Source organism: Kitasatospora sp. CB01950, assembly GCF_001905465.1.
Classification (GTDB): Bacteria; Actinomycetota; Actinomycetes; order Streptomycetales; family Streptomycetaceae; genus Kitasatospora.
In genome coordinates this window covers 57,672-113,271 of sequence record NZ_LISX01000015.1, presented here as the reverse complement: position 1 = coordinate 113,271, position 55,600 = coordinate 57,672, and the positions used below count along the sequence as shown (strand labels likewise).

General features: G+C 73.8%; 51 protein-coding genes and 4 tRNA genes (1 of these 55 running past the window's edge). 28 read left to right on the top strand and 27 right to left on the bottom strand.

Annotation, left to right across the window (positions count from 1 at the left end; translation table 11 throughout):
- Both AMK19_RS29300 and AMK19_RS29295 read right to left on the bottom strand, forming a co-directional pair.
- On the bottom strand, window positions 1-918 hold the 5' portion of the coding sequence (locus tag AMK19_RS29300) for a rhomboid family intramembrane serine protease (RefSeq protein WP_073817216.1). Its footprint begins 30 nt before the window's first position; only the first 918 of its 948 coding nucleotides appear in the window; it begins with the start codon at window positions 916-918; its stop codon lies off the left edge, out of view.
- Between the two features lie 202 nt (window positions 919-1,120).
- Complete coding sequence (locus AMK19_RS29295) at window positions 1,121-2,290, bottom strand: methyltransferase (RefSeq protein ID WP_073817213.1); 1,170 nt, start codon at window positions 2,288-2,290, stop codon at window positions 1,121-1,123.
- A 63-nt stretch (window positions 2,291-2,353) separates the two neighbouring features.
- On the opposite strand from AMK19_RS29295, the gene AMK19_RS29290 reads away from it, so the two are divergent.
- Window positions 2,354-3,337, top strand: coding sequence for an ADP-ribosylglycohydrolase family protein (locus tag AMK19_RS29290; RefSeq protein WP_073817209.1), 984 nt, complete (start codon window positions 2,354-2,356; stop codon window positions 3,335-3,337).
- A 49-nt stretch (window positions 3,338-3,386) separates the two neighbouring features.
- Here AMK19_RS29290 and AMK19_RS29285 read toward each other — a convergent pair whose 3' ends face one another.
- Window positions 3,387-4,601, bottom strand: coding sequence for a beta-ketoacyl-[acyl-carrier-protein] synthase family protein (locus tag AMK19_RS29285; RefSeq protein WP_241844642.1), 1,215 nt, complete (start codon window positions 4,599-4,601; stop codon window positions 3,387-3,389).
- 195 nt (window positions 4,602-4,796) lie between these two features.
- Window positions 4,797-5,393 carry a TetR/AcrR family transcriptional regulator gene (locus AMK19_RS29280; protein WP_073817205.1) on the bottom strand — a complete coding sequence of 199 codons (597 nt, stop codon included), beginning with the start codon at window positions 5,391-5,393 and terminating at the stop codon, window positions 4,797-4,799.
- Between the two features lie 187 nt (window positions 5,394-5,580).
- Here AMK19_RS29280 and AMK19_RS29275 point away from each other — a divergent pair, with 187 nt between their 5' ends.
- Together AMK19_RS29275 and AMK19_RS29270 are read left to right on the top strand one after the other, a co-directional pair.
- The gene (locus AMK19_RS29275; RefSeq protein ID WP_073817202.1) at window positions 5,581-7,068 is read left to right on the top strand and encodes an APC family permease; all 1,488 of its coding nucleotides are present in this window, start codon (window positions 5,581-5,583) and stop codon (window positions 7,066-7,068) included.
- Window positions 7,069-7,109: 41 nt separating this feature from the next.
- Complete coding sequence (locus AMK19_RS29270; protein WP_073817197.1) at window positions 7,110-8,705, top strand: amidohydrolase; 1,596 nt, start codon at window positions 7,110-7,112, stop codon at window positions 8,703-8,705.
- On the opposite strand, the gene AMK19_RS29265 is transcribed toward AMK19_RS29270, so the two are convergent.
- Window positions 8,696-9,394 carry a MerR family DNA-binding transcriptional regulator gene (locus AMK19_RS29265; RefSeq protein WP_073817194.1) on the bottom strand — a complete coding sequence of 233 codons (699 nt, stop codon included), beginning with the start codon at window positions 9,392-9,394 and terminating at the stop codon, window positions 8,696-8,698. The genes AMK19_RS29270 and AMK19_RS29265 overlap by 10 nt on opposite strands.
- A gap of 78 nt (window positions 9,395-9,472) precedes the next feature.
- Between AMK19_RS29265 and AMK19_RS29260 the strand changes: the two genes are divergently transcribed.
- The 3 genes from AMK19_RS29260 to AMK19_RS36220 all read left to right on the top strand — a co-directional run bounded on the left by AMK19_RS29260 (window position 9,473) and on the right by AMK19_RS36220 (window position 13,225).
- Entirely contained in the window at window positions 9,473-10,705 is a 1,233-nt protein-coding gene (locus tag AMK19_RS29260; protein ID WP_073817331.1) for an erythromycin esterase family protein, read from the top strand.
- A 237-nt stretch (window positions 10,706-10,942) separates the two neighbouring features.
- Window positions 10,943-12,472 carry a hypothetical protein gene (locus AMK19_RS29255; protein WP_073817190.1) on the top strand — a complete coding sequence of 510 codons (1,530 nt, stop codon included), beginning with the start codon at window positions 10,943-10,945 and terminating at the stop codon, window positions 12,470-12,472.
- A gap of 21 nt (window positions 12,473-12,493) precedes the next feature.
- Window positions 12,494-13,225 carry a hypothetical protein gene (locus AMK19_RS36220; RefSeq protein WP_073817186.1) on the top strand — a complete coding sequence of 244 codons (732 nt, stop codon included), beginning with the start codon at window positions 12,494-12,496 and terminating at the stop codon, window positions 13,223-13,225.
- Between the two features lie 103 nt (window positions 13,226-13,328).
- Here the strand turns inward: AMK19_RS36220 and AMK19_RS29245 are convergent, their stop codons facing one another.
- On the bottom strand, window positions 13,329-14,084 hold the full coding sequence (locus AMK19_RS29245; RefSeq protein WP_073817183.1) for an alpha/beta fold hydrolase: 756 nt from the start codon (window positions 14,082-14,084) through the stop codon (window positions 13,329-13,331).
- Between the two features lie 161 nt (window positions 14,085-14,245).
- Here AMK19_RS29245 and AMK19_RS29240 point away from each other — a divergent pair, with 161 nt between their 5' ends.
- On the top strand, window positions 14,246-14,722 hold the full coding sequence (locus tag AMK19_RS29240) for an SMI1/KNR4 family protein (RefSeq protein ID WP_241844641.1): 477 nt from the start codon (window positions 14,246-14,248) through the stop codon (window positions 14,720-14,722).
- A 25-nt stretch (window positions 14,723-14,747) separates the two neighbouring features.
- On the opposite strand, the gene AMK19_RS29235 is transcribed toward AMK19_RS29240, so the two are convergent.
- From AMK19_RS29235 to AMK19_RS29225, 3 genes are all read right to left on the bottom strand, one after another.
- Window positions 14,748-15,386, bottom strand: coding sequence for a hypothetical protein (locus tag AMK19_RS29235; protein ID WP_073817178.1), 639 nt, complete (start codon window positions 15,384-15,386; stop codon window positions 14,748-14,750).
- 34 nt (window positions 15,387-15,420) lie between these two features.
- Window positions 15,421-16,443 carry a DUF4190 domain-containing protein gene (locus AMK19_RS29230; protein WP_073817175.1) on the bottom strand — a complete coding sequence of 341 codons (1,023 nt, stop codon included), beginning with the start codon at window positions 16,441-16,443 and terminating at the stop codon, window positions 15,421-15,423.
- 132 nt (window positions 16,444-16,575) lie between these two features.
- Window positions 16,576-17,076, bottom strand: a complete 501-nt coding sequence (locus AMK19_RS29225; RefSeq protein WP_073817172.1) for a GNAT family N-acetyltransferase — start codon at window positions 17,074-17,076, stop codon at window positions 16,576-16,578.
- Between the two features lie 28 nt (window positions 17,077-17,104).
- Here AMK19_RS29225 and AMK19_RS29220 point away from each other — a divergent pair, with 28 nt between their 5' ends.
- The gene (locus AMK19_RS29220) at window positions 17,105-17,647 is read left to right on the top strand and encodes a serine hydrolase (RefSeq protein WP_073817170.1); all 543 of its coding nucleotides are present in this window, start codon (window positions 17,105-17,107) and stop codon (window positions 17,645-17,647) included.
- 63 nt (window positions 17,648-17,710) lie between these two features.
- Here the strand turns inward: AMK19_RS29220 and AMK19_RS29215 are convergent, their stop codons facing one another.
- The 5 genes from AMK19_RS29215 to AMK19_RS29195 form a co-directional block, all read right to left on the bottom strand.
- Window positions 17,711-18,412 (bottom strand): nicotinamide mononucleotide transporter family protein, encoded by a 702-nt coding sequence (locus tag AMK19_RS29215; protein ID WP_073817168.1) that lies wholly within the window; start codon window positions 18,410-18,412, stop codon window positions 17,711-17,713.
- Window positions 18,413-18,639: 227 nt separating this feature from the next.
- Window positions 18,640-19,065, bottom strand: coding sequence for a riboflavin kinase (locus tag AMK19_RS29210; RefSeq protein WP_073817165.1), 426 nt, complete (start codon window positions 19,063-19,065; stop codon window positions 18,640-18,642).
- Window positions 19,058-19,588 (bottom strand): flavin reductase family protein, encoded by a 531-nt coding sequence (locus tag AMK19_RS29205; RefSeq protein ID WP_073817162.1) that lies wholly within the window; start codon window positions 19,586-19,588, stop codon window positions 19,058-19,060. The genes AMK19_RS29210 and AMK19_RS29205 overlap by 8 nt, the downstream gene beginning before the upstream one ends.
- 36 nt (window positions 19,589-19,624) lie before the next feature.
- On the bottom strand, window positions 19,625-20,971 hold the full coding sequence (locus AMK19_RS29200; RefSeq protein ID WP_073817159.1) for an NtaA/DmoA family FMN-dependent monooxygenase: 1,347 nt from the start codon (window positions 20,969-20,971) through the stop codon (window positions 19,625-19,627).
- A gap of 93 nt (window positions 20,972-21,064) precedes the next feature.
- Window positions 21,065-21,970 carry a ribokinase gene (locus AMK19_RS29195; protein WP_083647466.1) on the bottom strand — a complete coding sequence of 302 codons (906 nt, stop codon included), beginning with the start codon at window positions 21,968-21,970 and terminating at the stop codon, window positions 21,065-21,067.
- A 245-nt stretch (window positions 21,971-22,215) separates the two neighbouring features.
- On the opposite strand from AMK19_RS29195, the gene AMK19_RS29190 reads away from it, so the two are divergent.
- Window positions 22,216-23,208, top strand: coding sequence for a LacI family DNA-binding transcriptional regulator (locus AMK19_RS29190; RefSeq protein WP_073817153.1), 993 nt, complete (start codon window positions 22,216-22,218; stop codon window positions 23,206-23,208).
- Between the two features lie 249 nt (window positions 23,209-23,457).
- On the opposite strand, the gene AMK19_RS29185 is transcribed toward AMK19_RS29190, so the two are convergent.
- The 4 genes from AMK19_RS29185 to AMK19_RS29170 are packed head-to-tail and all read right to left on the bottom strand — an operon-like array spanning window position 23,458 to window position 26,322.
- The gene (locus AMK19_RS29185; protein WP_073817151.1) at window positions 23,458-24,099 is read right to left on the bottom strand and encodes a TMEM175 family protein; all 642 of its coding nucleotides are present in this window, start codon (window positions 24,097-24,099) and stop codon (window positions 23,458-23,460) included.
- A 9-nt stretch (window positions 24,100-24,108) separates the two neighbouring features.
- Complete coding sequence (locus AMK19_RS29180; protein WP_073817147.1) at window positions 24,109-24,288, bottom strand: hypothetical protein; 180 nt, start codon at window positions 24,286-24,288, stop codon at window positions 24,109-24,111.
- 12 nt (window positions 24,289-24,300) lie between these two features.
- On the bottom strand, window positions 24,301-25,035 hold the full coding sequence (locus tag AMK19_RS29175) for a VOC family protein (RefSeq protein WP_073817145.1): 735 nt from the start codon (window positions 25,033-25,035) through the stop codon (window positions 24,301-24,303).
- 45 nt (window positions 25,036-25,080) lie between these two features.
- Window positions 25,081-26,322, bottom strand: coding sequence for a hypothetical protein (locus tag AMK19_RS29170; RefSeq protein WP_241844640.1), 1,242 nt, complete (start codon window positions 26,320-26,322; stop codon window positions 25,081-25,083).
- Between the two features lie 116 nt (window positions 26,323-26,438).
- Between AMK19_RS29170 and argC the strand changes: the two genes are divergently transcribed.
- The 7 genes from argC (at window position 26,439) to argH (ending at window position 34,193) form a co-directional block, all read left to right on the top strand.
- Complete coding sequence (gene argC, locus AMK19_RS29165; RefSeq protein ID WP_073817142.1) at window positions 26,439-27,467, top strand: N-acetyl-gamma-glutamyl-phosphate reductase; 1,029 nt, start codon at window positions 26,439-26,441, stop codon at window positions 27,465-27,467.
- Window positions 27,464-28,636, top strand: a complete 1,173-nt coding sequence (gene argJ, locus AMK19_RS29160; RefSeq protein ID WP_073817139.1) for a bifunctional glutamate N-acetyltransferase/amino-acid acetyltransferase ArgJ — start codon at window positions 27,464-27,466, stop codon at window positions 28,634-28,636. Before argC ends, argJ begins: the two co-directional genes overlap by 4 nt.
- 22 nt (window positions 28,637-28,658) lie before the next feature.
- Window positions 28,659-29,591, top strand: coding sequence for an acetylglutamate kinase (gene argB, locus AMK19_RS29155; RefSeq protein WP_073817135.1), 933 nt, complete (start codon window positions 28,659-28,661; stop codon window positions 29,589-29,591).
- On the top strand, window positions 29,588-30,802 hold the full coding sequence (locus tag AMK19_RS29150; RefSeq protein WP_073817131.1) for an acetylornithine transaminase: 1,215 nt from the start codon (window positions 29,588-29,590) through the stop codon (window positions 30,800-30,802). The genes argB and AMK19_RS29150 overlap by 4 nt, the downstream gene beginning before the upstream one ends.
- Window positions 30,803-30,827: 25 nt before the next feature.
- Entirely contained in the window at window positions 30,828-31,376 is a 549-nt protein-coding gene (locus AMK19_RS29145) for an arginine repressor (RefSeq protein WP_073817129.1), read from the top strand.
- Between the two features lie 110 nt (window positions 31,377-31,486).
- Window positions 31,487-32,680 (top strand): argininosuccinate synthase, encoded by a 1,194-nt coding sequence (locus tag AMK19_RS29140; RefSeq protein ID WP_073817126.1) that lies wholly within the window; start codon window positions 31,487-31,489, stop codon window positions 32,678-32,680.
- A 91-nt stretch (window positions 32,681-32,771) separates the two neighbouring features.
- On the top strand, window positions 32,772-34,193 hold the full coding sequence (gene argH, locus AMK19_RS29135) for an argininosuccinate lyase (RefSeq protein WP_073817123.1): 1,422 nt from the start codon (window positions 32,772-32,774) through the stop codon (window positions 34,191-34,193).
- A gap of 74 nt (window positions 34,194-34,267) precedes the next feature.
- Here argH and AMK19_RS29130 read toward each other — a convergent pair whose 3' ends face one another.
- Together AMK19_RS29130 and AMK19_RS29125 are read right to left on the bottom strand one after the other, a co-directional pair.
- Window positions 34,268-35,536 (bottom strand): VanZ family protein, encoded by a 1,269-nt coding sequence (locus AMK19_RS29130; RefSeq protein WP_073817120.1) that lies wholly within the window; start codon window positions 35,534-35,536, stop codon window positions 34,268-34,270.
- A gap of 73 nt (window positions 35,537-35,609) precedes the next feature.
- Entirely contained in the window at window positions 35,610-36,095 is a 486-nt protein-coding gene (locus tag AMK19_RS29125) for a hypothetical protein (protein ID WP_073817117.1), read from the bottom strand.
- A gap of 348 nt (window positions 36,096-36,443) precedes the next feature.
- Between AMK19_RS29125 and AMK19_RS29120 the strand changes: the two genes are divergently transcribed.
- The 11 genes from AMK19_RS29120 to AMK19_RS29070 all read left to right on the top strand — a co-directional run bounded on the left by AMK19_RS29120 (window position 36,444) and on the right by AMK19_RS29070 (window position 51,299).
- Entirely contained in the window at window positions 36,444-37,811 is a 1,368-nt protein-coding gene (locus tag AMK19_RS29120; protein WP_073817113.1) for an FAD-binding oxidoreductase, read from the top strand.
- 289 nt (window positions 37,812-38,100) lie between these two features.
- A complete protein-coding gene (locus tag AMK19_RS29115) occupies window positions 38,101-38,592 on the top strand; it encodes a GNAT family N-acetyltransferase (protein WP_073817108.1) in 492 nt (163 codons plus the stop codon).
- A 427-nt stretch (window positions 38,593-39,019) separates the two neighbouring features.
- Entirely contained in the window at window positions 39,020-40,045 is a 1,026-nt protein-coding gene (locus AMK19_RS29110) for a methionine ABC transporter ATP-binding protein (protein ID WP_073817105.1), read from the top strand.
- A complete protein-coding gene (locus tag AMK19_RS29105) occupies window positions 40,042-40,800 on the top strand; it encodes a methionine ABC transporter permease (protein ID WP_073817102.1) in 759 nt (252 codons plus the stop codon). Before AMK19_RS29110 ends, AMK19_RS29105 begins: the two co-directional genes overlap by 4 nt.
- A 70-nt stretch (window positions 40,801-40,870) precedes the next feature.
- Window positions 40,871-41,710 carry a MetQ/NlpA family ABC transporter substrate-binding protein gene (locus AMK19_RS29100; protein WP_073817098.1) on the top strand — a complete coding sequence of 280 codons (840 nt, stop codon included), beginning with the start codon at window positions 40,871-40,873 and terminating at the stop codon, window positions 41,708-41,710.
- A 144-nt stretch (window positions 41,711-41,854) separates the two neighbouring features.
- Window positions 41,855-42,481 (top strand): GNAT family N-acetyltransferase, encoded by a 627-nt coding sequence (locus AMK19_RS29095; RefSeq protein WP_073817095.1) that lies wholly within the window; start codon window positions 41,855-41,857, stop codon window positions 42,479-42,481.
- Window positions 42,482-42,621: 140 nt separating this feature from the next.
- Complete coding sequence (gene cbiE / locus AMK19_RS29090) at window positions 42,622-43,860, top strand: precorrin-6y C5,15-methyltransferase (decarboxylating) subunit CbiE (protein ID WP_073817092.1); 1,239 nt, start codon at window positions 42,622-42,624, stop codon at window positions 43,858-43,860.
- 404 nt (window positions 43,861-44,264) lie between these two features.
- Entirely contained in the window at window positions 44,265-48,158 is a 3,894-nt protein-coding gene (gene cobT, locus AMK19_RS29085) for a nicotinate-nucleotide--dimethylbenzimidazole phosphoribosyltransferase (protein ID WP_073817088.1), read from the top strand.
- Between the two features lie 129 nt (window positions 48,159-48,287).
- Window positions 48,288-49,517 carry a uroporphyrinogen-III C-methyltransferase gene (cobA, locus tag AMK19_RS29080; protein ID WP_073817084.1) on the top strand — a complete coding sequence of 410 codons (1,230 nt, stop codon included), beginning with the start codon at window positions 48,288-48,290 and terminating at the stop codon, window positions 49,515-49,517.
- 101 nt (window positions 49,518-49,618) lie between these two features.
- Window positions 49,619-50,422, top strand: coding sequence for a TrmH family RNA methyltransferase (locus tag AMK19_RS29075; RefSeq protein WP_073817081.1), 804 nt, complete (start codon window positions 49,619-49,621; stop codon window positions 50,420-50,422).
- 64 nt (window positions 50,423-50,486) lie between these two features.
- Window positions 50,487-51,299 carry a hypothetical protein gene (locus AMK19_RS29070; RefSeq protein WP_073817077.1) on the top strand — a complete coding sequence of 271 codons (813 nt, stop codon included), beginning with the start codon at window positions 50,487-50,489 and terminating at the stop codon, window positions 51,297-51,299.
- On the opposite strand, the gene AMK19_RS29065 is transcribed toward AMK19_RS29070, so the two are convergent.
- The 3 genes from AMK19_RS29065 to AMK19_RS29055 all read right to left on the bottom strand — a co-directional run bounded on the left by AMK19_RS29065 (window position 51,296) and on the right by AMK19_RS29055 (window position 54,312).
- Window positions 51,296-51,664 (bottom strand): hypothetical protein, encoded by a 369-nt coding sequence (locus AMK19_RS29065; protein WP_073817072.1) that lies wholly within the window; start codon window positions 51,662-51,664, stop codon window positions 51,296-51,298. The two genes, AMK19_RS29070 and AMK19_RS29065, sit on opposite strands and share 4 nt — an antisense overlap.
- 70 nt (window positions 51,665-51,734) lie before the next feature.
- Complete coding sequence (locus tag AMK19_RS29060; protein ID WP_073817068.1) at window positions 51,735-52,292, bottom strand: hypothetical protein; 558 nt, start codon at window positions 52,290-52,292, stop codon at window positions 51,735-51,737.
- Window positions 52,293-52,350: 58 nt separating this feature from the next.
- The gene (locus AMK19_RS29055) at window positions 52,351-54,312 is read right to left on the bottom strand and encodes a serine/threonine-protein kinase (RefSeq protein ID WP_143200459.1); all 1,962 of its coding nucleotides are present in this window, start codon (window positions 54,310-54,312) and stop codon (window positions 52,351-52,353) included.
- A 471-nt stretch (window positions 54,313-54,783) separates the two neighbouring features.
- Between AMK19_RS29055 and AMK19_RS29050 the strand changes: the two genes are divergently transcribed.
- Window positions 54,784-54,966 (top strand): hypothetical protein, encoded by a 183-nt coding sequence (locus tag AMK19_RS29050; RefSeq protein WP_073817061.1) that lies wholly within the window; start codon window positions 54,784-54,786, stop codon window positions 54,964-54,966.
- Window positions 54,967-55,183: 217 nt separating this feature from the next.
- Here AMK19_RS29050 and AMK19_RS29045 read toward each other — a convergent pair.
- The 4 genes from AMK19_RS29045 to AMK19_RS29030 all read right to left on the bottom strand — a co-directional run bounded on the left by AMK19_RS29045 (window position 55,184) and on the right by AMK19_RS29030 (window position 55,574).
- A tRNA-Val gene (locus AMK19_RS29045) sits at window positions 55,184-55,255 on the bottom strand.
- Window positions 55,256-55,288: 33 nt separating this feature from the next.
- Window positions 55,289-55,360 (bottom strand) — tRNA-Val (locus tag AMK19_RS29040).
- Window positions 55,361-55,397: 37 nt separating this feature from the next.
- Window positions 55,398-55,469, bottom strand: a tRNA-Val gene (locus AMK19_RS29035).
- 33 nt (window positions 55,470-55,502) lie between these two features.
- Window positions 55,503-55,574 (bottom strand) — tRNA-Val (locus AMK19_RS29030).
- Window positions 55,575-55,600: the final 26 nt, after the last annotated feature.

Sequence of the window (55,600 nt, the reverse complement as noted above, 5' to 3'; positions counted from 1 at the left end):
GTAGATCAGGGTGGCGAGCAGGAGCAGCACGGCGGACAGGCAGGCGGCCTGGACCAGGCCGCGCTGTTGGCGCGGGGCGAGGCCGAGCGCGGCGCCGGCGGCTATGCCGGTGAGCAGGCCGCCGAGGTGGCCCTGCCAGGAGGTGATGCTTGCGGAGATCACCATCCACAGCACCATGGTGCCGAGCAGTTGGTTGCCGCCGAGCGGGTCGTAGCCCTGGCGGCGGCTGAGGATCCAGTAGCCGCCGGCCAGGCCGAAGACCGCGCCGGACGCGCCGAGGGTCTCGGTGTGCGGGGCGATCAGGTAGACCAGGGTGGAGCTGCCGAGGGCGGCCAGCAGGTACAGGCCGAGGAAGCGCAGCACGCCGAGACGGTCCTCGACGACCCGGCCGAGCGTCCACAGCCAGTACATGTTGAACACGATGTGGGTGATCGCGATCGGGCCGAGGCCGGTGTACGCGTCCGGCTGCAGGTGCAGGAACGTTCCGGTCAGCAGCCGGTACCACTCGCCGTGCGCGACGCCGGCCTGGTGGTACATCGTCGCGAGGTCCAACGGGTCGTCGTTCGGGTTGTTCTGTATCGAGCCCGCGCCGAGCATGTCGAACTGCGGGACGATCCCCGGCCGGACCAGTTCGAGCACGTACGCGGCGATGTTCAGCACGATCAGCGCGATGGTGGCGTACGGCCGGGAGGTGATCCGGCCGCCGAACACCGTGCGGGCCTGCCGGACGCTCTGGTGGCCGGACTTGACGCACTCCACGCACTGGTAGCCGACCGCGGCGTCGCGCCGGCAGTCCGGGCAGACGTTGCGGTCGCAGCGGGTGCAGCGCACGTACGACTCGCGGTCGGCGTGCCGGAAGCAGGTCGGTGACGGAGCCTCGGGAGCGGGGGCTCCCGGGGCGGGCTGTGCGGCGTCCATGGTGGGGCCTCCTCGGGGCAGTGGTGCTCGGCCGAGGGGCGCCCACGGCGATGGTCCACGACGAAACGGCGCTCACCCTAGAACACCGCCGGGGGTGGACGCGACGTCAGCCCCGGTGTGCCTCACGGCGGGTACGGGTGTGGGCGGTGGTTCACCGGCTGCTTGGTCGCGGCGTGGCTCGGGCCGGTGGTTGTGGCGGGTGTCAGCGGCGGACGGTGCTGAGGATGGTGAACTTCGGGCTGCCTGCCACGGTGCGGCAGTTGCCGAAGAGGCGGCGGAGTTTGACGTGGTAGCCGAGGTGGCGGTTGCCGACCACGCGGAGTTCGCCGCCGGGGCGCAGGACGCGGCGGGCGCCGGTGAACATGCGCCAGGCGATGGCGTCCGTGGTGGCCTGGTGGGAGTGGAACGGGGGGTTCAGCAGGACCACGTCGACGGAGGCGTCCGGGATGTCCGCGAGGGCGTCGCCGACCAGGAACTCGGCGGGGGCGTCCGGGCCGAGGGCGGTGCGGAAGGTCTCCTCGGCGGAGGCCACGGCCTGGAACGACTCGTCCACGAAGAGGAGTTCGGCGTGCGGGGCGGTCAGGGCGGCGGCGGTGCCGACGATGCCGTTGCCGCAGCCGAGGTCGACGATGCGGCGGGCGTCGTTCAGGTCGGGCAGGTGCTGGAGGAGGAAGCGGGTGCCGATGTCGAGGCGGTCCGCACAGAACACGCCCGCCTGGTTGGCGACCTGGCGGCCCGACAGCACGCCGAGGTCGTCCGGGAGGCGGTAGCGCAGCGGCCACGGGTTGGCCGGGGGAGTCAGCGCCCGGTCGGGGGTGTTGTGGATCAGGCGGGCCTTGCGGACGGCCAGCGAGGTGCGGGTCGGGCCGAGGATCCGCTCGAACAGCTGCAGGGTGGAGGTGTGGATCTCGGTGACCATGCCGGTGCCGAGGACGACGGTGTTCTCGTGCAGGGCGGGCGCGAGGCGGTGCAGCTGGTCCTCCAGCAGCGCCAGGCTCTTGGGCACGCGGACCAGCAGCACGTCGATCCGCTGCGGGGGTTCCTGCTGGGTGGTGCGGACGTCCACCAGGGCCGGGTCGAGGCCGTTGCGGGCCAGGTTCGCGGTGATCGCGCGGGCGGACAGGTACGAGTCGGTGATCGCCGTCAACGGGTCGGCCGTCCCCGCGAGCGCCGTGGAGATCGCACCCCAGCGGTCGCCGAGGACGGTCACCGCGCCGTCCATCGGCACCGGGCCGGCGTCCTCGGGTCCCTCCTTCAGATACCGCAGCAGGTACTCGTCGGCGGCGTCCCGGGCGCGCAGCTGCTCACGCGGGTTCTCCGGGAATCGGGCCAGCTCGAAAGTGCCCCAGGCGGTGGTGAAAGAGTCGTTCATCGTGCCCCCAGGCTATCGGAGGGGGCGAGGGCCGCCGGACGGCGGCGGAGGCGAGGGGGCGGCATGCGACGGCGGGACAGGGTGGTCGGGGCGGTGCTCGGGTCGGCGGTCGGCGACGCGCTGGGCGCGCCGTTCGAGTTCGGGCCGGCGGGGGCGTTCGGAAAGCGTTTTCCGGAGGCGGCGGGAAAACGCTTTCCGTTTGCCGCGGCGATGTGCGGGGGCGGCGGCTGGGAGCCGGGCGAGGCCACCGACGACACGCAGATGGCCGTCCACCTCGGCGAATCGCTGCTGGACGCGGGCGGCCTCGACCTGCCGGACATCTTCGAACGGTTCCGGGGGTGGGCCGCCGCCGACCCCAAGGACATCGGCATCCTCACCGAGTGCGTGCTCGGCAGCGGCCTGCCCTGGGACCTTGCCGCGCAGTTCCACTTCCGGACCGAGGGCCGGGCCGCGGGCAACGGCGCCCTGATGCGCGCCGTCACCGCCGCCGTCCGGTTCGCCCCGCAGGGCCGCGACGCCACCATGGACGCCGCCCGCCGGATCACCGCGCTCACCCACGGCGACGGCGCGGCCTGGGAGGGCACCGCGATCCTGCACGAACTGCTGCGCCGGGCGCTCGACGGCGACGACCCGCAGGCCGCCGTGCCGTCGGCCCTGGCCGCTGTGCGGGCCGAGCACCGCGAACGGTGGGCTGTCGTTCTCGGGGAGGCGTGGCACCCGTCCCTCGCCACCGAGAGCAATGGCGCGGTCTGGCCCTGTCTGGGCTCTGCGGTCTGGGCGTTGCGCACCACCGTCTCCTTTCGTGCCGCGCTGCGGGCCGCCGTCGATCTCGGTGGCGACACCGACACCGTTGCCGCCGTCACCGGGGCGCTCGCGGGTGCGGTGTACGGCGTCGACGCGATCCCGGAGGAGTGGTCGGCGGTGCTGCACGTGCCGCTTCCGCCGACCCGACGGGTGCTGGGGGCAGGGGAGTTGGCGGCGCTGGCGGTGGCACTGGACGTGGCGGGACGGGTGGCGGGCCGGGGAGGCGTCCCCACGAGCCGCTGACGGGACTCGACGAGGGCGGGGAAGGCGACGGCGGCGGGCGGGGCGGGTGTCAGCCGGTGGTGAAGACCAGGCTCGCGTTGTGGCCGCCGAAGCCGAAGGCGTTGGTGAGGGCGGCGTCGGCGGTGATCGGGCGGGCGGTGGTGACCAGGTCGAGGTCGGCGGCGGGGTCGGGGCTGGTGAGGTTGCGGATCGGCGGGACGAGCTGGTCGTGCAGGGAGTAGGCGGTGGCGAGGGCGGCGAGGGCGCCTGCTGCGCCGAAGAGGTGGCCGGTCATGGACTTGGTGGCGGTGACGGCGGGGCGGTGCGGGCCGAAGACCCGTGCCAGGGTCTCCGCCTCGGTGAGGTCGCCCTTGGGGGTGGAGGTGGCGTGGGCGTGCACCACGCCGATCCGCTCCGGGGCGACGCCGGCCTCGGCGAGGGCGCGGCGCACGGCGCGGCTCTGCCCGTCCGGGTGGCCGGCGGTGATGTGGTGGGCGTCGGAGGTGACGGCGGCCCCGGCGAGCGTCGCGTAGGAGCGTCGGCCCGGGCGCAGTGAGGCGCGTTCCAGGACCAGGACGGCCGCGCCTTCGCCGATCACGAAGCCGTCCCGGTCCAGGTCGAACGGGCGGGAGGCGTGCTCGGGGTCGTGGTTGCGCAGCGAGTGCGCGCGGGCCTGGGCGAACCCGGCCAGCGGCAGCGGGTGCAGGCAGGCCTCGGTGCCGCCCGCGATCACCATGTCGGCGCGGCCGAGGCGGATCAGGTCCAGGCCGAGGGCGACCGCCTCCGCGCCGGACGCGCAGGCGCTGACGGGCGTGTGGGCGCCCGCGCGGGCCCCGAGGTCGATCGACACCCAGGCGGCCGGGCCGTTCGCCATCAGCATCGGCACGGTGTGCGGCGAGACCTTGCGGACGCCGGAGCGCTCCAGGATGTCGTCCTGCTCCAGCATGGTCACGGCGCCGCCGGTGCCGGTGCCGATCACCACGGCGAGCCGTTCGCCGTCGATCTCCGGCCGGCCGGCGTCCGCCCACGCCTCGCGGGCGGCGATCAGTGCCAACTGCTCGCTGCGGTCGAGGCGTCGGGCCTCGATGCGGTCGAGTGCCTCGGACGGTTCGACGGCGAGCTGCCCGGCGATCCGGATCGGCAGTTCGGCCAGCCAGTCGCGTTCGATCGGCCGGATGCCGTTGCGGCCCTCGCGCATCGCCTGCCAGGTGGCCGGGGCGGTGCCGCCGAGCGGCGTGGTGGCCCCGAGGCCGGTGACCAGGACGCTGTCGGTTTCCAAGCGCACGGTGGAGCTCCCTTTGTGTGAATGGCACAACGAACGCCGGCCCGGCGGTCGGCCGGGTCGGTCCATGCCGGCCACTCTGCCAAGCAGGAAGGGGGAGTCCGGGTACCGGACGGCACTGATTCGGGTCCGGCGATTTTGGAGGGACCGGACAGGTTGAGCTGACGGTCCGTCGGGAAAGCGGACGGGCTCCGGGCGTCAGGGGAGCATCGTGCGGGCGCGGTCCAGGAGGGCGGCGAGGGCCAGGTCGAAGGCGGTGTCGGCGCGGGCCGGGCCGGCGGCGTCCAGGGCGGCGGCGAGCAGCGGGGTGTCGGCGTCGGTGTCCCAGACCGTCGCGGGCGCGGCCAGGTCGAGCGCGGAGCCGAGGACGAGGCTCTCGAAGGCGGTGAGCAGCGGCATCACCGCGGGCAGCGGGAAGCCGGCCTCGCCGAGCAGGGCGACCGCCCGCTCGTAGTGGGCCAGCACCTCGGGCGCGACGACCTGACTGGTCGTCAACAGCGGGATGGCGCGCGGGTGGGCGGCGAACGCGGCCCGGTAGGAGCGTGCCCAGGCCTCCAGGGCGGCGTCCCAGGGGCGCAGGTCGAGTGCGGTCAGGTCGATCCCGGAGGCGATCTGGATGCGCAGGAGTTCGACGATGCCGGTGCGGCCGTCCACGTGGTGGTAGACGGAGGCGGTCTGCACGCCGAGTCGGCGGGCGATCTGCGGGACGCTGAAGTCGCCGTGCTCGTCGACCAGGGCGAGCGCGGTCGCGCCGATCCGCGCGCGGTCGAGCAGGGCCTTGCTGGGCCGTCCCACCGGTCGCCCCTCTCGTGTGGTGTGCGTCGAGACTGCCGTTCCGACCTCGGGAAACGCCTCGGAAATCGGGTCTTCCCAGAGGGTAGTCGGCCGGGCTATGGTGCCGAAACCAACGGAAACCATCAACCTTTAGGTTTATGGTCCCCGGAGCCGGACCCCCACCAGCCGGCCGCCTGAAGGGTTCCCCATGACCGAAACCCCCGCCCCCGCGCCCACCCTCCGCGGCGGCAGCCTCGGCACCGCCGACATCGCCTTCTTCGTGGTCTCCGCCGCCGCGCCGCTCACCGTGATGGCCGGCGTTGCCCCGCTGGCCCTGCTGATCGGCGGCATCGGCGCCCCCGCCGGCTACCTCGCCGCAGGCATCACGCTGACCGTCTTCGCGGTCGGCTTCACCGCGATGAGCCGACACGTCCGCAACGCCGGCGGCTTCTACGCCTACATCACCCGCGGCCTCGGCCGGCCCGCCGGATTCGGCGCCGCCCTGCTCGCCCTGCTCGGCTACCTCGGCATGAACATCGGCGTGTACGGCCTGCTCGGCACCGCCACCCACGACACCGTGAAAGCGCTTACCGGACACGACGTTCCGTGGCTGCTGCCCGCACTGATCGGACTGGCCGTCATCTGGTACGGCGGCTTCCGCTCGATCGACTTCGGCGCGAAACTGCTCGGCGTCCTGCTGCTCGCCGAGACCGGCATCCTGGTACTGCTGGCCGCCGCGGTGCTGCTCAGAGGCGGTGCGCACGGCCTGAGCCTGGCGTCGTTCGCGCCCGGCAACGTGCTGACCGGCGGCATGCCCGGCGTCCTCGCGATGGCGTTCGCCGCGTTCACCGGCTTCGAATCCACCGTCATCTACCGCCGCGAGGCCCGGAACCCCGACCGCACCGTCCCGCGCGCCACCTACCTGGCCGTCGCCTTCCTCGGCCTGTTCTACGCCTTCGTGGTGTGGACCGTCATCCAGGCGTACGGCGACGCCGAGGTCGTGGCCGCCGCCGCCGACGACCCGGGCGGGCTGTTCTTCACCGCCATCGACCAGTACGTCGGCGGCTGGGCCGCGGACCTGATGCACGTACTGATCGTCACCAGCATCCTGGCCTCGCTGCTCGCCTTCCACAACGCGACCAGCCGCTACGGACTCGCCCTCGCCGAGGAGGGCCTGCTGCCCCGCGCGCTCGGCCGGATCCACCCCAGGCACCGCTCCCCGTACGTCGCCGGGATCGCGCAGACCCTGCTCGGACTGCTCGTCGTCGCACTCTTCGCCGCCGCCGGCGCGGACCCCTACCGGCAGCTGCTGCTCTGGGTGAACACCCCCGGCATGCTGTCCCTGGTCGCGCTCCAACTGCTGGCCGCGATCGCCGTCCCCTGCTGGTTCCGCCGCCGCAGCCACGGCGAGGGCGTGCCGCGCACCGTGGTCGCGCCGATCGCCGCCGCGCTGCTGCTGGCCGCCGCGCTGTGGCTGGTGATCGACCACATCCAGCTGCTCACCGGCGCGTCCGACACCGTCAACCGCGTCCTGATCGCCACCGTCCCCGCCGTCTTTGCCGCCGGCGTGCTGTACGCGCTGCGCACCCGCTCCCGGCGGCCGGAGGTGTACGCGGCCTTCGCCGCCGAACCGCCGTCGGAGGCGGCCCCGGACGCGCCGTCCGCAGCCGACCTCCCCGTGCGCAGCGCCGCCTGACCCAGACTCGAACCGCACCCCCGCACCCTCAGGAGCACGCCATGTCGCCCGACATCATCGTCCTCGCCCGCACCGTCCACACCCTCGACGCCGCCCACCCCGCCGTCACCGCCGTCGCCGTCGAGAACGGGCTGATCGCGGCCGTCGGCGACGCCGCCGACGCCCGCGACTGGGCCGGACCCGGCACCGAGACCATCGACCTCGGCGACGCCGTCCTCGTCCCCGGCCTGGTCGACGGGCACAGCCACCCCGCGTTCGGACTCGAACTCTCCGAGGGCGTCGACCTGTCCGACGTCCAGGACCTCGACGCGCTGCGCGCCGCCCTCGCCCGCGCCGAACGCCTCAACGGCTGGGTGCTCGCCTGGAACCTCGACCACAACGTGTTCGGCGGCCGGCCCGTGCACCGTGCCCTGGTCGAGGACGTCCTCGGCCCCGAGGTGCCCGCCTTCATCCGCCTCTACGACGGCCACTCCGCGCTCGCCACCGGCGCCGCGCTGCGGGCCGCCGGCATCACCGGGCCGCGCGAGTTCGCCCAGCGCGCCACCGTGGTCTGCGACCCCGACGGCACCCCCACCGGCCACCTGATCGAGCATGCCGCGATGGACCTGGTGGACGCCGTCCTGCCCAGCCGCCCGCTCGCTGAACGCCGGGACGCCCTCCACGAGTTGCTGCTGGAGATGGCCGCCGGGGGCCTGGCCGGCGCGCACGTGATGGACGCCGGCGGCGACATCCTCGACCTGGTCCGCGCCATCGAGGCCGACCGCCACCTGCCGCTGCGGCTGCGCATCGCCCCCTGGTGCATGCCTGGCGCGAGCGCCGCCGACCTGCGCCAACTCGCCGAGCTGCAGGGCGAGTCCGGCCGCAACTGGCTGGTCGGCGGCGTGAAGCTCTTCATGGACGGCACCGTCGAGGGCGGCTCCGCCTGGCTGGAACGCCCCGACTGCCACGGCGAGGGAACCGCCGCACTCTGGCTCGACCCCGCCGAATACACCGACGTCGTCCGGCAGTTGGACGCGTACGGGGTGCGCACCGCGACCCACGCCATCGGCGACGCGGGTGTGCGTCACGTCCTCGACACCATCGCCGGCCTGCCGTACACCGCCCGGGGCCGGCACCGGATCGAGCACATCGAGACGCTCGGCGACGAACAGGCCCGGCGCTTCGCCGAGTTGGGCGTCCACGCGTCGATGCAGCCCACCCACTCCGCGTACACCCGGGCCGACCACACCGACGCCTGGTCCACCCGCCTCGGCGTCGAACGCGCCGAACGCGCCTGGATCTGCCGCACCTTGCGCGACACCGGTGCGACCCTCGCGCTCGGCTCCGACTGGCCGATCGCCCACCACGACCCGCGCGGCGTCCTCGCCTACGCGCAGCTGCGCCGCCACGCCGGCACCGACACCGCGCCCGTCGCCCCCGAGCAGGCCCTCACCGCGCTGATGGCCCTGGAGGGCTACACCACCCACGCGGCGCGCGCCGCAGGCGAGTTCGACCGCGCCGGCCGGATCGCCCCCGGCCTGCGCGCCGACCTCAGCGCCTTCGCCCTGGACCCGCTGACCGCACCGGCCGACGAGTTCGCGACCAGCGCCGTGCCGCTGACCATGTCCGGCGGCGTGGTGACGAACCGTCAGATCTGAGCGGCCTCCAGGTAGGAGTGGAGCGCGGCCGCGCCCGCGAGGAGGGCGCGGGCGCGGGTGGTGAGGCGGTGCTGCCAGGCGGCGAGGGTGGGGCGGACGGCGTCCGGGTGGCCGGCGGTGCGCAGGCGGTGGAGGATCTCGGCGGTGCGGGCCAAGGCGTGCCCGCCGCGCCGGAGTTGCTCGGCGATCTGCAGCTCGCGGACCTGGCCGGGAGTGTACGTCCGGTAGCCGGTGCGGGCGTCCCGGGACGGGGTGACCAGCCCGGCGCGCTCCCACTCGCGGAGGGTCGCCGGGTGCAGCCCGAGGCGGTGGGCGACCGGGCCGATGTGGGTGAACCCGGCTTCGGTGGCCGGTGGGCGGGAGGGCGGAAGGTGCTGGAGGGCGGTGCGGACCGCGTCCAGGGTGCGGCGGTCCTCGGCGAGGAGGGCGTGGCTGTCGTCGATCAGCCGCAGCGCCTCGTCCGGCTGCCCGGCGTTGACGGCGCACAGGATGGCGGTGGCGGCGCGGTGGCCGTGCCCCGGCAGCAGCGCCAGGAAGGCGCGGAGCGCGGCGGCGTGCCGCTCGCCGTACTGCCGGTACCCGTGCGGGGACCGTTCGGCGGGCGGCAGGATGCCCGCCTCCTCGTAGTTGCGCACCGCCTGGGTGGACAGGCCGTGCTCCCGGGCCAGATCGATCGGCCGTAGCGCCATGATGGAGACTTTTCTGCTCGATTCTCGGGGTGAGAGCGGAAAAGTTTACACCGTCACTTCAACGATACGGTGGAGGTCATGACTGTCTCGCCCGCGCTCCGGGACGCTGCCCGTCCCTTCTCGCCGTCCGCCGTCACCGACCTCCTCCCGCCCGGCATCAGGGTGCTGGCCCTGGGCGAACCCACCCACGGCGTCGAGGCGTTCCTCGACCTCCGCAACGAACTCTTCCGGCACCTGGTCGTCGAACACGGCTACCGGTCGATCGCCGTGGAGAGCGACTGTCTGGCGGCACTGGACGTGGACGCCTGCGTGGCCGGCGCCGAGGGCGAACTCGACGCGGTGGTGCGGGAAGGCTTCAGCCACGGCTTCGGCGAGTTCGCGGGCAACCGCGAACTGGTCCGGTGGATGCGGGAGTTCAACGGCGCGCTGGGGGCGGGGGAGGAACGGCTGCGGTTCTACGGGGCGGACGGTCCGCTGGAGATGACCGGCGCGGCGGCGCCCGGGCCCCCGCTGATGCGACTGCGGGAGTTCCTGGCGGCCCACCTGGCAGTCGAACTGCCGGTGGGGGAGGAGGAGTTGGCGGACGTGTGTGGGCCGGACGGACGGTGGACCGAGCCGGCGGTCGCGTTCGATCCCGGGCGATCGGTCGGGCGGACCGAGGACGCGCTTCAACTACGGCTGATCGCCGATGAGTTGGCGGCGCTGCTCGCGGCGCACGGGCCGCATTTCGCGGCGGAGGCGGACCCCGAGGCGTACTGGCGGGCGCAGGTGGACGCGCGGACCGCGACCGGGTTGCTGCGGTACCACGCGGCGATGGCGGACACCGGACCGGACCGCTTCAACTCGCTGATGCGGCAACGGGGTCTGATGATGGCCGACAACCTCGAAGCGCTCGCCCGCCGCGAGGCGCGGCGCGGCCCCACGCTGGTCTTCGCCCACCACCGCCACCTGCAGCGCGAGGCCGCCCGCATCCCGCTCGGCACCCGTGAGCTGCACTGGTGGAGCGCCGGCTCCCTGCTCGCCGACCGCCTCGGCGAGGGCTACGCGTTCGTCGCCACCGCGTTCGGCCACCGGGCACCCGACGACCACCCCGCCCCCGACACGCTGGAGGGCCGGCTCGCGGCCCTCGGCGAAGCCCGCGCGGTCCTCGACCCGCGCCTGCTGGCTTCGGCGACGGCCGGGACGGTGACGCCGCGAGTACCGGCGGACCACACGTACATCGGGCTCGACCCGGAGGCGCTGGGGTCGGTGGACGGGGTGGTGTTCGTGCGGGAGATCCCCCGGCAGGCGGGGATGTTCGGCGGCGGGTGAGACCCGCGGGGTGGCGGCCGGCCCGCGGCGGCCGGGCCGATCGGGTGTACTTGAGGCCGAGCGGGCGTCGGGCCGCCCGGTAGGCGCTGAGGAGAGCGGGGGTGCGGAGGGCGGGAACGGCGATCGACGTGCTCACGGCGGAGGAGCCCGGCAGGCGGGACTGCGCACGGGCACCCGACCTCCGGGCGAGGGGGTAATGCGTGGCGACGGGTGGGCGTGGTCGGGGAGGATGCCGGGATGCGTCGTCATGTGTGGGCCGGGCTGGCCGAGAACCCTGCGCTGCCGGCCGAGGCGGTGGACCGGCTGGTGGAGCTGCCGGAGCTGTCGATGGAACTGGCCGGGCGGAGCGGGCTGACGGCGGGGCAGGTCGAGGCACTGGCCGGGCGCGGTGTCGTGGAAGCGCGAATCCTGGCGGAGAGCGGGCAGTTGACCGCCGCGCGGGTCGATCCGGCGCGGCAGCCGGTGGCCGCGCTCGGCCTGCTGCGGGCCGGGCTCGCACCCGCGCGGTGGGCCGTCGAACTGGTCGAACGGCCGGAGCTGCGAGAGCAGTTGGCGGCATGCCCGAACCTCCCGGCGGAGGTGGCGCGGCGGCTGGCGGGTGACGCCGACCTCGCGGTGGCGGTCGAGCTGGCCGAGGAGACCACCGACCGGGAGGTCGCCGCGCTGCTGGCCTCCCACCCGTCGGAACACGTCCGCGCCGCACTCGGGTACAACCGTGGAGCGTCGCCCGCCGTCCTGGCCGACCTGATCAACAACCGTCCACCGCTGGCGAGTTGCGACACCTGCGCGCGGCACTCCGTCCCCTGGGTGCACCCGCCGGACTGCCCGGACCCGGACTGCACCCTGCCCGGCGGGGCGGCGTGCGACGGGACGCACCAGTACGCCCGGCACGCCATCCTGGAGGCCGCGCTCGGGAACCCGGCCGCGCCCGTCACCGCGGCGATGCGGTACCTCGACGCCCCGTCGGCGTTCCTGCGGGAGAAACTCGCAGCCCGCACCGACCTTCCCGCACACGCGTACGCCGCGCTCGCCGCCGACCCGGCGATCCGGGTGCGCAGCCCACTCGCGAGCAACCCCGCGATCGGGGACGAACTGCTGCGGCGCCTGGCCGAGGACCCGTCCGACGAGGTACGCCGAAGTGCCGCCCAGCATCCGCTGATCGCGCTGGACGCCCTCGACCGGCTGTGCGGCACCGTCCGGCTCGGGCCGCTGCCGCCACCCCGGATCGCCGCCGCCACCTGCTCCGAATTGGACGCGTCGGCCGCCGCCGCCAACCCCGAACTGCGTCGCCTCACCGCACTGCGTCGCGACCTGCCCGACGCCGTCCGCGACCTGCTCGCCGCCGACCCCGTCGCCAAGGTCGCCGCCGCCGTCGCTCCCCACCCCGGCCTGGACGACGGGCAGTTGAGAGCCATGCACCGACGGCACGGCCGCGCCGTCGCGGCCGGAATCGCCGCCAGCCCCGACGCGAGCACCGCCCTGCTCGCCGAACTCGTCCACGCCGACCACAACGTCGCCACCCTGCGCGCCCTCGCCGACCACCCCGCCGCCGACGGGGCCACCCTCACCACCTGCCTGCGCGACGCCCGCGCCCGCCGCAAGGCCGCCGTCCATCCGGCGCTGCCGCTGCCCCAACTCCTGCTCCTGCTCGACGACTCGGACCCGGTGACCGCCCAATGCGCAGCCGCCAACCCGGCGTTGCCGGTGGCCGAGATGCTGCGCCTGATGCCCGGCGCGGGTCGACGGCTCAACGGCTCAATGGCTTGACGGCATCGGGACCATGGCCGTGTGAACACTCAACTCCCGTCCGACACAACGGCCGAGAGGCTCGCCCACGTCCGCTGGATCGCCGGCGGGACGGCGGCCGGAAAGAGCACGGCGGCCCGCGCACTGGCCGAACAGTACGGGGTCGAGATCTTCAACGGCGACCGTGCGGAACACCGTTGGCTCGCCCGCTGCACGCCGCAACGCCACCCGCACCTGGCCGCACTGCGCGGCACGCCGCCGGGCGGCGGGTGGGAGGGGCGGACGCCGGAGCAGGTGTTCCGGTCGATGGCGGGCCTGCACGGCGAGACCGTCGAGTTCCTCGTCGACGACCTCGACGACCTCGACGACCTCGGCGACTTCGACGACCTCGGCGGCCGCGGAACGGCCGAACAGCCCGTCGTGGTCGACTACTTCGGCATTCTGCCCGACCACCTCGCGCCGCTGCTCACCCGCCCCGAACAGGCGGTCTTCCTGCTGCCCACACCCGAGTTCCGCGCCGACGCCCTCCGTGCGCGCTACGCCGACCGGCAGCACGCCCGGGCGACCTGGGGCAGCGGCGACCCCTCGGACCTGCTGCCGCTCCGGCTGGCGCGCGACGCCCTCTGGGACCGGGAGGTCCGCCGCCAGGCAGAACGGCACGGCCTCGACGTCGTCACGGTGGACGGCAGCGTTCCGGCGGCCGAGCGGGCCGGGTGGCTGGCCGCGCGCTTCGGACTGGCCGGGCCCGGCGGCGCGCAGACGCCGCACCGCTGAGCCCGGGGCGGTCGTTGAGCCCGTTGAGCCCGTTGAGCCCGCTGTGCCCGCTGTGCCCGCTGCGCCCGGGGCGGCCGCCCCAGGTGGGGCGTCAGTTGCGGAGTCAGCTGTGGAGGAAACCCTCCAGGGACGCCGCGAGAGCCACCGGCGTCTCGTACATCGGGTAGTGGCCGCTGCCGCCCAGCTCCTCGAGTTCGGCGTTGGGGTAGTGGGTGAGGAAGGTGCCGCGCATCACGTCGGCGGTGAGGGCGAGGTCGTGCTCGCCGACGATCACCTTGACCGGCACCGGGTTGCCGCTGATCCGCTGCTCCAGGTCGGCCGTCACCCAGTCGCGGACGTAGCCGCCGAACGCCTCGGGGCTGGACAGCCGGAGCGACTGGTCGACCATGCGCTCCAGCCAGACCCGGCCGGCCCGCTGCCCGGTGACCAGGTCGAGGATCGCGAGGCGCTTCTCACGGTCCTCGGCGGCGCCGTAGAACAGCGCCTCGCCCGCCTCGTCCAGCGGGTACGCCCCGGCCGGCACCGGGGCCAGGCCGACCAGCTTGCGCACCCGCAGCGGCGCCTCGGCAAGGACCTGCTGGGCCGCCTTCCCGCCCATCGAGTGGCCGACCAGGGAGAAGCGCTCCCAGCCGAGCTGATCGGCCAGGGCGAGCGCGTCCGCGGCGATCTCGGCGAGCGTGTACGCGCCGGCGACGTCCTTGCGCTGCCCGTAGCCGCGGTAGTCGAGGAAGGCGTAGCTGAAGGCGTCGCCGTCGAGGTAGTCGAGGAACGGGCCCCAGCCGGCGCTGGTGCCGAACCAGTCGTGGAGGACCAGGACATGGTGGTCGCCGGTGCCGGTCAAGCGGTGAGCAATCGTCATGCACTCGGTCGTTCCCCGCGAACCGCCCGCCCGAACGGACGGTCCGCCGGTTCGTGCGGGGGGGACGGAGGCAGGCCGTAGGCTCGGGGCCCGGGAACAGCGCAGATGGCTGACAGCTCCCCGCCGCACTCCCCGCCGCTTTCCCCACCGCACTGGCCGCCGTGACGGCCGCCGTCCTGGGCGGAGCGGGCGACCGGATCGACTTCGAGCCGTACCCGGGGTTCCTGTCCGTCGAGGACACCGCCTTCTGGTTCCGGGCCTGGACGGGCAACGAGGAGACGGACGGCCGGGAGTTCCGGGTGTTCGGGCAGGACGGCAGCGGCGGGTTCGCGGCGTTCTGGCTGGTCCGCGCGGGGCGGCCGTTGGCCGAGCAGCCGGTCGTCCACCTCGGCTCCGAGGGCGGGACCGCCGTGGTGGCCCGTGACCTGGCGGCCTTCCTGTGGCTGCCGGCAGGCGGCTGCGGCCCCGCCGAGGCCGCCGAACCCCAGCCGTGCCGGACAGCCCGGACCTGGCCCGAACTCCTCACCCTCGCCGCGGAGTTCGCCGCCGGGCGGCGGCAGTCGCCCGCCGAGGTGATCGAGGAGGCGGCCGCGGAGTTCCCCGGGTTCGACGGCACGATCCAGGAGCTCTGCCGCTGACCGCGCGGCGCGTGTTTCCGGACGGTCAGCGATGGTGGCGTCGGTCCGGCGGGTCGAGCAGGCGGTTCGCCAACTCGCGGGCGGCGGAGCGGTGGTCGGCGGAGCGGTGGTCGGCGGAACGGTGGTCGGCGGAGCGGTGGTCGGGGCGCGGGAAGGGGACGCGCGGGCCCCGGAGGCGGTCGTCCGGGACGGTGCGGCCGAGGGCGGAGACCCAGTCGGGGCACTCCAGGACGACCACGTGGGCCTCCCGGTGCGCGGCGTCGTCCTTGTAGTCGTCGTGCGGGGCGAGGTGCAGGCGCAGCCGGGTGTCGTCCAGCCACTCGGCGGCGAGCACCTGGCGGCCCCAGTCGTGCGCGAACATCGCCCGCTCGGTGCCGTTGTCGAGGCCCAGCAGCAGCAGTTGACCCTCGAAGTGGTAGCCGCCGTCGTAGTCGCCGATGCCCACCGCGAGCAGCGGCTTGCTCGGGTGGAACGCCAGCGCGTGGACGGGGTACGGGCAGTCGGTCCGGCGCAGCAGCCGGGGCCGGGCGCCGGTCTCGAACAGGCCGAGCGTCGTGGCGTCGCCGTACTCGTCGGCGCACGCCACGGCGAGCAGCCGGCGGGCGGGGTCGGCGACGGCGAGGGCGGGCTCGCCGAGGGCGGCGAGCCCGGAGAGGGCGGTCACGGGGGCAACTCCGGTGCGGGGGAAGGGCGGTGGATCAGTGCGGCGGGGCGCCCGTCCAGATCACGTCCTTGCGTTCCAGCCGGGTGCCGTGCGTGAACTGGAGCGAGAACGGGTCGGCCGAGGCGTTCGGCAGGCCGTACGTCTCCAGTGCGGTCGCCTCCTGGCCGGGCGCGAGGGACTGCGGCAGCCCCTTGTACTGGCCGCTGCCGAACAGCGGGTGCAGCAGGGTGCCGTTGGCGTCCTTGACGATGAGCAGGCCCGAGCCGTACAGCGACAGTTCGGCGGACGTGGTGTTGACCACCGTCACCTGAACCTGCACGAACGTCGCGTCCTCGGGGAGCTGTGCGCCGCCGCTGCGGCTCGGCGTGGTGGCCGTCGGCCGGGCCATGGTGACCTTTAGGCCGTCGGGGTAGGTGTAGGTCCCGCCGAAGGACAGACGGCGGGCCCGCTCGTCGGCGGCCTTCGCCTCCTGCTCGGCGGCGCTCCGCTGCCGCTGCTCGTCCGCGAGGCGCTGCCGCTCGGCCGCGCTGTGCTGCTGCTCCTGCACCGTGCGGTCGTGCTCGCGGATGGTGTCGCGCAGCTCGACGACGGCGAGGACGCCGGTGCCGACGGACGCCAGCAGGCCCACGCCGCCCAGCACGACGCCGGTCAGCGCCAACCCCCGGTTGGTGGCCAGGCCCTTGCGGGCCAGGTTCATGCCGATGATGCCGAAGATCACCGCGAGCAGGGCCGGCAGCCAGGTGAACCAGAACAGGATCAGCGGCAGCGAGAGCACCACCGCGACGATCCCGAGCACCAGCGCCGTCACGCCCATGCCGTTCCGCGCCTGCGGGGCCGGGGCGGCGAACGGCTGCTGCCAGTACCCGCCCGCCGCGACCGGCGCCTGCGCCACCGCCGCGACCGCGTTCGGATCCGGCACGGCCCACGGGTTCTTGACGGGCTCGGCCGCCGCCGCGGTTTCGACGGCCGGCGCGGCCTCGGCGGCGGGCGCGGCGGTCGGTGCGGCCTCGGGGGTGGGCTCGGATTCGGGGCGGTCGGGCGGGGTGGGAGCGGTCATGCGAAACCTTGGGCTCAGGGACGGCGGTGATCGGCGCACCGATCGCGACCAGGAAGTCTCTCCTGAACCGCCGACCACAGGCGAACCGGTTTTCGTATCGTCCCACGAGTGGCGGACGGCACCGGGCGAAGGTCAGACCGGGCCGAGATAGGTGTGGACCACGGCGGGCTGCCCGGCGGTCGTGAGCCAGCCCCCGGCCGCGGTGCCCAGGTGTCGCCACCCGGCCCGCTCGTACAGCGCGATGGCCCCCGCGGCGTCGGACGCGACCTCCAGCACCGGCCGGCGCCCGCCCTCGGCCGCCGCTTGCACCGCCCGGTCCAACAGCGCACCGGCCAGCCCCGCCCGCCGGGCCGACACGTCGACGAACAGCCGTGCCACGGACGCGAGTTGCTCGGCCGGGAGCCCGGCCGCCGCCGCCAGGCCGGGCTTCGCACGGGTGAGCGCCACATGCCCGAGCACGGCCGGCCCGTCGACAGCGACCCACCCGCCGATCAACTCCCGCGGCGTCAACCAACGTTCCGGCTCGTCCGGCCACACCGCCGGGTACCCGCCCGCCCGGTGGACGGCGGCCAACACCCGGACGCAGGAGGGCAGGTCGTCGTTCTGTCGCGGACGGATCACCGGTTCGGCCATCCCTGGATCATCGCACTGCGCACCTCACGTGGCGCAGTCGAGGACGCGGCCGCCGGCGAAGGGGCTGGCGGCCCGGACGCTCGACCCGACCACCATCGTCGCCGCCGCCGGCAACCGGAACGGGCCCGCGCCGACCGAGCTGGTGGAGTTCGCCAACACTCGTGCGGTGCGCGCCCTCGGGCAGGCCTCGGCCGGCGGCGTCGGTACCGCGCGCGGCGTGGCGCGGATGTACGCGGCGGCGATCGGGGAGCTGGACGGCCGGGCCCCGCTGCTGAAGCCGGAGACCGTCGCCGAGTTCGCCCGTCCGCAGTTCCACGGCATCGACCTGTGCACCGGACTGGAGGACGCCTTCGGCCTCGGCTTCGAGCAACTCACCGGAATATTCCGCCCGTTGAGCCCCGACGCGTTCGGCCACAGCGGCGCCACCGGCTCGCTCGGCTTCGCCGACCCGGCCACCGGTCTCGCCTACGCCTATACCCGCCGGCGCTTCGGCTTCCCGTCCCGGTACGGCGCGGGCCCGGAGAACCACCGCCTGATCGCGGCCGTCCACCGGGCGCTCCGGGCGTCCTGACGCAGACGTCGCGGCAGGCCGGCCCCCATGGGGGTGGGGCCGACCTGCCGCGGGCGGTGGGGGTCAGTGCGCGGAGTGCCGGTTCTCGTCGCGGCTCTCGACCTGGACGGCCGGCTCCAGCGGGGAGGCGATGTCCTGCGGCTGGCTGCGGGAGGCCCAGTCGCGGATGCCCAGCAGCACCATGACGAAGAAGATGCCGTAGACGATGCCGGAGAAGTACAGCTCCGAGTGGATGGCCAGCGGCACGCCGACCAGGTCCACGGCCAGCCAGACGAACCAGAACTCGATGTAGCGGCGGGCCTGGCTGTACATGGCGAGGATCGAGCCGACGAAGATCCAGGCGTCCGCGAGGACCATCCACCACGGCGCGCCCGGGTAGAACGAGGCGTCCGTCGCCTTGAGCAGCCCGGCGAACGCCCCGGTGCCGAGCGCCATCGCGGCTATCAGGACAGTGCGCTCGGTCCAGGTCGCCCAGCGGACGTTGATGCTGCCTTCCTTCTCACGGCTGCGCTTCCAGGTGGCCCAGCCCCAGGTCGCCGACACGATGATGACGACCTGCCGGGCGGCGTTGCCGCCGAGGTGCACGTTCAGGCTGGCGATCAGCAGGAACACCGAGCCGAGGATCTGCACCGGCCAGGCCACCAGGGACCGTCGCAGGGCCAGCCAGACGGTGGCGAGCGCCAGGATGTTGCCCAGGAAGTCGGACCAGTACACGGGGAGTCCGAAGAAGCTGAACTGCTCGTTCAGCCAGTGGAATGCGCTCATTGCTCACACCTTTGTTCGTTCGGAGCGAGGAGGGGGAGGAGCGGCCGGCCCCGCTACGGGGGAAGCGGGGGCGGGGCCGGCCGGGCACGCGGGCGTCGGGCGCAGACGAGGGGGTGGGGGTGGGGGTGCGTGCCGTGCAGGGGGGGAGGGGGGGTCGGTCGGCCCCGCAGGGGGAAGCGGGAGAGCGGGGCCGACCGGGCTTGTGGGGAACGGAAACTGACGGAACGTCAGGTGAAGACCGGCCGCGCGCGGCGGCCGTGCGCAGAGTCGAGCAGTGCCTCCGAGCGGAGGACGTCCGCCCGGGCGGCGAGCAGCAGCTCGTCCACCGAGGCGAACCGGACGGTGTCGCGGATCCGGGCGACGAACCGGAGTTCGACGCGTTCGCCGTACAGGTCGTCCGACGTGTCGTGGCAGTACACCTCGGTGTGGATCAGCGGACCGTCCTCGAAGGTGGGGTTGGTGCCGATGCTGATCGTCGCGCGGTGCACGCCACCGGTGGCCGGGCGGGCCAGCCAGCCGCTGTAGACGGCGGGCGGTGGAACGTCCGAACCGGGGTCGGGGGAGATGTTGGCGGTGGGGAAGCCCAGCCCCCGGCCCCGCCCGGCACCGTGGACGACGGTGCCGGACAGGCAGGTCGGGACGGACTCAGGCATGCGGGGACAGCTCGCGGAACTGGCTGGTGTGGAACACCAGCGGCTCCACGCCGGGGAACAGTTCGGCGGTGAGCAGCTTCATCAGGACGATCTCGTGGTCGCCGCCGTCGTACACCGCGCCGACCGTGGCGGTCAGCCACAGCGCGGCGCCCTCGATCAGCACTGCGCCGTCCGCCGTCGCCTGCCAGTCGGTGCCCTCGAAGCGGTCGCCCGCCCGGGACGCCAGCCGGCGGCACTGCGCGCCCTGGCCGTGGCTGAGCACGCTCAGCCCCAGCACCGGCAGGTCCGCCAGGCGCGGCCAGGTGGTCGAGGTGCGGGCCACACTGACCGCGATCATCGGCGGTTCCAGCGATATCGACACGAACGAGCTCGCCGCGAACCCGTCCGGGGCACCGTCGCGCAGCGCGCCGATCGCGACCACACCGGTGGGGTACGCCCCGAAGGCCCGGCGCAGCACGTCCGCACTCAGGTCCGGGCCGCTGCGCTCCGGTGCGGTGGTGGGGTGGGGGGCGGGAATGGCCATGGCCGTCGCCGTCCTCTCGTCACGGGTGGGGGTGGGTCAGTGGCGGTACCGGGCGGCCGGGTGGCTGGCCGGCAGCGCCCGGTCGTCGGCGCCGGTCAGGCGCTCGCGCAGCGACTCGCCGTCCGCGTACTCGCCGCGGAACACGCCGCGGGCGCGCAGGATCGGCAGCACCGACTCGACGAACTCGACGGTCGACGCGGGCTGCACGGGCGGCGAGAGCAGGAAGCCGTCCAGGTCCGCGCCCTCGGCGAGCGCGCAGATCTCGTCGGCGATCTCCTCGGCGGTGCCGACCACCGGACGGGCGCCGACGCCGTGGGTGTGCCAGTCGGCGAGCACGTCGCCGACCGTCTTGCCGGCGAACCGGGCGACCTGGGTCTGGGACATCTCGGTGGACAGCTCGCTCATCGGGGTGTCCGGCGCGTACGAGGACAGGTCCAGGCCGGTGAACATCGCGTACGAGGCCACGGTGACCTCCGGGCGCTGCGCGGCCAGGATTCGCTGCCAGCGGCGCTCGGCGTCCTGGGTGGTCGCGCCGACCACGCAGGAGAACGCCGACATGACCTTGACCTGGTCGGCGGAGCGGCCGGCCTTCACCGCCTCCTCGCGGATCGCCCTGGTGTGGCCCGCCAGCTGCTCGACGCTGCCGCTGCCGACGAACATGCACTCGCCGTGCCGTCCGCCGACCCGGCGGCCCGCCGGGGACGCGCCCGCCTGGAACAGCACCGGGGTGCCCTGCGGGGAACGCGACGTGTTGCCGTAGCCGCGCGAACGGAAGTACGGGCCCTCGTGCTCGACCAGGTGCACCTTCGCCGGGTCGGCGAACCGGCCCGCCTTGTCCTTCTCCAGGGCGTCCGGCTCCCAGGCGCCCTCCCAGTACTTGTAGACCAGCTCGAGGAAGTCCTCGGCCATCGCGTACCGGTCGTCGTGCGCGACCATGTCCATCCCGAACGCCTTCACGGCCGTGTCGGCGGTGCCGGTGGTGACGATGTTCCAGCCCAGCCGGCCGCCGGACAGCTGGTCCAGGGTGGCCAGGCGGCGGGCGAACGCGTACGGCGGCTCCACCAGCACCGAACCCGTCACCACCAGGCCCAGGTCGGTGGTCGAGGCGAGCAGCGCCGACGCGACCACGAACGGGTCCAGGCGCGGCAGGTCGAGGGTCTCCTCGGTGGCGATCGGCGGGCGCACCCCGTTGATCTCCGACCAGCCCCAGGCGTCCGCCAGGAACAGGAAGTCGAACTTGGCGTCCTCGCAGAGCTGCGCGACCTCGCGCCAGTAGCCGAGCGTGTCGAACTCGTGCCGACGGCTGTCGGGGTGCCGCCAGGTGGCGGTGCCGCTCGCGTTGGTCTGGGCGTTCTCGAACAGTCCGAGCTTGAGGCTGCGCATGGGTGTTCTCCGTTGAACCGGTGGTACAGGGAAGCTGACGATTCGTCAGGAAAGGCTGAGTGAAGTCGAGTAGGGAAGATTGCTGCCGTGCGGTCAGGAGGCGGGTGGGGGGTCGAGCTGCGCCGCGGACGGCATCGAGGACTGCGCGCCGAGCCCGGTGACCGCCAACGAGGCTGCCCGGACGGCGCGTTCGGCGGCGGCGAGCAGGTCGCTGCCGCGGGCGAGGGAGTCGGCGAGCGCCCCGCAGAAGGTGTCGCCGGCGCCGACCGTGTCGACGGCGTCCACCACCGGCGCGGGCAGGTGGACGGCCGGCCGGCCGGGCTGCTTGACCAGCGCCCCGTCCGCTCCGAGCGTCACCACCACGGCGTCGCACGGCAGTTGGGCGCTCTCCAGCAGCTCGCGGGCACCGTCCGGGCCGGTCGGCCGCTCGACGCCCAGCAGGGTGGCGAGCTCGCCCAGGTTGGGGACCAGGACGTCCACGGCCGCCAGCACCTCGGACGCGACCGGCCGAGCCGGGGCCGGGTTGAGGACGACCCGGCCGCCCTGCTCCCGGGCCCGCAGCACCGCCGCCGCGACCACCTCGGGTGAGATCTCGTGCTGCACCAGCAACACCTCGCCCGCGCAGGCCAGTTGGGCCGGCAGGTCGGCGACCGTGAGGGCCGCGTTCGCGCCCGGGTTGACCACGATGGTGTTCTCGCCCGCACGGTCGACCACCACCGAGGCGATCCCGGTGCTGGCGTCCTCGGCCGGGAGCACCGCCGCGACGTCCACGCCCTCGGCGGCCAGCGCCCGCAGGATCGTCTCCGCGTCCGCCCCGACCCGGGCCACCAGCCGCACCCGCGAACCGAGCCGGGCGGCCGCCACGGCCTGGTTGGCGCCCTTGCCGCCGACGCCCTCCACGAACCGCCCCGCGAGCACGGTCTCGCCAGGTCGCGGCAGGTCCTGAACGGTCAGCACAAGATCGCGGTTGACCGAACCGACGACGGTGATGGACGGCATCTGTGCTCCTCGGGAGCTCCATGGGAGATCGATCTCCCACACTCTGGCCCAGCCCTCACCCACCGTCAAGTACCCTCGTGCTGCGCATTCCGCCGACTCGGGCACACCGGTCCGCGGCCGACCGATCCGAGACCGCGCCGACACCGTTTCGACATCGGACCCGCGTCGGCGCACCCACCAAGGCCGCTGCCAACACCATGACCGACCACGCCTCTTGGCACCGTTCCCGACCGGGGAGGACCCCAGTGACAGCGCCCCGACTCCTCGATGTGGCCGCGGCCGCGGGCGTCTCCCGCGCGACCGCCTCGCGCGTCCTGGCCGGCACCCCGCGCAACGTCGACCCCGAACTCGCCCGCCGCGTCGAGGACGCCGCCCGCGAACTCGGCTACCGCACCAACCACTCCGCGCGGGCCCTGCGCACCGGCACCACCGGCACCGTCGGCGTCGTCGTCCCCACCCTCGCCAACCCCTACTTCGTCCAGCTCGCCGACGCCATCGCCCAGCAGGTCCGCGCCGCCGGCGGCCAACTCGTCGTCTCCGACGCCGCGAACTCCGTCGACATCGAGGCCGAACAGATCGAGACCCTGCTCAGCGGACGCGTCGACGGCCTGGTCGTCGTCCCCGTCTCCGCCGCCGGCTCCGGCCCCGCCGTCCGCGCCGCCGCCAAACGGGCCCCCGTCGTCCAGTTCGACCGCTGGGCGCGCCGCTCCGGAACGGTCGCCGTCACCCTCGACAACGCCGCCGCGATGCGCCTGCTCCTCGACCACCTCGACACCCTCGGCCGCCACCGGATCGCCCTGGTCGCCGCCGACCAGGCCTCCTCCTCCGGCGCGGAACGCCTCGCCGCGTTCACCTCCGCCCGCGGGGACGGCGCCGCCACCGTGCTGCTCCCCAGCTTCACCACCGACGCCGGCCGCACCGCCGGACGCCGGATCGCCGAGCGGCGCGACGGGATCGACGCCGTCGTCTGCGGGGCGGACGTCCTCGCCGTCGGCCTGGTCTCCACCCTGCAGCGCTCCGCCGTGTCCGTCCCCGGGGAGATCGCCGTTACCGGTTTCGACGACACCGAGATACTCGAACTCCTCGACCCGCCCATCACGTCCATCCGCCACCCGCTCGCCGCGATGGCCGAACGGGCGCTCACCCTGCTCCAGGCGTCGGCGCGGGAACGGGCGGAGAACGTGGAACGCTTCGCCCCGCAACTGGTGGTCCGGGCCTCCACCGACGCCAACGCCTGACGGCCCGCAGACCGGACCGGCGACCGGACCGGCCACAGCGCACCCGACATCCGTTGCACCCCGTCCTACGGTGACCCCACCCCGGTGGAGTTCACCGTCGCCTGCCCCGCCGACACGGTCGGCCCGGGTTCGGTGGTGGTGGCGGCCGGGATGAGCCGCTCCTTCCACGTCGGGGTCACGGCCTCGGCGCCGGACGTGCACCGGGGACTGACGGTCACTCAGCCGGACGTCGGGCCGGTCCGCCGCCGCTCACCACGGCCGCCGCATCCTGCGGGCCACGAGGCCGCACGGGAGCGCGGCGAGCCACAGGAAGAGCCCGGCGGTGGGCGATACGGCCCACGCGACCGCCGCGGTCGCCGAGGAGATCAGGATCGTCCCGGCGTGGTCCACCGCCGTGCTCCGGACGACCCGCCGCGGGATCGCGCGGGCGCGCAGCGGGGCGTGCCGCAGGAGTCTGACGAACAGCAGCAGGTGCAGCAGGTTGGCCGCGCAGATCGTGGCGGCGTAGAACGTCACCACCAGCGGCTCGCGCCCCCCGTAGTCGGACAGCATGGCCGTCGGGAACGGCAGCAGCGCCACCGCGCCGAGACTCGCCAGCGTCAGCCGGATCGACGCGCCGTCGACCCGCCCGACGAACTCGAAGATCTGCCGGTGGTCCCGCCACAGCGCGGCGATGACGACGAAACTCAGGCCGTACGTGCCGAGCCGGGGCCACACGTCGTGGAGCGCGTGCGTGAACTGCGAGTGCTCCAGCCCGCCCGGCACGGAGATGTTCAGCACGAGCAGAGTCAGGGCGATCGCGTAGACGCTGTCGGACAGCGCGACCAGCCGCCCCGGGGAGCTGTACGCCCCCTCGGGCACAGTGCCGGCGGCGTCGCTGTCCGTGGCCATGCGGTCACTCTAGGGCGGCGGCATCGACCGGCCCCGCAGCCGAGCGGGCGACGCGGCCGTGTCGAGGTCGGCCCCGGTGCAGGCGCTGTCGGTGCCGCCGAGGTGCTCCTCCAACTCGCCCTCCGGCGGCGCGACTTCCGTCCCCACGAGGAGCGCCGCGCCGCCGCCCGTCCGTCGCCCTGCGGCCATCGGCGGACGCCGTCAGTGCGGCGCGAGCACGCAGAACTCGTGACCCTCCGGGTCCGCCAGCACCGTCCACGGGGCGTCACCCTGGCCGAGGTCGAGGGGCGTCGCGCCGAGGTCCAGCAGACGGGCGACTTCGGCGGACGGGTCGCCGCCGGGCAGCAGGTCGAGGTGGAGGCGGTCGGGGGCGAGGCGGCCGTCGGTGGAGCGGAGGAACTCCAGGTAGGGGCCGGTTCCGGCGGCGGCGCGCAGCGACGCGTGGGTGTCGGCGACCTCGTGCACCGTCCAGTCGATCGCCCCGCCCCAGAACCGGGCCATCTCTCGCGGGTCCGCGCAGTCGACCACGACGGCGGCGATCGGGCCGGTGTCCCGGTAGACCTCGCGGGGCTCCAGCACACAGAACTCGTTGCCCTCGATGTCGGCGAGGACCGTCCACGGGACGTCGCCCTGGCCGAGGTCGACCGGCGTCGCGCCGAGGTCGAGCAGGCGGGCGACCAGTGCGGACTGGTGGGCGGGGGAGTGGGTGGCGAGGTCGAGGTGGGTGCGGTTCTTGACCGGGCCCTTGGCCTCCGGGACGGGCACCAGGTCGAGGCCGACGGCGGTGGGGTGAGGCCACACCAGGTCGCCGGGCGGCGCGACGTACGTGGTCACGCCCGGGTGGTGGGCGGTCCAGCCGAGGGCCTGCGCCCAGAAACGGCCGACCGCCACCGGGTCGACGGCCTTGATGATCAGATGGGCGGGTCGCAGTGCCATGCCGGCGATCCTATGCACCGCGACCCGCCCCGGGCCGATCGGACGTCAGGTCCCGGATTCGGCCCGGAACCGGTTCATCGAGGCCTGGATCCGGAGCCAGGTCGGATCGCCGGGGGCGGTCTCCGTCACCGTGGCGAGGTCGTCGTCCGTCCAGTCGCGGGTGCCGTCGGTGAGGACGAGGTAGTCGTCCAACTCGCCTTCCAGCGGGGCGTCTTCCGTTCCCGCGAGGAACACCGCGACGTCGTCGTTCGGTTCGACGGCGACGGCGACGGCGACTGCGACGGCGACGGCGGGGGCGGGGGCGGGGGCGGGGGCGGGAGCGTCCGGCCGCACCGACAGCAGGACGAGTCCGCCGTCGGCGCGGGCGACCAGCAGGTCGCCGGTCGCGGTGGCGGCCAGGGCGGAGACCGGGACGTCGTCGGGGGAGGCGTGCTCGGTGGCCTCCTCGGCCTCGATGTCGAGTTCGAGGAGCGAGCCGGTGGGTGTGCCGATCCACAGCGTGCCGGGCCGGGCGTCCCAGGCGAGGTTGTCGTGCGGCCACTCCACCGAGCGGTCCTCGGAGAGCGTCGTCGACAGCACGCTCCGCAGCGAGGGGAAGGCGAAGACGTCCAGCGAGTCGACGTACGCGTTGCCGCGGACCGCGACGTGCCGCCCGTCGGCGCTGAACAGCGGGGCGCCGTAGCCGTCGACGTCCAGGATCAGCGTCTGCCGCAGCGTCCGCATCGCCGACCCGGGGCCGTCGCCGGGGCGGGCGAACAGGCAGGACGTGGCGCCCTGGTCGCTGGACAGGGTGGCGACCAGCGCGCCGGAGGGGTGGACGGAGACGCCGGTGTCCCACTGCCGGGCGGTGGCGGTGACCGCGCCGGTGGCGGGGTCGAGGACGTCCGATCGCTCCCAGCCGTCCTCGGCGGACGGCGCGGCCCACAGCGTCCCGCCGTCCGGGCTGAACGCCAGGGCGTCGTACGCCGTCCCGGCCGGGGTGCGCACCGGATCGGCCGGCCCGTCGGCGGCCCACCGCAGCAGGGACTCCCCGTCCGCCACGACCAGCAGCGGCCGGTACGGGTGCCAGGCGACCGTCTGCGGCCACGAGTCGTCCCACGGGGACGTGCCCGGTTCGACGTCGAGCACGGCGAGCTCGCGAAGCCCCTCGGCGCAGTCGAGGACGCGGACGGCACGGCTGCCGCTCGACGTGGCGACGGCCAGCGGCAGTCGCGGGTGGCAGGTCAGCCGCTCCGCCGGGAAGTCGCTGTCGCCCGGTATGCGGGCCAGTGCCGCGAGTTCGGTCATGGCTGCAGGCTAGAACCCGGGTGCGACAACCGGCGGGGAGCCGGTACGACAGTCGGCATTCTTGCATGATTTTGCCGAGCTGCGTATATTCATGCTGGGATTCAGGAGGGAATGCCATGGTATTGCGAGTTGCTGTCGCCGGAGCGAGCGGGTATGCGGGCGGCGAGGTGCTGCGGCTGCTGCAAGGGCATCCGGAGGTGGAGATCGGGGCGCTGACCGGCGGCTCCAATGCGGGGCAGCGCTTCGGCGCGCTGCAGCCGCACCTGATCGGGCTGGCCGACCGGGTGCTGGAGCCGACGAACGCGCAGACGCTGGCGGGGCACGACATCGTGTTCCTCGGCCTGCCGCACGGCCAGTCCGCCGAGGTCGCCGCCCAGCTGGGCGAGGACGTCCTGGTGGTGGACCTCGGCGCCGACCACCGGCTGACGTCCTCGGCGGACTGGGAGCAGTTCTACGGCTCCCCGCACGCCGGCACCTGGCCCTACGGGCTGCCCGAACTCCCGGGCCACCGCGAGGCGTTGAAGGGCAGCAAGCGGATCGCGGTACCGGGCTGCTACCCGACCGCCGTGACGCTGGCGATGTTCCCGATGTACGCCGCGGGCCTGGCCGAGCCGGAGGCGGTGATCACCGCCGCGTCCGGCACCTCCGGCGCGGGCAAGGCCGCCAGGACGCACCTGCTGGGCAGCGAGGTGATGGGCTCGATGAGCCCGTACGGCGTCGGCGGCGGCCACCGCCACACCCCGGAGATGGCGCAGAACCTGACCCCGCTCGCGGGCGAGCCGGTCACCGTCTCCTTCACGCCCACCCTGGCCCCGATGCCGCGCGGCATCCTCGCCACCTGCTCCGCCAGGGCCAAGCCCGGCACCACCGCCGAGCAGCTCCGCGCCGCGTACGAACAGGCCTACGGCGACGAGAAGTTCGTCCACCTGCTGCCCGAGGGCCAGTGGCCGCACACCTCGTCCGTCTACGGCTCGAACGCCGCCGTGCTGCAGGTCGTGCTGGACGAGTACGCCGGGCGGATCATCGCGATCAGCGCGATCGACAACCTGGTGAAGGGCACCGCCGGCGGCGCGGTGCAGAGCATGAACATCGCCCTCGGACTGCCCGAGGAGCTCGGTCTCCCGCTGAATGGAGTCGCACCATGACGGACACTCGGAACCTCGGCGTCACCGCGGCCAAGGGCTTCCGCGCGGCGGGCGTCACGGCCGGCATCAAGGCGTCCGGCACCCCGGACCTGGCGCTGGTCGTCAACGACGGCCCGCAGCGCGCCGCCGCCGGCGTGTTCACCTCCAACCGGGTGCAGGCCGCGCCGGTCAAGTGGTCCCGGCAGGTGCTGAAGGACGGCGAGCTGGCCGCCGTCGTCCTCAACTCCGGTGGCGCGAACGCCTGCACCGGCCCGGAGGGCTTCCAGGACACCCACGCCACCGCCGAGAAGGTCGGCGCCGAACTCGGCGTCGGCGCGATCGAGGTCGCGGTCTGCTCCACCGGCCTGATCGGCCAGCGGCTGCCGATGGACAAGCTGCTGCCCGGCATCGAGCTGGCCGCGAAGGAGCTCAGCGGCACCGGCGGCGAGGCCGCCGCGATCGCCATCAAGACCACCGACAGCGTGCACAAGACCGCCCAGGTCACCGCCCCGGCGGGCTGGACGGTCGGCGGCATGGCCAAGGGCGCGGGCATGCTCGCCCCGGGCCTGGCCACCATGCTGGTCGTCGTCACCACCGACGCCGCCGTCGACGCCGCCGGCCTGGACGCCGCGCTGCGCGACGCCACCCGCACCACCTTCGACCGGGTCGACTCCGACGGCTGCATGTCCACCAACGACACGGTGCTGCTGCTCGCCTCCGGCGCGTCCGGCGCCACCCCCGAGCAGGGCGAGTTCGCCGAGGCCGTGCGCACCGTCTGCGCCGACCTGGCCCGCCAGCTGATCGGCGACGCCGAGGGCGCGTCCAAGGACATCCGGATCGACATCGTCAATGCCGCCACCGAGGACGAGGCCGTCGACGTCGCCCGCACGATCTCCCGCAGCAACCTGCTCAAGTGCGCCATCCACGGCGAGGACCCCAACTGGGGCCGGGTGCTGTCCGCGATCGGCACCACCTCCGCCGCCTTCGACCCCGACCAGCTGGACGTCGCCATCAACGGCGTCTGGGTCTGCCGCGGCGGCGGCGTCGGCGACGACCGCGACCTGGTCTCCATGAAGGGCCGCGAGGTCGTCATCACCGCCGACCTGAAGGCCGGCCGGGCCTCCGCCAGCATCTGGACCAACGACCTGACCGCCGACTACGTCCACGAGAACAGCGCCTACTCCAGCTGACCCGGGGGAATCGACACACGCCATGCAGATCGCACCCAAGGGCGAACAGGCCCGCAGCAACGCCGCCCTGCCCAAGGCCCGCACCCTGATCGAGGCGCTGCCCTGGCTGGAGCGCTTCCACGGCAAGACCGTGGTCATCAAGTTCGGCGGCAACGCCATGGTCGACGAGGAGCTCAAGGCCGCCTTCGCCCAGGACGTGGTCTTCCTCCGCTACGCCGGCCTGCACCCCGTCGTGGTGCACGGCGGCGGCCCGCAGATCAGCGCCCAGCTCGACCGGCTCGGCCTGGAGTCCTCGTTCACCGCCGGCCTGCGCGTCACCACCCCCGAGACCATGGACGTGGTCCGGATGGTGCTCGCCGGGCAGGTCCAGCGCGAACTCGTCGGCCTGCTCAACGCGCACGGCCCGTTCGCCGTCGGCATGACCGGCGAGGACGCCCACACCATGACGGCGGTCAAGCGCTACGCCGTGGTCGACGGCGAACAGGTCGACATCGGCCTGGTCGGCGACATCGTCAACATCGAGGCCGGCGCGGTCAAGGCGCTGATCGCCGACGGCCGCATCCCGGTGATCTCCTCGATCGCCCGCGGCGCCGACGGCCACATCTACAACATCAACGCCGACACGGCCGCCGCCGCCATGGCGGTCGCGCTCGACGCCGAAATGCTGGTCGTGCTCACCGACGTCGAGGGCCTCTACCAGGACTGGCCGAACTCCGACGACGTGATCAGCCAGCTCAGCGCCTCCGAACTGGAGGAGATGCTCCCGACCCTGGCCACCGGGATGCTCCCCAAGATGGAGGGCTGCCTGCGCGCCGTCCGCTCCGGCGTCGGCACCGCCCGCGTCCTGGACGGACGGGTCCAGCACAGCCTGCTGCTGGAGATCTTCACCGACGAGGGCATCGGCACCATGGTCGTGCCCGACGACGAAACCACCGTACTGGGGGGCCTGGCATGAGCGACACACCGAGCAGCAACGCAGCCATCACCGAGCGGTACCGGCACACCCTGATGCACAACTACGGCACCCCGCGCATCCCGCTGGTGCGCGGCGAGGGCGCCCTGCTGTGGGACGCCGACGGCAACGAGTACCTCGACCTGGTCGGCGGCATCGCCGTCAACGCACTCGGCACCGCGCACCCCGCGATCGTCGAGGCCGTCACCGGCCAGATCGCCACCCTCGGCCACGTCTCCAACCTGTTCATGGCCGAACCGACCGTCCAACTCGCCGAGAAGCTCGTCGAGTTGGCCGGACGCCCGGCCCGGGTGTTCTTCTGCAACTCCGGCGCCGAGGCCAACGAGGCCGCCTTCAAGATCTCCCGGCTGACCGGCCGCACCCACCTGGTCTCCGTCCAGGGCGCCTTCCACGGCCGCACCATGGGCGCCCTCGCGCTCACCGCGCAGCCCGCCAAGCAGGAACCCTTCAAGCCGCTGCCCGGCGACGTCACGCACGTCCCGCTCGGCGACGTCGAAGCCCTCCGGCAGGCCGTCACCACCGACACCGCCGCCGTCTTCGTCGAGCCCGTCCAGGGCGAGAACGGCGCGATCCCGATGCCCGACGGCTACCTGGCGGCCGCCCGCGAGATCACCCGCGCCACCGGCACCCTGCTGGTCCTGGACGAGATCCAGACCGGCATCGGCCGCACCGGCCAGTGGTACGCCCACCAGGCCGAGGACGGCGTCGACCCGGACATCGTCACCCTCGCCAAGGGCCTCGGCGGCGGCCTGCCGATCGGCGCCGTGCTCGCCTTCGGCGACACCGGCGAACTGCTCGCCCCCGGCCAGCACGGCACCACCTTCGGCGGCAACCCCGTGGTCGCCGCCGCCGGCCTCGCCGTGCTGCGCACCATCGAGGAGCAGGGCCTGCTGGAGCACGTCACCAAGCTCGGCGAGCGCCTGCGCCACGGCATCGAGGCGATCGGCGACCCGCTGGTCGCCGAGGTCCGCGGCAAGGGCCTGCTGCTCGGCATCGTGCTCACCCGGCCGGTCGCCGCCCAGGTGCAGGCCGTCGCGCAGGACGCCGGCTTCCTGGTCAACGCCGCCGTCGCGGACGCCGTACGCCTCGTCCCGCCGCTGATCCTGACCGAGGAGCAGGCCGACCGGTTCCTCGCCGCGCTGCCCGCGATCCTCCGAACGGTCCGCGAAACGGCCCCCGACGCGAACAGCTGAGCGTCTTTCAGGAGAATCATCAGTTATGACCGAACCCCGCCCCGAGTCGACCACGGCAGGCCCCCTGCCGCAGGTCCCGCAGACCCGCACCGCGCGACACCGCCGGATCGTGGACCTGCTGACCCGCCAACCCGTCCGCTCACAGAGCCAGTTGGCCAAACTGCTCGCCGACGACGGCCTCGTGGTCACCCAGGCCACCCTCTCCCGGGACCTGGACGAACTCGGAGCGGTGAAGATCCGCAACCGGGACGGCGCGCTCATCTACGCCGTCCCGGCCGAGGGCGGCGACCGCACCCCGCGCGCCCCCATGGGCGAGTCCGCCAGCGAGGCCCGGATGGCCCGGCTGGCGGGCGAGCTGATGGTCTCCGCGACCGCCTCCGGCAACCTGGTCGTGCTGCGCACCCCGCCCGGCGCCGCCCAGTTCCTGGCCTCCGCGATCGACACCGCCGAGGTGTTCGAGATCATCGGCACCATCGCCGGCGACGACACCGTGCTGCTGATCAGCCGCGACGCGGCCGGCGGACAGGCCCTCGCCGACCACCTGATGCAGCTCGCCCAGGCCAAGTCGCAGTAGCCCTCCCGACCTGCGACAGACCCACCGAGTGCCGCCGGTTTGGCAATGCATACGCACTCGTGCATACTTATGCCTAACGCCGCATGAAACCTGTACTGAAGGAGAAAGCCGTGACTGAGCGCGTCGTACTCGCCTACTCGGGCGGTCTGGACACGTCCGTCTGCATCGGCTGGATCGCCGAGGAGACCGGCGCCGAGGTCATCGCCGTCGCGGTCGACGTCGGCCAGGGCGGCGAGGACCTCGACGTCATCCGCCAGCGCGCCCTCGACTGCGGTGCCGTCGAGGCCGAGGTCGCCGACGCCCGCGACGAGTTCGCGAACGAGTACTGCCTGCCGGCCCTCAAGGCCAACGCCCTCTACCAGGGCCAGTACCCGCTGGTCTCCGCGCTGTCCCGCCCGGTGATCGTCAAGCACCTGGTCGCCGCCGCGCAGAAGCACGGCGCCACCACCGTCGCCCACGGCTGCACCGGCAAGGGCAACGACCAGGTCCGCTTCGAGGTCGGCATCCAGTCGCTGGCCCCGAACCTGAAGTGCATCGCCCCGGTCCGCGACTACGCGATGACCCGCGACAAGGCGATCGCCTTCGCCGAGGCCAAGAACCTCCCGATCGTCACCACCAAGAAGAACCCGTACTCGATCGACCAGAACGTCTTCGGCCGCGCCGTCGAGACCGGCTTCCTGGAAGACATCTGGAACGCCCCGATCGAGGACGTCTACGAGTACACCCAGAACCCGGCCACCCCGCGCGAGGCCGACGAGGTGGTCATCACCTTCGACGCCGGCGTCCCGGTCGCCATCGACGGCCGCAAGGTCTCCGTCCTGCAGGCCATCGAGGAGCTGAACAAGCGGGCCGGCGCCCAGGGCATCGGCCGCCTCGACATGGTCGAGGACCGCCTCGTCGGCATCAAGTCCCGCGAGATCTACGAGGCCCCCGGCGCGATCGCCCTGATCACCGCCCACCAGGCCCTGGAGAACGTCACCGTCGAGCGCGAGCTGGCCCGCTACAAGCGGCAGGTCGAGCAGCGCTGGGCCGAGCTGGTCTACGACGGCCTGTGGTTCTCCCCGCTCAAGCGCGCCCTGGACGGCTTCGTCAACGAGGCCAACCAGGCCGTCTCCGGCGAGATCCGGATGGTCCTGCACGGCGGCCGCGCCGTCGTCAACGGCCGCAAGTCCGACCAGTCGCTGTACGACTTCAACCTCGCCACCTACGACACCGGCGACACCTTCGACCAGTCCATGTCCAAGGGCTTCATCGAGATCTTCGGCATGTCCTCGAAGATCGCCGCCCGCCGCGACCTGGCCTGATCGACCAGCAGTAGCCAGCCCCGGTCGCCGTATCCGCCACGGCGGCCGGGGCGCCTCCACAACCGGACCCACCCTCGAAGGAGCCCACGCGATGACCGCCGACCAGCCCGCAGACGTCCGCCTCTGGGGCGCGCGCTTCGCCGACGGCCCCTCCGAGGCCCTCGCCAAGCTCTCCGCCTCCGTCCACTTCGACTGGCGGCTCGCCTCCTACGACATCGCCGGCTCCAAGGCCCACGCCCGGGTCCTGCACAAGGCGGGCCTGCTCAGCGACGCCGAGCTGGACGGCATGCTGGCCGGCCTCGACCGGCTGCTGGCCGACGTCGAGTCCGGCGCGTTCGTCGGCACCGTCGCCGACGAGGACGTCCACACCGCCCTGGAGCGCGGCCTGCTGGAGCGCCTCGGCGCCGACCTCGGCGGCAAGCTGCGGGCCGGCCGCTCGCGCAACGACCAGATCGCCACCCTGTTCCGGATGTACCTGCGCGACCACGCCAGGACCATCGGCGCGCTGATCCTCGACCTCCAGCACGCCCTGGTCGGCCTCGCCGAGGCCCACCCGGACACCGCGATGCCCGGCCGCACCCACCTCCAGCACGCCCAGCCCGTGCTGTTCGCGCACCACGTGCTCGCCCACGTCCAGGCCCTCGGCCGGGACGCCGAGCGGCTGCGCCAGTGGGACACCCGCACCGCCGTCTCCCCGTACGGCTCCGGCGCGCTGGCCGGCTCCTCGCTGGGCCTCGACCCGCAGGCCGTCGCCGCCGAACTCGGCTTCGAGCGCGGCTCGGTGGGCAACTCCATCGACGGCACCGCCTCCCGCGACTTCGTCGCCGAGTTCGCCTTCGTCACCGCGATGATCGGCATCAACCTCTCGCGGATCGCGGAGGAGATCATCATCTGGAACACCAAGGAGTTCGGCTTCATCACGCTGCACGACGCCTTCTCCACCGGGTCGTCGATCATGCCGCAGAAGAAGAACCCCGACATCGCGGAGCTCGCCCGCGGCAAGTCCGGCCGCCTGATCGGCAACCTGACCGGCCTGCTCGCCACCCTCAAGGCGCTGCCGCTGGCCTACAACCGCGACCTCCAGGAGGACAAGGAGCCGGTCTTCGACTCCTGCGACACCCTGGAAGTCCTGCTGCCCGCCTTCACCGGCATGATCGCCACCCTCACCGTGCACCGCGAGCGCCTCGAGGAGCTCGCCCCGGCCGGCTTCTCGCTCGCCACCGACATCGCCGAGTGGCTGGTCAAGCAGGGCGTGCCGTTCCGCGTCGCCCACGAGGTGGCCGGCGCCTGCGTCAAGGTCTGCGAGGCCGAGGGCATCGAGCTGTCCGACCTGACGGACGAGCAGTTCGCCGCGATCTCCACCCACCTGACGCCGGACGTCCGCACGGTCCTGTCCGTGCACGGCGCCATCGCCTCCCGCAACGGCCGCGGCGGCACCGCCCCCTCGGCGGTCGCCGTCCAGCTCGCCGAGATCAAGCAGGACCTGGCCGACCAGCAGGCCTGGATCGGCTAGCCCGTCATGCACGAACGGGGCCGGACGAACCGTCCGGCCCCGTTCTCGTCGGCGCCTCTCGTCGGCGCCGCGGGTCAGCGGCTCGCGTTGGCGACGATCTCCTCGCCGGTGAGCGCGTCGACGACGTACGACACTCCGGGCCTGGCGGGGTCGGGATCGGCCAGCAGGGTGACCGCCCAGCAGGCCCGCCAGCTGCCGTCCGTCTTCAGCGCCAGCAGGAACGCGCCCTTGACCGGCCCGGAGTGGCGGGACGTCACCGCCGCGATCGCCGCCTCCTCGGTGACCGTCACCGCGGGCAGGTCGGGGTCGTCGACGATGCGCGAGTTGACCTGCGCGACCCGGCCGTCCGGGTCCACGTCGATGTCCAGCCGCACCGGCAGCAGCAGCCCGTCGGCGCGGAAGCGCCGGTACTGCACGGTGCGCCGGGCAGTCGCCGGGTTCGCCCGGTAGACATCCACGTCGGCGCCGCTCGTGACACCGGGGAACCACGTCGCGGCGAACGCGTCCGCCGCCGCCCGGGCCTCCTCGTCGCTGCCGCCGGTCGGCGGGGCGAACGGGATCAGCGATCCGTAGACGAGCCGGCCCGACGGCCACTCCAGTCGGAACGAACCGGTGGCGGTGGTGACGAGGAGTTGCTCCGGCGTCTCGCCCATCGCCGCCGAGTGCTGCACGTTGGCCACCGCCGTGCCCGGCCCGTACAGCAACTCCGCGTTTCGGCGGGCGAGTTCGAGCTGGTCCGGGTCGTGGGCCGGGGACAGTGCGGCATCGCTCCAGGTCGGCGTCACCGCCGCCCGCTGCACCACCGCCACCGGCACCAGCAGGACCACCAGCGCCACCGCGCCGAGCGACCACTCCCGGCGCCCCGGCCACGCCCGCCGCAGTGCCGAGGCCAGCGCCACCCCCAGCAGCGCTCCGGCGGAGTTGGCCACGAAGTCGCCGGAGTCGCAGGCCCGGCCGATCCCCGGCGTCAGCGACTGCACGGTCTCGGTGACGGCCGACCATCCGACGCACCCCGCGAGCACCAGCGCCGGCCGCCGTGTCGCGTGCGCGGCGAAGAACGCCAGCGGCACGAACAGCGCGACGTTCATCAGCCCCTGCTGGGTGCTGAACGCCGTCGCGAAGTCCCGGCTGTACAGGCACATCCGGGACGCCGACCGCGCCCCGCCGGTCGGATACAGCGTCGCCGCCAGCACCCCGGCCAGCGACACCCCGCCGAGCAGCGCCGACCGGCGCGGCAGCCCGCGGGCCTTCCCGAGGAAGAACGAGAGCGCCCCGAGCAGCAGGGCGGTGACCAGGAACGCGGGCAGCAGGCCGGGGTTCCCGTTGAGGATCGCGCGAATCATTGAGCATCCAGGTCGGCAGGGAAGGTGCGAACGGCCCGCGCCGTCTTCGGGCGCGGGCCGAGGACAGCGCGTGTCAGCACATGTACACGGGCGGGGTCTGGAACGACCCCTGGCCGGTCACGTCGAGGATTCCGACCACCTGTGCGCAGTAGTCGATGGTCTGGTTCTGCCAGCGGAAGTACTTGGTCTGGCCCGCCGACTGGGTGAAAGCGCCCTGGTCGTACAGCGTCCCGTGGCCCGCGTTGTACGCGAAGCGCGCGGTGATGGTGCCGCCGCCGGTCTTCTCGAAGGTGTCGTGTATGTCGTTGCCGAAGTTCGTGCCCTGGTAGACCCCCACGTACAGGGTGCCGTTGCTCAGCTTGGTGCAGGAGACCTCGTAGTTGCAGTTGCCGCCGGCCTCCTGGACGCCCTTGGCGGCCGGTTCGGTCACGGCGACGGAGGCCGAGCCGATCAGCTGCCCCGGCTGGTCCGCCGCGGAGGCGGCGGTGGTCGCTCCGGACAGGGCCAGAACGGAGACGGCCGCGGCCGTGGTCGCGGCAAGACGGTGGACGAGTCGCATACTTCCCCCCAGATATGAAGGTGAATGAAGGACGTGCTCCCGGCGGCCGCGGCCGGGTTTTCCGGTGCGGCCGGAACGATGATGTCCGGTGCGTATGGGGAGGGCAAGCAGCCATGGGGCGGCAGAGCATGGCGGATGTGACTGTCCGTTACATGTCAGTGCGGGAACGAAAAGGGCATCGGAGACGGACGGTCGGATATTCCGGTTGCTTGATCACGGTAGGCGAAAATGATCAGTGACGGGCATCACTTCGGAAAAGCAATGGCAATGCATTCGCCATGGAAATCCGGATTCCACTCCTCCGATTCCGGTGGAGCGGGCGGCGGGCAGCCCGCCTAGGCTGGGGCCATGGCCGACGCAGCCGTGACGCTTGCCGAGGGGTTCCGGGGGCGGATCGTGGTGCCCGGGGACGCGGAGTACGACCGGGCGCGGGGGGTGTGGAACGCGGCGGTGGACCGGCGTCCCGCGGTGATCGCGCAGTGCACCGGTGTCGCGGACGTGCTGCAGGCGGTCGCGGTGGCCCGGGAGCACGGGCTGCCGGCGGCGGTCCGGGGCGCGGGGCACAGCCTGGCGGGCCTGGGGACGGGCGAGGGCGCGATGCTGATCGACCTGTCCGGCCTGACGGGGGTGCGGGTGGACCCGGAGCGGCGGACCGCCCGGGCGCAGCCGGGAGTGACCTGGGGCGGGTTCGACCACGAGACGCAGGCGTTCGGCCTGGCCGCGCCGGGCGCGCCCTACTCGGCGGCGGGCATCGCGGGGACCACGCTCGGCGGCGGCATCGGCTGGCTGGCCAGGGCGTACGGGCTGACCTGCGACAACCTGGTGGAGGCGGACGTGGTGACCGCCGAGGGCCGGCTGCTGACGGCGAGCGCGGCCTCGCACCCGGAGCTGTTCGCGGGGCTGCGCGGCGGCGGCGGGAACTTCGGCGTGGTCACCTCGTTCACGTACCGCCTGCACCGGGTGGGCCCGCACGTACTGTGCGGGGCGCTGTACCTGCCCGGGGAGGCGCTGGCGGAGACGGTGGCGGCGGTGCGGGACTTCATGGCGCAGGCCCCGGACGGGCTGACGGCGGCGTGCGAGTTCGGCCGTCCGCGCGGGGTGTCGGAGCTGCCGGCGGGGGAGGCGGCGGTGCGGATCGGCCTGTGCTGGGCCGGGCGGGCGGACCGCGGCCGGGAGGTGGTGGCGCCGCTGCGCGCGCTGCCGGGCGTGGTCGCGGACACCGTGCAGACCCGCCCGTACACGCTGTGGCAGCAGATGCTGGACACCGGCCGGGGCCCGGGCGCGGGCGTGTTCGGCCGCTCCGAGTTCCTGTCGGTGCTGGACGGCGCGGCGATCGACTGCCTGGCCGAGCAGGTGGCCGCCCTGCCCTCGCCGGACGCGCACGTCCAGCTGGCGTTCCTGGGCGGCGCGGTGGCCCGGGTGGGCGCGGAGGACGGCGCGTACACCTACCGGCAGGCCCCGTACCTGCTGAGCGCGGTGGGCCGGTGGACGACCGGCCCGGCGGAGCCGCAGGTGGCGTGGGTGCGGCGGTGCTGGGAGGCGATGCGGCCGTTCTCCTCCGGCGGGGCGTACGTGAACCTGATGGGCCTGGAGGGGCAGGGCCGGGTGGTGGAGGCGTACGGGCTGGCGAAGTACGAGCGGCTGGTGGCGCTGAAGGACCGCTACGACCCGGGCAACCTGTTCCGGGTGAACCAGAACATTCGTCCGAGCGGGTGAGGGGGCCGCTCCGGCGGGGCGGCGTGACGCTCGCCACGTCGGGCGTCCGCGAGGTTGAGAGCGGCGGTCGGCGGGGTAGAGCGCTGGCGAACGTCTCTCTTGACGGTAGCCCGACCGTCCGGATACTGAGCGTGAGCGCGTCAGTTCCGGCGTCTCGGACCACCGTCCGGTGGGACGTGTCGCGCTTTTCCCGGGCCGGGCCGATCCCCGTCCGGGCACACCTCGGACAAGGCCGGTGCCAGACCCTCACTCGCGCGCGCCGGGCGATTGACGATGGAGGCCCCCTCACATGGGCATGAGTGTGATCATCGCAGCGGCACGACCGGATGAAGCGGAGCAGATCCTCAAGCTCCAGTACCTCGCCTTCCAGAGCGAGGCCGAGCTGTACAGCGACTGGAACCTCGAACCGCTGACCCAGAGCCTGGAGAGCCTCCAGGTCGAACTCGCCGAGCACCGCGCCCTGGTGGCCCGCCTGGGCGACGAGGTGGTCGGCTCGGTGCGCGGCTGGGTGGACGAGGCCGGCGTCGGCCAGATCGACCGGCTGGTCGTGCACCCGCGGATGCAGCGGCACGGCCTCGGCCGCCGCCTGCTGACCGCGCTGGAGGCGCAGCTCACCGAGGACGGCGCCGGCGCCGGCTTCGAACTGTTCACCGGCCACCGCAGCGGCAGCCTGCGGCTGTACCAGCGCCTCGGCTACCGCGAGACCGAGGTCCGCGAGGTCTCCCGGCGGCTGTCGATCGTCACCCTGGCCAAGCCCGGCGAGACCTCGCTGGCGGCCTGAACCACCCCTGCGGCGCCCGTCCCGAACACCCGGGCGGGCGCCGCGGCCTTGCCCCGCAAGGGTCGTGTCCAGATGCCGGACAGCGCGTCCTGGGCATTGGGACGTTCACCAAATGTCTGATTTACTGGGTTCCATGACCACGACGACAACATGCATCCCCACCGGCGCGACGCCGGCAGGTGAGCGACGCATGTGCCGTCGAATGCGTCGAATGTGTTGTCGCTGAGGCTTGCGCCCGGCGCGCCCCGCTGACGTCCCGCCCACCGAAGACTCGACAGAGCCACGCCTTCCGCGCGGCCGTTCCGACCGGTGACCCACGGCCCGACGCCAGCACCCACTCTTCCTCCCGGCACCAGGTGCCGTCCGGCGCGGACGCCTCCACGGCAGTCCGCCGATGAACATCCGCCGACGAACAACGGAAGCAGCTGTGATCACCACCAAGGGCCTGACCAAGGTCTACCGTTCCCGGGGCCGTGACGTCCTGGCGCTGGACAGCGTCGACCTGCACGTGCGGGAGGGCGAGGTCTTCGGCGTCGTGGGCACCAGCGGCGCCGGCAAGTCCACCCTGATCCGGTGCGTCAACCTGCTGGAGCGGCCCACCTCCGGCACCGTCACCGTGGACGGCGTCGAGCTGACCGCGCTGGCCGGCAGCGAGCAGCGCGCCGGACGCGAACTGCGCGAGGCCCGGCGGCGCATCGGCATGGTCTTCCAGCACTTCAACCTGCTGTCCTCGCGCACCGTCCAGCAGAACGTCGAACTCCCGCTGGAGATCATCGGCCTGGACCGGCACGACCGCCGCCGCAAGGCCGCCGAGCTGCTCGACCTGGTCGGCCTCGCCGACAAGGCCGGCAGCTACCCGAGCCAGCTCTCCGGCGGCCAGAAGCAGCGCGTGGGCATCGCCCGGGCGCTGGCCGGCGACCCGAAGGTGCTGCTCTCCGACGAGGCCACCAGTGCCCTCGACCCGGAGACCACCCGCTCGATCCTCAAGCTGCTGCGCGACCTCAACCAGCAGCTCGGCCTCACCGTGCTGCTGATCACCCACGAGATGGACGTCATCAAGTCGGTCTGCGACTCCGCGGCCCTGATGCGCGGCGGCAAGGTCGTCGAGACCGGACAGCTCACCGACCTGCTCGCCGACGGCCACTCCCGGATCGCCCGGGACCTGTTCCCGCTCGGCGCCTTCGGTTCCGGCGCCGCTGACCGCACCGTCCTGGAGATCACCTTCCAGGGCGACGCGCCCGCCCAGCCGTTCGTCTCCCAGCTGGCCCGGACGTACCAGATCGACATCAACATCCTCGGCGCCGCCGTGGAGACCATCGCCGGCCGCCTGGTCGGCCGGATGCGGGTCGAACTGCCCGGCAGCCACACCGACAACGTGGTGCCGATCGGCTACCTGCGCCAACAGGGACTCCAGGTGGACGTCCTCGACCTGTCGAACGGAGCGGCGGCATGACCTGGGACCGGATGCAGGAACTGATGTGGCCCGCCACCTGGGAGACCCTCCGCATGGTCGGCCTCGCCGGCCTCGCCACCCTGCTGGTCGGCCTGCCGCTCGGACTGCTGCTGGTGCTCACCGGCAAGGGCGGCCCGCTGCAGAACCAGGCCGTCAGCCGGGCGCTCGGAGTGATCGTCAACGTCGGGCGCTCCATCCCGTTCGTCATCCTGATCGTCGCGGTGATCCCGTTCACCAAGCTGGTCGCGGGGGGCACCTCGCTCGGCTGGCAGGCCGCCACCGTCCCGCTCGCCGTCGGCGCCATCCCGTTCTTCGCCCGGCTGGTGGAGACCGCGGTGCGCGAGGTGGACGGCGGACTGATCGAGGCGCTCAAGGCGATGGGCGCCGGGACCGGCACCATCGTCCGCAAGACCCTGCTGCCGGAGAGCCTGCCGTCGCTGGTCTCCGCCTTCACCACCACGCTGATCGCGCTGATCGGCTACTCCGCCATGGCCGGCACGGTCGGCGGCGGCGGGCTCGGCGACCTCGCCATCCGCTACGGCTACCAGCGCTTCGAGACCGCCTTCATGTGGGTCATCGTCGCCGAGATCGTGATCATCGTCACCGTGCTGCAACTGCTCGGCGACCTGATCGCCCGCCGGCTCGGCCACCGCGGCAACTACCGCAGCACGCTGAGCCTCCTCCGCGCCGCGAAGGCCGCCAAGGCCGCGCCGCGCGCCGAGAAGACCGCCGAGGACCTCGCGTCCTCGCACTGAACCACCGCTCCCCACCAGGAGCGGCCCCGGCCCACCAGGGCCGTTCGCAACCCGCAGAAAGGCACTTTTCGTGCGTAACGTTCTGAAGACCACCGTCCTTGCCGCCACCGCCACCGGCCTCGTCGTCGGCCTCACCGCCTGCTCCAGCTCCGGCAGCTCCGACTCCGCTGCCTCGGCCGACCCGAACAAGCCGCTGGTGATCGCCGCCAGCGCCACCCCGCACGCGCAGATCCTCAAGTTCGTGCAGGACAACCTGGCGTCGCAGGCCGGCCTCAAGCTGGACATCAAGGAGGTCAGCGACTACGTGACCCCCAACACCTCGGTCCAGGACGGATCCGCGGACGCGAACTTCTTCCAGCACCAGCCCTACCTGGACGACTTCAACAAGAAGAACGGCACCGACGTGGTCTCCGTCGAGACCGTCCACCTGGAGCCGCTCGGCGTCTACTCCAAGAAGATCAAGAGCATCGCCGACCTCAAGGACGGCGCCCAGATCGCCGTCCCGAGCGACGCCACCAACGAGGGCCGGGCGCTCAAGCTGCTCGCCGACAACAACGTCATCACCCTCAAGGACGGCGCCGGCACCACTGCCACCGCCGAGGACATCGCCTCCAACCCCAAGCACCTGAAGTTCAAGGAGCTGGAGGCCGCCCAGCTGCCGCGCGCCCTCGACGACGTCGACGCCGCCGTCATCAACGGCAACTACGCGCTCGGCGCCAACCTCAAGCCGTCCACCGACGCGCTGGTGCTGGAGAAGGCCCAGGGCAACCCGTACGCCAACATCCTGGCCGTCAAGAAGGGCCACCAGGACGACCCGCGGGTCAAGAAGCTCGCCGAGCTGCTGCACTCCGACGCGGTCAAGAAGTACATCGACGACACCTTCCAGGGCGCCGTCGTCCCCGCCTTCTGATCCACGCCCCGGAATTCCCACGGTGCCCCCGGCCTCCCCGCCGGGGGCACCGTGCCGACGAGCCGCGAGGGACGGAACAGGTACGCTGACACGCCCGAAGAGGGCGGGGCGTACGGTGTCCACGACCCGGCGAGGAGAGACGGCATGGTTGCGAACTTCCCCGAGACAGCCATCAGCACCGACCGGCTGCTGCTGCGCGCCCTTGAGGAGCAGGACGCCCCAGGCCTGACCGCGATGCTCTCCGACGAACTCGTCCAGACCTGGACCGACCACCCCCGGCCCTACGCCGAGGCCGACGCCCGGGACCTGATCACCCGTCAGGCGCCCGAGCGCCGCACCCGAGGGCGCGGAATCGTCTTCGCCGTCACCGAACACCTCACCCAGCGGCTGGTCGGCCTCCTCGAACTCGACCGCACCGACTGGCGCCTGCGCGCCACCGAGGTCCGCTGCGTCACCGCCCCCTGGGCCCGTGGCGAGGGCTACGCGCCCGAGGCCGTGCTCGGCACCGCCCAGTGGCTGTTCGAGGACCGCGGCTTCCAGCGCCTCGAACTGCGCACCCCCGCCGGCAACACCGCCGCCCAGCAGGTCGCCCAGAAGACCGGCGCGATCAGCGAAGGCGTGCTCCGCAACGCCGCGATAGTCCGCGGCGGGGAATGGGGCCCCGGCCCGGAGGAGCACACCGACCTGATCGTGTGGAGCCTGCTCCCCGAGGACCTCGACCCGCCCGAACCCGCCCATCCCGCCGACCGGCACCACGCCCTGCGCCCCTGAACACGCCCCGGGCGCGCGCCACGGCTCCGCACCACCCCGGCCACGCGGTAGCCTCTGCCGAGGGAGCGCCGACCGCGAAGCACACACCGCACCGGCACACCCACCAGGGGCGGAACACGGCGTAGGGAGAACAGCCGCAGATGGCTGACCGGATCACGGTCATCGGGTGGGACGGCACACCACTGACCCAGGCGGCCGCCGGCGCACTCGCCGCAGCCACCCTGGTCGCCGGAGCGGGCTACCAGCTCGCCGCACTCCCCGTACCGGAACGCGCCGAACGCATCGGCCTCGCCGACCTGCGGGCCGCCGCCCGCCGCCTCGCCGACCACCGCGGCACCGCCGTCGTCGTCGCCGAGGGCGACCCCGGCTTCTTCGGCGTCGTGCGCACCCTGCGCCGCCCCGAGTACGGCCTCGAACTCGAAGTGCTGCCCGCCGTCTCCTCGGTGGCCGTCGCCTTCGCCCGCGCCGGCATGCCCTGGGAGGACGCCCAGGTGGTCTCGGCGCACGGCGGACGACTGCGCCGCGCCGCCAACGTCTGCCGCGCGCACCCCAAGGTCGCCGTCCTCACCACCGCCGACGCCGGACCCAGCGAACTCGCCCTGATGCTGCGCGGCGTCCCGCGTACCTTTGTGGTCTGCGAGGCCCTCGGCACCCCCGACGAGGACGTCACCGTCCTCACCTCCGAACGCGTCCCCGACCACGACTGGCGCGACCCCTCCGTCGTCCTGGTCATCGGCAACGTCCCGCCCACCGAGGCCGCCGCCGGCTGGCTGGCCGGCAAACCCCTCGACCACCCCGGACCGCAGCGCGGCTGGGCACTCCCCAACCGGGCGTACGCGGGCGCGGACACCGATGGCAAGCGCCCCCGCGCACTGCCCCCGCACGTCCGCGCGCTGGCGCTCGCCCGCCTCGCACCCACCCCCGGCGACCTGCTGTGGACCGTCGGGGCCGGCGACGGCGCGCTCGCCGTCGAAGCCGCCCGGTTCGGCGCCGCCGTGGTCGCCGTCGAGGCCGAACCCGCCGACTGCGCCCGGATCGCCGCCAACGCCCGCAAGGCCGGCGTCGAGATCGAGACCGCCGCCGGCACCGGACCGGACGTCCTCGGGGCGCTCCCCGAACCCGACGCCGTCGCCGTCGAGAACGGCGGCCCCGCCATGGTCGGCGCCGTCGTCGCCCGCAGACCCGAACGCGTCGTCGCCGTCGCCCGCAGCCTCGCCGAAGCCGGCGAGACCCGGCAGATCCTCGACGCCGCCGGCTACCGCACCGACGGGCTGCTGCTCCAGTCCGCCCCCCTGCGCGCCGAACCGGCCGCCGGCGGCGGCCCGTCCTTCGGCCGCGGCGACTACACCCTGCTGATCTGGGCCGAACCGCGCGACTGATCGTCAGTCCCCGACGGTACGGTGATCCCCGTCGCATCCGGACAGGGTTTCGAGAACGGTTCGGCCGTGCCCGGTAGGGTTTTCCCCGGGGGCAACTCGTCAAGGCTGCACCGTGTCCGATTCGGCATGGTTACCGCCGATTTGACGCGCTGCAACCCGAACGGCCCGCTTCGCGGGCATTCGACGCGGTGCGCACCAGCCCGGAAGAATGCCGTGAGGGTCCGAAAGCGGCCGTGCCGTCGTGCCGGTTGCCCGGGGCTGTCGTTGTTTCTGATGGCACGCCACCCCTGCGGGTGACGACCGATGAAGTAAGGGACGGGTCGGTGCGGCTCCGCCCCGGCGAAGTGGGCGGGACCTCCGGGAACCCGCCGAGGACGCGCAAGCGGCCTGGAAGGAGCATTGACATGACCGACGGCGGCCACGCCCCCCACGCCGGTCCCCTCGCGCCCGAAACCGGGCCCGGCGGACCCGTTCCGGAGCACCACCTCGGCGCGCCCCTTCAGCAGGCCGCCCCCGGATGGAACGGCGAACAGCGGCCCGCGTACACCTTCCTCGACCAGCCCGACGGCGACGAGGACGACGACGTGCTGCTGATGCCCGCCCCCCAGACCGCCTGGGGCGACGCCGTGCACGGCGTCGTCGAGGTGGGCGAGCCCGCCGACGGTGCTGCTGCCGAGGCCGCCATGGGGGAGCAGCCGCCCGGCAGCCCCGTCGCGCCGTCCTGGCCGCCGCTCGCCCCGCCGGTGCTCACCGCGGAGGACTCCCCGGCCGCGCAGCCGGGCGCCCCGCAGGCGCAGCAGGCCGCCGCGCCGCTGCTGACGCCGCCCCAGCAGCGCCGCCCGCTGCACGCCGGCCCGCCGATCCCGGACCCGTCGCTGATGACCGGTCACGTCCCGGTCCGCTCGCTGGCCGACCGCGGCCCGTCCACCCCCGGCGGCACGCCCGCGTTCGGAGTGCCCGCGGCCCCCGCCGAAACGGTGCAGCAGCCGCAGCCGCAGCCGCAGCAGACCGTGCAGGCCCAGGCGGCGCCCGCACAGCCCGTGCTGGTGCCCGCGCCCGTGCAGCCGGAGGTGGTGGAGGCCGCCGCAGCCGCCATCGCCGCCGAGCAGGCCGCGCCGGCTGCGCCCGCGGAGTCGGCCGTGCCCGCCGCAGCCGCCATCGCCGCCGAGCAGGCCGCGCCGGCTGCGCCCGCGGAGTCGGCCGTGCCCGCCGAGCAGGCCGTGCCCGCCGAGCAGGCCGCGCCGACGGAGCAGGCTGCACCCGCTGCGCAGGCCGAGTCGGCTGTGCCCGCGGAGTCGGCTGCGCCCGCCGAGCAGGCCGTGCCGGCCGAGTCGGCCGCGCCCGCTGAGCAGGCCCAGTCGGCTGTGCCCGCCGAGCAGGTTGTTCCGGCCGAGCAGGCTGCACTTGCCGTCCAGGCCGCGCCCGTTGAGCAGGCTGCGCCCGTCGAGTCGGCCGCACCTGCCGAGGAAGCGCCCGCCGCCGAACCGGAGGTCGCCGCCGTGCAGCCGATCGCAGTCGAGCCGGTGGCCGCCGTCGAGCCGATCGCGGTCGAGCCCGCTGCACCCGTCGTGGCCGAGGTCCCCGCGCAGCCCACGCCGGAGGCCGTGGCCGCCGCCGCGCCCGCCGCGAGCCTGACGCCCGTGTTCGTCGAACCGGTCGAGCCCGCGGCCCCCGCCGCCACCCCGGCACCTGTCGCCGAGATCCCGGTTGCCCAGGCCGCTACTGTCGAGGCCGCTGCCGTCGAGGTGCCGGCCGCAGAGACGCCCGCCGTCGCCGAGCCCGCTGCCGAAGAGGCCCCGACGGACGCCCCGACGGCCGAAGCTGCGCCCGTCGCGGACGCCCCGGCGGAGGAAGCACCTGCTGCCGAGCCCGTGCCCGCCGCTGAGCCCGTGCCCGCCGTCGTCGAGCCGGTCGTCGTCGAGCCGGTCGCGACCGAGACCGTGGCCGCCGAGCCCGTCGAGGCCCCGTCGGAGCCGCAACCCGAGGCCGCCGCTGACGCCCCGTCGGCCGAGCAGCCGGAGGCACCCGCCGCCGAGCAGCCGGCCGAGCAGCCCGCCCCGCAGGAAGCCGAGCCCGCCGTCGAGGCCCAGGCCGAGGCCGAGCAGGTCCCCGAACAGGCCGAGAAGCCGGCCGGACGAGGTGCGCACCGCCGCATCTCCGCATTCCTCGCCGCGCCCGCCGGACTGCCGCTGCTGCAGCCCGGAACCCCGCAGCCCGCCGAGGCCGTCGAGCCGGTCGCCGACGCCGCCACCGCGCCCATCGAGGAAGCGGAAGCCGTCGCCCCCGTCGAGGAACCGGCAGCCGAACCCGCCGCCGAGACCGAGGCCGAGCCCGTCGCGGAGCCGGCTGCCGTCGAGACCCCGGCCGAGCCCGAGACCGAGGCCGCACCGGAGCCCACCGAGCCCGCCGCAGCCACCGAAGCCGAAGCCGAGACCCCGGCCGAGGCCGAAGTCGAAGCGGAGACCGACCCCGCCGCCTCCACCGATCCGGCCGACCCCGCCGAGGCCCCCGTAGCCCCCGCCGAGGCCCCCGAGGAGGACCGCGGCCCCGCCGCGCCCGCCTACGACGACGCGTGCCGCGAGGCCGTCCACCAGGTGATCCGCGAGCGCCGCGACATCCGCAACGGCTTCCGCCCGGACCCGATCCCGCACGAGGTGCTGATCCGGGTGCTGGAGGCGGCGCACACCGCGCCGAGCGTCGGCTACTCGCAGCCGTGGGACTTCGTGGTGATCCGCTCCGCCAAGACCCGCCGGAAGATGCACGAGCTGGCAGAACGTCAGCGCGAGGCGTACGCGGACTCGCTGCCCAAGGGCCGGGCGAAGCAGTTCAAGGAAATCAAGATCGAGGCGATCCTCGAAACCCCGGTCAACATCGTGGTGACCGCCGACCGCACCCGCGGCGGCCGGCACACGCTGGGCCGCCACACCCAGCCGCAGATGGCCCCGTACTCGGCGGCCCTCGCGGTGGAGAACCTGTGGCTGGCGGCCCGCGCCGAGGGCCTGGGCGTCGGCTGGGTGAGCTTCTTCGACGACGAGGAACTGGTCCGCGAACTCGGCCTGCCCGAGCACCTGGAGGTCGTCGCCTACCTGTGCGTCGGCTTCGTGGACGCGTTCCCGGACGAGCCGGAGCTGGAGCAGCAGGGCTGGGCGAAGAAGCGCCCGCTGTCCTGGGTGGTGCACGAGGAGCAGTACGGCAACCGCGCCCTGCCCGGCGAGGAGCCGCACGACCTGCTCTCCGACACGCTGCGAGGCATCCGCCCGCTGGACGCCAAGGCGCTCGGCGAGGCGTGGGACCGGCAGAAGCGGATGACCAAGCCCGCCGGGTCGCTCGGCGTGCTGGAGATCATCGCGGCGCAGCTGTCCGGCCTGGCCCGCGCCTGCCCGCCGCCGATCCCGGAGCCGGGCTGCGTGGCGATCTTCGCCGGCGACCACGGGGTGCACGCCCAGGGCGTGACGCCGTGGCCGCAGGAGGTCACCGCACAGATGGTCGGGAACTTCCTGGCCGGGGGAGCGGTGGTCAACGCGTTCGCCGCGCAGATCGGCACCGAGGTGTGCGTGGTGGACGTCGGCGTCGCCGCCGAACTGCCGGACGCCATTCAGAACGGCCGCACCACCGGCCTGCTGCCGCGCAAGGTCAAGCCCGGCACCGACGACATGACGCAGGGCCCGGCGATGAGCCGCGACGAGGCCGTCCGCGCGATCGAGGTCGGCATCGAGACCGCCCGCGACCTGGTCGCGGCCGGCAACAAGGTGCTGATCACCGGCGACATGGGCATCGCCAACACCACCGCCTCCGCCGCGCTGATCTCGGTGTTCACCGAGACCGACCCGGCCGAGGTGACCGGTCGCGGCACCGGCATCGACGACGCCACCCACGCCCGCAAGGTCGAGGTGATCCGCCAGGCCCTCGACCTGCACAAGCCGGACCCGGCCGACCCGATCGGCGTGCTCGCCGCAGTCGGCGGGCTGGAGCACGCCGCGATCGCCGGCTTCCTGCTCGGCGCGGCCTCGCTGCGCACCCCGGTCATCCTGGACGGCGTGATCGCCGGCTCGGCCGCGCTGGTCGCCAGGGCCATCGCGCCGGAGGTGCTGGCGGCCTGCATCGCCGGTCACCGCTCCGCCGAGCCGGGCCACCAGACCGCGCTCGCCAGGCTCGGCCTGCGCCCGCTGATCGACCTGGACCTGCGTCTCGGCGAGGGCACCGGTGCCCTGCTCGCCCTGCCGTTGGTGCAGAGCGCCGCCCGGGCGATGCACGATGTAGCCACCTTCGACTCCGCCGGAGTCACCGAGAAGGCCTGACCCACCATCCGGCACCCGGCCGCCCCCGCTCCACCGAGCGGGGGAGGCCACCGCCGGCCCGTACCGGGCCAGAGGGCGCGCCCGGTACGGGGCTCTCCGCACCGCTGCCCAACCCAGGAGCTCCCGCCGATGACCGCGCCGCACCCGCACCCGTCCACCCAGGGCCTCACCCCGTACCCCGTCGGGCTGCTGCTGGCCGGCCGCCGCGTCGTCGTGATCGGCGGCGGCCAGGTCGCCCAGCGCCGCCTGCCCGCACTGATCGCCGCCGGCGCCGACCTGCACCTGATAGCGCCGGCCACCACCCCGGCGGTCTCCGCGATGGCCGACGCCGGTGAACTCACCTGGCACCGGCGCCCGTACGCGGACGGCGACCTGGCCGACACCTGGTACGTCCTGGTCGCCACCGACGACCCGGACGTCAACACCGCCGTCTCCGCCGAGGCCGAACGCCTCCGGGTGTTCTGCTCCCGCAGCGACGACGCCTCCGCCGCCACCGCCTGGACGCCCGCCTCCGGCCACGACGCCGGCGCGACCGTCGCCGTCCTCACCGGCGACCCCCGGCACTCCGCCGCCCTCCGCGACTCCATCGTCGCGGGCCTGCGCGACGCCTCCCTCGCCGCCCGCCAGTACCGTGCCCGCGGCGCGGGCGTCGCCCTGGTCGGCGGCGGCCCCGGCGACCCCGACCTGATCACCGTCCGCGGCCGTCGACTCCTCGCGGACGCCGACGTGGTCGTCGCCGACCGGCTCGCCCCCCGCGAGCTGCTCGCCGAACTCCCGCCGCACGTCGAGGTGATCGACGCCTCGAAGATCCCCTACGGCCGCTACATGGCCCAGGAAGCGATCAACCAGACCCTGATCGACCACGCCAAGGCCGGAAAGTTCGTGGTCCGCCTCAAGGGCGGCGACCCGTACGTCTTCGGCCGCGGCGGCGAGGAACTCCTCGCCTGCCTGGACGCGGGCGTCCCCGTCACCGTCGTCCCCGGCATCTCCTCCTCCATCAGCGTCCCCGCCGCCGCCGGCATCCCCGTCACCCACCGCGGCCTCACCCACGAGTTCACCGTGATCTCCGGCCACGTCGGCCCCGGCGAACGCTCCCTCACCAACTGGCAGGCCGTCGCCGGCATGACCGGCACCCTGGTCCTGCTGATGGCCGTCGACAAGATCGCCGCCATCGCCGCCGAGCTGTTGAAGCACGGCCGCCCCGCCGACACCCCCGTCGCCGTCGTCCAGGAGGGCACCACCTCCGCCCAACGCCGCATCGACGCCACCCTCGCCACCATCGGCGACACCGTCCTCACCGAGGGCATCAAGCCCCCGGCGGTCATCGTCATCGGCGACGTGGTCAACGTCCTGGGCTGAAGGCCCCGAGTCTGCGGTCGGTCACGGGGGTGCCGAGCGTTCCGCCGTTTCCGGTCCCTGCTCCGACCTCTCCCGATCCCCCCACGTGCGAAAATCATCCAGTGTCTGAGCCCATCACCGTCACCGACGCCGGCGACCCCCGCCTGAGCGACTACACCGACCTCACCGACGTCGAGCTCCGCCGTCGGCGCGAACCGGCCGAGGGCCTGTTCATCGCCGAGGGCGAGAAGGTGATCCGTCGCGCCCTCGCCGCCGGCTACCGGATGCGGTCGATGCTGCTCACCGCCAAGTGGCTCGGCGTGATGGCCGACGTGATCGAGGAGGCCGACGCCCCCGTCCATCTTGTCGAGCCCGCCCTCGCCGAGCGCGTCACCGGCTACCACGTCCATCGCGGGGCCCTCGCGTCGATGGAGCGCAAGCCCCTGCCGACTGCGTCCGACGTCCTCGACGGGGCGCGTCGCGTCGCCGTGCTGGAGGGCCTGGTCGACCACACCAACCTCGGTGCGATCTTCCGCTCCGCGGCCGCTCTCGGCATGGACGCCGTCCTGCTCTCCCCGGACTGCGCCGACCCGCTCTACCGACGTGCCGTCAAGACGTCCATGGGAGCGGTGTTCTCCGTCCCGTACGCCCGCCTCGACCCGTGGCCGGACTCCCTCGCGGCCGTCCGCGAGGCCGGCTTCGAACTGCTCGCCCTCACCCCGTCCGGTGCCGAGGACTTCACCGTCGCCAAGTCCCACCTGCTCCCCAGAGCGGCCCTGATGCTGGGCGCCGAGGGCGACGGCCTGACCCCGAAGGCCCTCGCCGCCGCCGACCAGCGGGTGCGCATCCCGATGGCGCACGGCATCGACTCGCTCAACGTCGGCGCCGCCGCCGCGATCGCGTTCTACGCGGTGAACCACGGCTGACTCCCGGCCCCACAAAGGAAGTTGAGGCTTCCGCCCGGCGCGCTTTTTCGGTAGACATGCCGCCATGATCATCGACCGAGCCGTCGCGCTCCGCCGACTCACGCTCCCCGGCTACCGCGGCCCCCTGCTGCTGACCGCCCTGCTCGCCGCGGTCGTGGCGCTGCCCGAGGGAGTACCGCACCTCGCGATGGTGTTCGCCGCCGTCGCGGGCGGCCTGTTCCTGTCGGGGCTCACGGCGGCTCCGCTGACCGCGCCCCTGGCCATGCTGCCGTTCGCGTTCCCGGTCCTGCTGATCGCCGTCGTGGTGATCGGAGCGACGGTCGAAAGGCCGCTCACCCGCCCGCGCCGCCCCGGCACCAGCGCGCTGCTCGGCCTCGCGCTGGGCTGCGCCGCCGTCGTGCTGGGCTTCAGCCTCCCGGGCTGGGACTACGGCCTGCTCGGCGTCGGCGGGCTGACGCTGGTCGGCCTGCCGTTCGCCTGGCTGCTCTGGCAGCAGCAGCCCGCCGCCCGCAACGCCGAGTCCCCGTCGGGCCGTTGGCGCTGGGCGGTGGCTCCGCTGCTGGTGGCCGCCACCGTGCTGACGGTCACCCGGACCGACCCGGCCGAGGCCCGCTTCGCGCTGGCCCGCCCGGCGCTCACCGACTGGGCCGAACACGCCCTGGCCACCGGCACGGCCGAGCAGGGCTGGGTCGCGGGCTACCACCTCACCGAGCCCGAACTCACCGGCGGCGGCGTCAAGTTCGCCATCCCCGGCACCGGCGTCTTCGCTCCCCACGGCCTCGCGTACTTCCCGCCCGGCACCACCCTGCCCGCCAAGGGCAGCTATGTCCCGCTGGGCGACGGCTGGTACGACTGGGAGGAGCACGACCGGTTCTAGAGAGCCGCCAGCACCGCCTCGTCGGCCCCGTCCAGCACGAACCCGTTGTCGAAGCGCACCCGGACCGACGAGCGCGGCCCCCGCACCTGGAACGCCTCCCAGTGCGGCGTCAACGTGGCGATCTGGCCCTCCAGTTGCTTGAGACTCTCGGCGGGCATGGTGTGCCCGTAGTCGTCGTGCAGCGCCCGCAGCCGCTCGTACTCGCGGACCTCCTCGGGCGCCGCCACCTCCCCGACCACGTGCTCGACGGTGCCCTCGACGCCCGCCCCCAGCAGCAGGACGCCCACGGGCTCTCCGCTCCCGGACGCGTCCCCCAGCGCCACATCCACCACCAGCTTGACGCGCACTCCCGCGACCAGCGCCATCGCTCCCGTACCTCCCGGTCTCGCCCAGATTTCCGCGGATCATTATCCGCCGTGACCGGCCGATGACCCGTCAGGCTGCCCGGCGGGCCGCCGGCGGCGATATCGGCTGCGGCGCCGGACGGCCCGGCTTGTGGTGGCGACGGCCCGTCAGGTCGCCCACCCGCAGCACCAGGTCGGGCGACGGGGGAGCGGGCCAGACCGTCAGCCGGTGCTCCTCGACGGGGCGGGCGGCGGTGTCGGTCTCCCGGCCCCGGTCGCGGCCCCGGGTCTGCACCCGGATCCGGTACCAGCCGCGGCCCGCGTGCGCGAGGTTGCCGGCCTCGGCGATGTCCACGCCGTCCCAGGCCCGCAGCCGCAACTCGCCGCTGCTGTACAGCGAAAGCTCCACGGCGCTCTCCCACTCCGGCCCGGGCTCGGCGGGCCGCTCCGCGGTCCGCTCCACGCCGAGCCGGATCAGCCCGGTGTGGGTGCCGCACAGCACCGTCAGGTGGTCCGGGCAGCCGGCGGCCACCCCGTTGCCGTGGAACAGCCGGGCCAGCGCGTGCGCGTCCCAGCCGTCCGGCAGCTCCGGCCCGTACAGGAAGTACTGGCAGTACGCGACGTGCATCGCGTCGGTCGTCCACATCATGCGGCACATGCTCCCGCCGGGCACTGACAGCCCGTCACCGCCGCCGGGGGCCGGCGGATCAGTGCGAGCCGGACACGCCCGCCCCCGGCCAGGACTCCTCCAGGCTGCCGTCCGGCCGGACGGTGTACCGGGTCGAGGAGACCGCGCCGGTGCGCTCCACCCGTTCCTCGCGGATCAGCGCGCCGTTCTCCACCCGCCACACCGCCCCGGCCTCGGGGTTCGCGGCGGACGCCCGGCCGGCGATCAGCACCGGGGTGTCTCCGTCGAAGCCGTACAGCTGCACCAGGTCGACGGGGACGGAGCCCTCGCCCCGGCGCAGCACCACCAGCGTCGCCGGGGCGTCCCGGTAGCGGGCCGGCAGTACGGCGGACAGGCTGACCGGCGCGCCCGCGTCGGTGGAGTGGCTGTCGTGCAGCTGGATCGCGGGGCCGCCCGCCGGGTCCGGGTAGCTGCGGTTGGGCCAGTCCGCCGACGGCGGGCTGCCGAGCGCCGGGCCCAGGCCCGAGCCGCCGTGGCCGACCGTGTTCACCCCGTCCACCGACAGCGTCGCGCCCGTGGTCGGCTTCACCGGGGCCGTCGCGGTCGGCGCGGGCAGGCCTTGGGTGCTGCGGTTCTCGCAGCCCTGTGCGACCGCGATGGCCAGCGCCACCCCGACCGTCACGGTGACGAACACCACCAGCCGCTGCCGCATCAGCCGTTGACGGGCCGTCGGACGGGCGGGTCCGGGCACCCGCCCGGGCGGGGGAGTGCGGTCGCGGCCGGGCAGCGGGGTGCGCTCCCGACCGGCGGAACCGGCGGCGGGCCGGCGCTCGCGCACCGTGTCGCCGTCCCGGACCGGGCGCCGCACCCGCTCGGTGCGGGCGTCCGGGTGCACCTCCTGCCGGGGCATCGGCTGCGCGGCCGCGACCGGCCGTCCACCGGCCGCCGCGACGTCGGCAGCGGGCTGCGCGGCCGCTGCCGCAGGCCGGGCGGGCGCCGGGCGGGCGGCTGGCGGCGCACCGGCCGAGGCGCGCGGAGCGTCGGCGGCGGGCCGCCGGACGGCACCGGGCACCGCGGCCCCTTGCGGGCCGGCCGGGCGGCGCGGCGGCGGACCGTCGGGCCGGGCGGCCGCCGGAGCCTCCGCCGGGGCGGCGGTCGCGGCCTGCGCGGTCGCGGCCCGCTCCTCGGCACGGGCCGCGGCCCGGGCGGCCCGGCCGCCGGCGCCGCGGGTGGCGAGTTCGCTGAGGCGCTCGTGCAGCGCGGCCGCCGGCGGGCGCTCGGACGGCTCCTTGGCCAGGCAGGCCCGCACCACCGGGGCCAGCACCGGCGGAATCCCGGTCAGGTCCGGCTCCTCGTGCACCACCCGGTACAGCATCACCTCGGACGAGGCGCCCGACCCGAACGGCGACTCCCCGGTCAGCGCGAACGCCAGCGTCGCCCCGAACGCGAACACGTCGGTGGCGGGCGTCACCGCCGCGCCGCGCACCTGCTCGGGCGCCAGGAAGCCCGGCGAGCCGACCGCGGTGCCGACGTGCGTGAGGGTGGACGCGCCGCGCGACCAGGCGATGCCGAAGTCGATGATCCGCGGGCCCTTGGGGGAGAGCAGGATGTTCGACGGCTTGAGGTCGCGGTGCACCACTCCCGCCTCGTGCACCTTCACCAGTCCGTCGGCCAGCGCCGCGCCGATCCGCGCCGCGTCCGGCCAGGCCAGCACGCCCTCTTCGGAGATCTGCTTGTACAGCGACGGCCCGGGCACGTACGCGGTGGCCAGCCACGGGCGGTCGGCCTCGATGTCGGAGCCCATCACCCGCGCCGTGCAGCCGCCGCGGATCCGGGAGGCCGCCGCGATCTCGCGGGCGAACCGGGTGCGGAACTCGGCGTCCTCGGCGAGTTCGGCGCGGATCAGCTTCAGCGCGACCCGCTGCCCCCTCCGGTCCGAACCGAGGAAGACCACGCCCATCCCGCCCGCGCCCAGCCGCCGGTGCAGCCGGTACGGGCCGACGATGCGGGGGTCCTCACGCCGCAGCCGCATCATTGCCATCTGCCCGTACCCGTTCCCGTTCCGTCAGCCTGTGGGGTGAGGCCCCGTCGGATTGGGGCATCGTCAGACAACTGTCTCGGCACAGCTTACGGACAGCTAGCGGCCCCGTGCTGACACGCAACACACGAACCGCCGGTCCGATTGTCAGATCGGTGCTGCCGACGCCCCGTCGGACCCCCTGTCCCACCAGCAGTCCGACCGTCCCCCAAGGGGTCCTGTCAGGGTCGCCTAAGGGGTGCGCGCACCCCGGAGTCCGACTCCAGGTGTACGTGACCCCGCTCCTCCTCCTACCAGCGGAGGCGATCGGAACGGTACGACGGCATGACGACCTCGAAAGCCGTGCCGCCTAACGTTGTTCACAGCGAGGACGGCCCCGCTCGTCCCCCGAGAAGAACCGTCCTCGCTGCCAAGCAGAACCACCCGTCCCCGACCCGACAGCACCAGCAGCAGCCCGGCAGGAGCACAGCAGACATGGCACCGCTCAGCAGAGCCCTTCGCAGCCGGCCCCTGTCCCCGCACCCCGCGGAGACCCGGCACCCGATGGTCGCCCTCGCCATCGCCCTGCCCTGCGCGATCCTGCTGATGGTCCTGTTCGGGGCGTGGGACCAACTGGCGACCCAGACACAGGCGGTCGCCGATCTGATCGGGCGCTGACCCCCATGGGGTAGGGGTCGACGCGCCGGCCCGGAGCAACCCTCATCACGTCGTGGACGGACGAAATGAGTGGCGCAGGCTGCAGCTCCGGGCCCACCCGGTGGCCGGGAACGACACGTCGGTGAGGGCGTGCCGTTCCCGGCCACTCCCATGCCCGCCACCGCGCCGAAACACCGAGAGCCGCCACCCGAAACCGGGTGACGGCTCTCAACTTCTGTGCGCGATACTGGGATTGAACCAGTGACCCCTACCGTGTCAAGGTAGTGCTCTCCCGCTGAGCTAATCGCGCAGGACGATCTGTGGATCGAGATCCGAAGACCAGTGCGCGATACTGGGATTGAACCAGTGACCCCTACCGTGTCAAGGTAGTGCTCTCCCGCTGAGCTAATCGCGCGGGGGTGTGCCAGGGGCTCGAAGAGGCCCTGCCTGTGTGCGCGATACTGGGATTGAACCAGTGACCCCTACCGTGTCAAGGTAGTGCTCTCCCGCTGAGCTAATCGCGCAGGACGATCTGTGGATCGAGATCCGAAGACCAGTGCGCGATACTGGGATTGAACCAGTGACCCCTACCGTGTCAAGGTAGTGCTCTCCCGCTGAGCTAATCGCGCGGGGAGGGCCTCCGGTCGAAACCGGA

What these genes read in the sequence shown, in the direction of transcription:
- AMK19_RS29050 (WP_073817061.1), top strand. Translation starts at nt 54,784, where the DNA reads ATGGCACCGCTCAGCAGAGCCCTTCGCAGCCGGCCCCTGTCCCCGCAC.
- AMK19_RS29175 (WP_073817145.1), bottom strand. Translation starts at nt 25,035, where the DNA reads ATGGCACTGCGACCCGCCCATCTGATCATCAAGGCCGTCGACCCGGTG.
- AMK19_RS29255 (WP_073817190.1), top strand. Translation starts at nt 10,943, where the DNA reads ATGCGTCGTCATGTGTGGGCCGGGCTGGCCGAGAACCCTGCGCTGCCG.
- AMK19_RS29195 (WP_083647466.1), bottom strand. Translation starts at nt 21,970, where the DNA reads ATGCCGTCCATCACCGTCGTCGGTTCGGTCAACCGCGATCTTGTGCTG.
- AMK19_RS29230 (WP_073817175.1), bottom strand. Translation starts at nt 16,443, where the DNA reads ATGACCGCTCCCACCCCGCCCGACCGCCCCGAATCCGAGCCCACCCCC.
- AMK19_RS29290 (WP_073817209.1), top strand. Translation starts at nt 2,354, where the DNA reads ATGCGACGGCGGGACAGGGTGGTCGGGGCGGTGCTCGGGTCGGCGGTC.
- AMK19_RS29115 (WP_073817108.1), top strand. Translation starts at nt 38,101, where the DNA reads ATGGGCATGAGTGTGATCATCGCAGCGGCACGACCGGATGAAGCGGAG.
- argC (WP_073817142.1), top strand. Translation starts at nt 26,439, where the DNA reads ATGGTATTGCGAGTTGCTGTCGCCGGAGCGAGCGGGTATGCGGGCGGC.
- AMK19_RS29130 (WP_073817120.1), bottom strand. Translation starts at nt 35,536, where the DNA reads ATGATTCGCGCGATCCTCAACGGGAACCCCGGCCTGCTGCCCGCGTTC.
- AMK19_RS29180 (WP_073817147.1), bottom strand. Translation starts at nt 24,288, where the DNA reads ATGGCCGCAGGGCGACGGACGGGCGGCGGCGCGGCGCTCCTCGTGGGG.
- AMK19_RS29275 (WP_073817202.1), top strand. Translation starts at nt 5,581, where the DNA reads ATGACCGAAACCCCCGCCCCCGCGCCCACCCTCCGCGGCGGCAGCCTC.
- AMK19_RS29205 (WP_073817162.1), bottom strand. Translation starts at nt 19,588, where the DNA reads ATGGCCATTCCCGCCCCCCACCCCACCACCGCACCGGAGCGCAGCGGC.
- AMK19_RS29150 (WP_073817131.1), top strand. Translation starts at nt 29,588, where the DNA reads ATGAGCGACACACCGAGCAGCAACGCAGCCATCACCGAGCGGTACCGG.
- argH (WP_073817123.1), top strand. Translation starts at nt 32,772, where the DNA reads ATGACCGCCGACCAGCCCGCAGACGTCCGCCTCTGGGGCGCGCGCTTC.
- AMK19_RS29185 (WP_073817151.1), bottom strand. Translation starts at nt 24,099, where the DNA reads ATGGCCACGGACAGCGACGCCGCCGGCACTGTGCCCGAGGGGGCGTAC.
- AMK19_RS29070 (WP_073817077.1), top strand. Translation starts at nt 50,487, where the DNA reads ATGATCATCGACCGAGCCGTCGCGCTCCGCCGACTCACGCTCCCCGGC.
- AMK19_RS29065 (WP_073817072.1), bottom strand. Translation starts at nt 51,664, where the DNA reads ATGGCGCTGGTCGCGGGAGTGCGCGTCAAGCTGGTGGTGGATGTGGCG.
- AMK19_RS29145 (WP_073817129.1), top strand. Translation starts at nt 30,828, where the DNA reads ATGACCGAACCCCGCCCCGAGTCGACCACGGCAGGCCCCCTGCCGCAG.
- AMK19_RS29095 (WP_073817095.1), top strand. Translation starts at nt 41,855, where the DNA reads ATGGTTGCGAACTTCCCCGAGACAGCCATCAGCACCGACCGGCTGCTG.
- AMK19_RS29270 (WP_073817197.1), top strand. Translation starts at nt 7,110, where the DNA reads ATGTCGCCCGACATCATCGTCCTCGCCCGCACCGTCCACACCCTCGAC.
- AMK19_RS29245 (WP_073817183.1), bottom strand. Translation starts at nt 14,084, where the DNA reads ATGACGATTGCTCACCGCTTGACCGGCACCGGCGACCACCATGTCCTG.
- AMK19_RS29055 (WP_143200459.1), bottom strand. Translation starts at nt 54,312, where the DNA reads ATGGCAATGATGCGGCTGCGGCGTGAGGACCCCCGCATCGTCGGCCCG.
- AMK19_RS29295 (WP_073817213.1), bottom strand. Translation starts at nt 2,290, where the DNA reads ATGAACGACTCTTTCACCACCGCCTGGGGCACTTTCGAGCTGGCCCGA.
- AMK19_RS29060 (WP_073817068.1), bottom strand. Translation starts at nt 52,292, where the DNA reads ATGATGTGGACGACCGACGCGATGCACGTCGCGTACTGCCAGTACTTC.
- AMK19_RS29260 (WP_073817331.1), top strand. Translation starts at nt 9,473, where the DNA reads ATGACTGTCTCGCCCGCGCTCCGGGACGCTGCCCGTCCCTTCTCGCCG.
- AMK19_RS29125 (WP_073817117.1), bottom strand. Translation starts at nt 36,095, where the DNA reads ATGCGACTCGTCCACCGTCTTGCCGCGACCACGGCCGCGGCCGTCTCC.
- cbiE (WP_073817092.1), top strand. Translation starts at nt 42,622, where the DNA reads ATGGCTGACCGGATCACGGTCATCGGGTGGGACGGCACACCACTGACC.
- AMK19_RS29105 (WP_073817102.1), top strand. Translation starts at nt 40,042, where the DNA reads ATGACCTGGGACCGGATGCAGGAACTGATGTGGCCCGCCACCTGGGAG.
- cobA (WP_073817084.1), top strand. Translation starts at nt 48,288, where the DNA reads ATGACCGCGCCGCACCCGCACCCGTCCACCCAGGGCCTCACCCCGTAC.
- AMK19_RS29215 (WP_073817168.1), bottom strand. Translation starts at nt 18,412, where the DNA reads ATGAGCGCATTCCACTGGCTGAACGAGCAGTTCAGCTTCTTCGGACTC.
- argB (WP_073817135.1), top strand. Translation starts at nt 28,659, where the DNA reads ATGCAGATCGCACCCAAGGGCGAACAGGCCCGCAGCAACGCCGCCCTG.
- AMK19_RS29170 (WP_241844640.1), bottom strand. Translation starts at nt 26,322, where the DNA reads ATGACCGAACTCGCGGCACTGGCCCGCATACCGGGCGACAGCGACTTC.
- cobT (WP_073817088.1), top strand. Translation starts at nt 44,265, where the DNA reads ATGACCGACGGCGGCCACGCCCCCCACGCCGGTCCCCTCGCGCCCGAA.
- argJ (WP_073817139.1), top strand. Translation starts at nt 27,464, where the DNA reads ATGACGGACACTCGGAACCTCGGCGTCACCGCGGCCAAGGGCTTCCGC.
- AMK19_RS29120 (WP_073817113.1), top strand. Translation starts at nt 36,444, where the DNA reads ATGGCCGACGCAGCCGTGACGCTTGCCGAGGGGTTCCGGGGGCGGATC.
- AMK19_RS29200 (WP_073817159.1), bottom strand. Translation starts at nt 20,971, where the DNA reads ATGCGCAGCCTCAAGCTCGGACTGTTCGAGAACGCCCAGACCAACGCG.
- AMK19_RS29225 (WP_073817172.1), bottom strand. Translation starts at nt 17,076, where the DNA reads ATGGCCGAACCGGTGATCCGTCCGCGACAGAACGACGACCTGCCCTCC.
- AMK19_RS29265 (WP_073817194.1), bottom strand. Translation starts at nt 9,394, where the DNA reads ATGGCGCTACGGCCGATCGATCTGGCCCGGGAGCACGGCCTGTCCACC.
- AMK19_RS29210 (WP_073817165.1), bottom strand. Translation starts at nt 19,065, where the DNA reads ATGCCTGAGTCCGTCCCGACCTGCCTGTCCGGCACCGTCGTCCACGGT.